This is a genomic window from Acinetobacter sp. ABJ_C4_1 (assembly GCF_044538495.1).
Classification (GTDB): Bacteria; Pseudomonadota; Gammaproteobacteria; order Pseudomonadales; family Moraxellaceae; genus Acinetobacter; species Acinetobacter nosocomialis_A.
Window position 1 is genome coordinate 461,374 of record NZ_JBIUCQ010000002.1, and the last position, 50,767, is coordinate 512,140.

Below are 50,767 nucleotides of genomic sequence, written 5' to 3' on the forward strand. Positions count from 1 at the left end.
GCTGTTCAAAAAATTCTTCTGGTGAAGCCTGTTCAATAATCTTGCCCTTATCCATAAAAATAATGCGGTCAGCAACCTTGCGCGCAAAGGACATCTCATGTGTCACAATCAGCATGGTCATTCCTTCATTCGCCAACTTGAGTACCACATCGAGTACTTCCCTAACCATTTCTGGATCAAGTGCAGCGGTAATTTCATCAAGCAAAATGACTTTAGGTTGCATGACCAGTGAACGCACAATGGCAATACGCTGTTTTTGTCCGCCTGAAAGCTGTCGTGGATAATCAAGTTTTCGCTCAAACAGTCCAACTCGCTTTAGCAATTCATCTGCAACTTGTTCTGCTTCATCACTATGGCGTTTTTGTACTTTAAGTGGTCCAAGCAAAATGTTGTCAATAACGTTCATATGCCCAAATAGCTCATAGTTCTGAAAAACCATGCCAATTTTTTGGCGAGCATTAGTCCAGTCCACATCTTTACCAAGCACACCTGAACCTGTTAAACGAATTTCACCACCCTGAATCGGTTCTAAGCCGTTAATACAACGCAGTAAGGTACTTTTACCGCAGCCCGATGGGCCTAAAATAACAACCACCTCTCCTTGTTCTACATCCAGATCAATGCCCTGTAAAATATGACTTTGTGCAAATGATTTCTGTAATTGTTGTATCGATAACAAAGGCATAATTACTCCCAGACCTTTTCTAAATGTGCCGCCAAACGAGATAAGGGATAGCAAATCAGAAAATACAAAATAAAAATAAAACCATAAATCCAAAGAGAAGCGCTCGGCACGGTCAACAGCGAATTTTCAATAATTTGCTGACCAACTTTAATGACTTCAACCACACCAATCAGGACAGCCAAAGAGCTGGTTTTCACCATTCGGGTAAATAAATTAATCGCGCCTGGTGTTACTCGTTTTAGACTTTGCGGAAAAATGACATAGACTAAGGCTTGAACATGAGTAAGTCCGAGCGCATAGGCTGAATCACGTTGATGCTGGTCAATTGAAGTAATGGCTGCACGAACCAAATCGCCCATTTCTGCCGTACCCCATAAAACAAACACAACAACGCAGACCCACATTGCTGAAAACTGCCAGTTAAACCATGTCGCAAAGCCGAAATAAAACACGAACAGCAAAACTAAAATCGGAATGATTCGAATGGCTTCTAAATACAGACGGCACAGCGCTTTAACGACTATGTTTTTAGAAGTCATAATGACGCCGAAAACTGTGCCGAAAATCGCAGAGAAAAACACTGAAATAAATGCAATTTTTGCAGTTGCCCAAAGTCCCCACATTAAACGTTCGAGGTGACTCGCTTGAAATAGATAATCAAGTTCCATGGCTCACCTTCCGACTTCTGTGCTCCAGATAACTGGTTAAAATAGACACGGGCAATAAAATAATGAGATAGGCCATGATGAGTAAGAACAAAGCTTCGGTTGTTTTATAGTCCATGCCAATTAAGTCTTTAGTGACAAAAAGCAGTTCAACGACAGCAATGGCACTAACCACAGAACTTTCTTTAATTAGAAATAGACAATTTGCCCCTATTGCCGGAATTGAAATAGCCAGTGCTTGAGGAAAAATGACATATCTAAAAATTTGAATCGGTTGCAGACCAATACTTTTTGCAGAGTCAATCTGCCCTTTAGCAACAGACTGCAAACCTGCTCGGAAAGCTTCGGCCATATAGCTTCCGCCTAAAAAGGTCAACCCGATCACACCACAGGCAAAACCATCAATTTTGATGCCAAGCTTTGGCAAACCGTAATACAAAAAGAACAGTTGAATTAATAAAGGGGTATTTCGAGATAACTCAATATAGAACTGGGCAATTCTATTTAGTACCCGCACGCGATATGTGATTAAAATGCTGCAAATTAGCCCTACAATAATTGCCAAAATAATGCTGATAATTGAAATCTTCAGCGTGGTCAAAGTTGCAGAGAAAAATTGCGGCAACACACTATGGATATACTGCCAGTTCAAGGAAAATTCCAAAAAATAATATTAAAACGTTATAAATATTTAGCTTTCATCAGCTATTAAATATTTGTGTAATGAGTTTATTTTTTTCCCAATTGGTCTAAAACTATTTTTATTAGATAAGCTTTTCTATAAGTTTGATAAATTCGATCTGGCAATCGAAAATCTTGAAAACCGTTGAATACAACCGCTCAAAACATATTCATTGAAATAAAGATGAATAATAAAACCAATAAAAAATCGGACACCAAGGCCCGATTCCTATTAAATGATTTTCAATCTATTGCTTACTTTCTAAGTACATCGCCAATGCTTGGGTCTTTATCAAAAACCGATTTAGCATATGGGCAAAGCGGAATTACTTTTACTTCTTTTTCACGAACAAAAGCCACCAAAGCATCAAGTAATTGGCGACCTACACCTTGTCCACGATAATTTTCATTCACATCTGTGGCATCAATAATTAGCATGCTTTCGCCTGCCCATGTATAAGTCATTTCGCCTGCAACGGTTTCACCATCAAGTAAGCTAAAGCTGCCGTGTTTTGTATCATCTTTTTGTTGAATATTCACAATGAATTCCTCATATTACAAATCGTATTTATTTAAAAATGACTTTGTATAATCTTTATCTATAAGAACAAATTTAACTGTAAAAAAATAGCCTATTTTTAGCAGTGAGTCTGTATGCTTTTTAAATACAATCTTCACTTAAATTAGTGAAACTCTTGCACCAAACTATTAATATGCGCCACCGCAGCAGTTCGATTTTCAACGCAAAGTTTTTCAAAAACATGCTCTAAATGTTTATTCACTGTCCGTGGACTAAGCTCCAAAATTTCTGCAATGTCTTTATTGGTTTTTCCTAACAACAACCAGTGCATGACTTCTGCTTCACGTTGAGTCAACTGCGGGCAATATTTTAAAATATCAGCCATTTCCAAAGCTGGCGTAGTTGTCTTGATCTGTATCAGATAATTTTTTGCCACACTTGGTTCAGTTTCCCACGGTGTAAGCAATAAAAGCTGTAATTGCTGAGATGGTGTTGAATAAGAACAGCTGGTTAATTTTTTAGGGTCTTTTTCATGCTCTAAGTCTGAAAACCAAGCTTTTAAGCCTGCTTCAAAACCTTCTAATTCAGGTAAATATTGATTTAGTAGATCACTAGCTTTTTGGGTTTTCCACACAATTTTACCGTGAACATCTAGCGCAAGAATGGCTGTTTCCGTTGCATCAATCACCTGTTTCTGTTGTTGCAATAGTTTGGCATGTGCCAAATGTGTTTTTACCCTTGCTAATACTTCTTCAATATTCAGAGGCTTGGTTACATAGTCCACCCCACCGACCTGAAAACCACGCACAATATGCTCTGTCTCAGACAAACCTGTCATAAAAATGACGGGAATAAACTGCGTAATTGGACTCGCTTTAAGTTGTATACAACTTTCAAAACCATCCATATGTGGCATATTCCCATCAAGCAAAATCATATCTGGTAAGCATCGGTGTGCTATTTCAATTGCACTTAATCCATCGGTTGTGACAAGCACGCGATAACCGGCCTGATCCAGACTTTCATGTAACAAGCCTAAATTTTCTGGCACATCATCCACAATCAGAATAACAGCCTGCTCGTTTGGCGAAGCTTGCTGAAAAGAAACATGTTGCGTACTCATTGCTTATCCTGAATTAATCGTTGCGCGTGTTTTAGATCAAACTTTCGAATAGCCTGTTCCAGCTGTTCCCATAACTCGTTATGCTCTGGAAAATTTTGACGACATTGCGTTAAAGTCTGTTGAATTCCGCGAATGTACCCCTGTCCAATCAAATCATTTAACTGTTGCAAGCTTTGCGGTAAATCGAGCAGATCATTATTTTCGGGTTGTGTAATTGATGTATGAACAATGGCTTGCTCTTGCTTGAATACCATTACATCTAGTGCTTGAACTTCGTTATTTTCAAATAGTGCATCTGATTTGGAATCAATCCATACCAAGCCTAACTTGTCTCCAATTTTACTCAGCAACAAATTAAGATCGATTGGTTTTAGCATAAAGTCTTCACTTAAGACTGCATCTTGTGGATTGACTTCACGCTCGCCTGCATTCGCTGAAATAATTAAGATCGGCACATTAGTAATATTATTCTGACGTAATAGTCGTGCTGTTTCCCACCCGCCCATCAAAGGCATATTTAAATCCATCAAAATCAGGTTCGGTTGAAAAATAGGTACACGTCTTAAACAGTCAATGCCCGATTCGGCTTCTTCAATCATAAATCCTAAAGGTTTTAGAAAATTAGCGACTAAACCTCGATCCACCGCTTCATTATCGACAACCAAAATTCGTTTACGCTCACCTTGATAGCCTGTAATCTGGTTGGAATAAACATTAGAAATTGGATGAACCACTTCTTTTGAAGGTAAATAAAACTTAATCTTAAACTGTGAACCCTGATTGAGCTGACTAGTCACAGATAGCTGGCCACCAAGTAAATCGACCAACAATTTTACAATGGGTAGTCCGAGTCCTGTTCCAGTAAATCCGCCTTGAACCACATTACTGCCCCGTTCAAACGGGTTAAAGATACGCTCTAAATCTGCCTCGGCAATACCACAGCCCGTATCTCTAATTTCAAAATAAGCCGTTTGAAAACGGTACTCGACTTTTAAAGTAATTGTGCCACTCGTTGTAAACTTTAAAGCATTGCCCAGTAAATTGATGAGCACTTGCTCTAGGCGTTTTTTGTCGGTACGGACATAGTGCGGTAGGTTCTCTCCAATTTCATAAATAAACTGTAAATTCTTCTGTTCAAACTGTGGCTGAAACATTTGAATAATCTGTTCAATAAAATTGGGGAAATGAACATCCACTACATTTAAAGAAATTTTACCTGTTTCAATTCGTGCTAAATCTAGTAAACCGTCAATCAGTGAAGTCAGATGTTGACCACTACGGCTAATCACACCGAGCGCCATTTTGCCTTGTTCTGAAAGCTGCTCTTGTTTTTGAAGCAATTGGCTATAGCCCAAAATACTATTTAGAGGGGTTCTTAGTTCGTGGCTAATGCCAATGACATAACGGCTTTTTGCATCATTTGCTCGCTCTGCTGAAATTCTGGCATCTTGCAGATCTTTTGAAGTGACTTCATGGGCAGCAATTTCATCAATCAATAATGCTGTTTGCTGATGCGTTTCGATTTCGGCATTACGACGGCTTTCATCGTTTAACACTAACCACCATGCAGCAACACTCATCAATAAAAATAAAATCGTGTAGATTTTCACAAACAGCGTAAATAGCTGAGGAACGGCTGCCGCATTAATGGTTTCTAAGTAGGTCTTTTCTTGGATATAAACCAGACTTAAACTCACTGCTAAAACGATCGACAGCCCTAAAGTCAGCAATAAATATAAACTGACCCTGCTATTTAAACGACTAGCCCAACGTTCTGGTAAATAGTGCCAAATGGCTTTTTTGAGCTGTACCGACCAACGTGCATCGGGTTTACATAAATCGTGACAGCGGGCTTCAAGTGAACAGCATAGAGAGCAAATCGTACCGTTATAGGCTGGGCAGCCAGCCATATCAGCAAGTTCATAGTCCCTTTCACACACGACACAGTTTGCAACTGAAGTTGCCTGAATTTTTTCAGGTTGGCGTGCAATGTAATATTTGCCTTTGGTTAAGTAAGCAATAACAGGAACACATAACACCGCACTCCCCAAAGCAATAAAACTTGCTAAACCTTTCGCCATCAATCCGAAAAAACCCAAATAACTCAGCATCGATAACACTGAAGCAATCAGTAAAGCACCCACACCTACGGGGTTAATGTCATATAAATAAGCACGGCGAAATTCAATTCCTTTTGGGCTTAAACCTAAAGGTTTACAGATAATTAAATCGGCAACAACGGCACCAATCCATGCCAAAGCGATATTGCTATATAGCCCCAAAATGCGTTCAACCGCATGGCTAATTCCCATTTCCATCAAAACAATGGCAATAAAAACGTTAAAAAGTAGCCAGACAATTCGCCCCGGATGACTATGAGTCAAGCGGGCAAAAAAGTTGGACCATGCCAGTGAACCAGCGTATGCATTGGTCATATTAATTTTAATTTGCGCCAAGCAAACCAGTGCTAATGTGAGAATTAAAGCAAGCTGAGGATTTGGAATAAATTGTTGATAGGCAACCCAATACAGATAAGTCGGATTGTCTAGTTCAGAGACAGGAATAAACAGCTGAAAAGCCAGCACCATCAGCAGCATGCCCATTAGAACTTTTAGAAAACCAAAAATAATCCAGGATGGGCCACCTAAAAAAACGGCAAAACGCCATGCGGTTCTGTTTTTTTCTTGTTGGGGTAAAAAGCGTAAATAGTCGGCTTGCTCACCAATTTGGATCACAAATGAAAAAATAAGAGTGCACGCCGCACCAAAGTAATACAGATTAAAATCAGTCGAGTTTGAAACCGCACCAACAAAATGCAGGCTACTACTTAAAATTTGTGGCTGTTTCCAAAGTACAAAAAACCACGGTAATAACAGCAATAAGAGCCAGATTGGCTGAGTGACTGCCTGAACTTTATTAATAAAACCAATGCCTTTAACCACTAAAGGCAAAATCACTAAGGCAGAAATTAAGTAACCAATAACTTGTGGGATACCTAAAGCAAGCTCAAGTGCCATCGCCATAATGGCGGCTTCAAACGCAAGCAAAATAAAGGTAAAGCTAGCATAAATTAGAGATGTAATGGTCGAGCCAATGTAGCCAAAACCTGCACCACGAGTAAGCAAATCGACGTCTACATTATATTTTGCGGCGTAGTAACTAATCGGCCAACTGGTTAAAAATATGATGGTACATACGACAATTGCAGCCCATACTGCATTGCTAAAGCCATACTGCCAAAGCATGGTCGCCCCAATGGCTTCCATCGCCAGAAAACTAACGGTCGAAATTGCGGTGTTGGTCACAGTCCAAGGTGACCATTTTCGTACTGAGGTAGGTGCATAGCGGAGTGCATAATCTTCGATACTTTCATCTGCCACCCAAATATTATATTCACGGCGTGTTTTGATCACACGTTGTGGCGCTTGTTGGGGACGTGAAGAATCTGGCATAACACTCATGTTTGGCATGTGGCTGCATTAAACCCAGCAATCCTTATGCCAAAAGTCATTTATCATGGTGATTTTTTCTAATACGCACATATACGCAAAATAACGTATTTTCAATTTTTCCCAAAAATCACACACTCAAAACCATCAAAAAACAATGATCAATATTTGTGTTGATTGACCGAAAATGATTGGGAGATTGATGTTATGAGTGTATCTGAACATCCAAATCTGGACACTGTGCAAGGTGCAGATTCACAAAAAGCAGTGAATGAAACCTTAGAAGATTATACTTTACGTTATGCTCCACACAGCTTTCGGCGCTGGAGTCCCAAAGTTGTTGCTATTACTGCACTTGGTGGTATTGCCTATCTTGCTGACTTTTCTATTGGTGCCAGTATTGGTATGTCTTATGGAACAACCAATGCTGTTTTCTCCATTTTATTTGCAGCGATTATTATCTTCTTAACCGGCATTCCTTTAGCCTACTACGCAGCTCGCTATAACATCGACCTTGACTTGATTACCCGCGGTGCAGGTTTTGGTTATATCGGTTCGGTCCTGACCAGTATCATTTTCGCCAGTTTCACCTTTATTTTCTTTGCCCTTGAAGGTTCAATCATGGCGCAAGGTTTATTGCTCGGTTTAGGCATTCCGCTTTGGGCAGGTTACCTCATCTCAACCGTTATGGTCATTCCACTCGTCATTTACGGCATGAAAGCTTTAAGTAAATTACAAGTCTGGACTACCCCACTTTGGCTCGTTCTAATGATTGGTCCTGTGGCCTATCTGATTTACCAAGAACCTACCTTAGTTAGCCAGTTTGCAACTTTTACAGGTCATGAAGGTTTTGCACCTGTAGATATGGCAGCGATCATGCTTGGTGCGGGTATATGCTTATCCCTAATTATGCAAATCGGTGAGCAAATTGACTACCTACGCTTCATGCCTGCAAAAACAAAAGAAAATAGCAAAGCATGGTGGGCTGCAGTTATTTCAGCGGGTCCGGGCTGGGTGATTTTAGGGGCGATTAAACAAATTATTGGGGCATTTTTAGGTTTCTATTTACTCACTAAAATACCGGGCGTAAACAGCACTGAACCTGTTCAACAGTTTAATGCGGCGTTTCATGACATGCTTCCGGGCTGGGCGGCTTTAACACTTGCGGTTATTTTGGTGGTTATTTCTCAAATTAAAATTAATGTGACCAATGCTTACTCTGGTTCCCTTGCATGGACAAGTGCCTACACTCGTATTAGCAAACATTATCCGGGTCGTATTGTCTTTGTGATGGTGAACTTGGCAATTGCGCTTGCTTTGATGGAAGGCAACATGTTTGCGGTACTGGGTAAAATCTTAGGATTCTATTCAAACTTTGCGATTGCATGGGTTGTGGTTGTTGCAACAGACATTTCAATCAACAAATATGTTTTAAAACTTTCACCAAAAGAACCGGAATACCGCCGTGACATGCTCTACAACGTAAACCCTGTCGGTATGGTTGCTTTCCTTGTATCAGCAGGTTTATCGATTGCAGCATTCTTCGGATTATTGGGTAATTTCCTAGCGCCTTACTCTCCAATTATTGCACTTGTACTTGCCTTTGTATTAACACCAACCATGGGTCTATTAACCAAAGGAAAATATTACATCAAGTCACACGATGACGGCGTTAAAGAACCACGTTACGATGCTGAAGGTACACCTGTAGCAACTGTTTATCACTGCCGTGTATGTGAGCAAGGTTATGAGCGTCCAGATATTATGTTCTCTCATAAACATAACGGTACGATCTGTTCTTTGTGTAAAACACTCGATGCTTAAATACTCTCGAAACTAAAAAAGAAGCTTTAAAGCTTCTTTTTTATATCTGATGATTCTTAACCAATCGGAAATAAACGTTCAGGCACCACATCTTTCATCACAATGGTTGAGATGAGCCGTTGCACACTTGGAATAGCAGATAATTTTTCGTCATATAAACGCTGAAAAGCTGGTAAATCTCTAGCGACCACATGTAGTAAATAATCTGGCTCACCAAACAAGCGCTGAGCCTGAATAATTTGCGGGATGTCTATCACTGCATTTTCAAACTTCTCGACTGCCTGTTTATCACCTTCTTTAAGCGTAATAAAAACAATCGCTGAAAATTCAAATCCCACTAAGTTTGGGTCGAGTTCTGCCCGATAGCCTTTAATGGCGCCCGACTCTTCTAAAGCCTTCACTCGTCTGTGACAAGGTGAAATGCTCAAGCCTACTTTTTCTGCCAATTCAGTGATAGATAATCGGCCATTTAATTGCAATTCAGCAAGAATCTTTTTATCTGTGCGATCCATTTAGAAAAATTTACCCCAAATGAGTGTGATATGAGCAAACATTTAAAAGCACATTCTAAATACATGAGCATATTATTTTCAACAAGCTCGAATAAATAGGGATTTTTTCTAAACCACGAGCGAAGCCTTTGGAAAATAGTTTGCCGAGATAAGCATATGGCTTTTAACATTTTTATTGCATTTTGGAGTGTCTCCATTCTTTTTATTATTACGCCAGGGGCAGACTGGGCCTATGCCATTTCGGCAGGGATTAAAGGCAAAGTCGTCGTACCCGCTGTTGCAGGTATGCTATTTGGGCACTTTATTACGATTTTATTGGTAGCAGCTGGTGTTGGGCTGCTTGTTGCAAATAATCCAACTGCACTCATGATCCTAACCATTGCAGGTTCTGCTTATTTGCTATGGATGGGAATAAACTTATTACTTACCCCTCCAACTCCGAACGAGTCTGGTTCTGAAAAGGCTCAGTCATGGTTGAGCTGGGCAACCAAAGGCGTTTATGTAAGTGGGTTAAACCCGAAAGTTTTTTTACTCTTTTTAGCGCTGCTTCCTCAATTTATTGACACTACTGCTACATGGTCCGTGACAACACAAATTCTTGCCTTTGGTGTTGTTCACATGATTAGCTGCGCGATTATTTACTTAATGGTAGGTTATGGTTCAGAAGCTATTTTGAAAACCAGACCACAAGCAGCTCAATTAGTTGGCCGTTTTTCAGGCGGTTTGATGGTCGTTATCGCTACATGTTTATTGATTGGACAAATTTAAAAATCATTCAGGAAAAAGTTACTGACTCACTTTTCGGGTCAGTAACTTGAATAATAAAATATAAGAAAATTTATCTCATTCGTTTAAGGTTATACGTCACGACTCCCCAAATCACCAGTTCTTGCCCCTCTTCAATATAAATATTCTGATAATCAGGATTTTCAGCTTTTAACCAAACTTTAGGTGGCTGAAATTGACTATCAATCATTAAGCGCTTCACAGTGAAATCATTGTCGATGAGTGCAATCACAATATCACCCGATTTAGCGGGAATACTACGGTCCACAATAAGCGGGTCATTAATATCAATTCCAGCGTCTAGCATGGATAAAGAATTGGCTTTGACAATAAACGTGGCATTTTCATTTCTAATTAAATATTCATTTAAATCGAGTGCTTGCTCAATATCATCTTGCGCAGGCGAAGGAAAACCTGCAGCCACACGTTCTGTTGCTAAAGGAATCTGATAAATTTTATCGTTGTTTGGATGCACCTGCTGTATTTTTAGTTTTGAGGTGAAATCTGTCTGGTTATCGGTTTTGACATTATTCAGTAACCAATTTTTGATAAAGTTAACTTGAGACTCAGGAACACGAATCACTTTGGTGGGTTCATTGAACTGTGCTTTACGGCCAGCATTTTCCCGCGCACCGCCATGCTCGAATTCTTTTTTCTTTGGCATACCGCCTCCATCTCACCGTTCAAATCCTACACAAATAATGTAACTTGAAAAAGTTACATTTTCAAGTTGACGAAATATTTTTTTTGCATAACAATAAATTTCATGATCAGATTTTAATCCATTTTGCTTTTAACAGGGATGCTAAAACGAAATGGCAATTTGAAGAGAATCAAAACCCATTGTGAAATAGTCCTTATTACTGACTGTTTTGATTTTTATCAAATGAAACTCTGAACACTTAAATATGAGTTAGATTCAGTTTTTTTGGTATGGAGACATGCGAAATGAAAAATCAACGTGATGCAGTTTTAGGTTATGCAAATGAACAACATGCTTACTTTATCCGTCTTATTGAAAATGATGCGGTATTAGGCGAAAGCTACGGAATTTTTTGTGAAAATCCGGAAAGTGAAGCAGCCGAAAGTATTATGACGACACTATTTTTAAAGAAATCTTTTTGGATAAATGGCTCAGAATTTACAGATATTGTAAAAGGTTTACAGCCTCTTACTCATTCGTAAGTTTATAAAAATTATAAAAATAAAGGAGGCATAATGCCTCCTTTATTCTCAAAAACTGTCTGCTTAAGACGTAAAGCGTCCATACGCATCGCGTTTTTGATTACGAGAGTTTTGTCCACGACCATCTGAACGGCCACGGCGATCATCGTCGTCATCGTCATCATAACGGCTACGACCACGTCCTCGGCTACTTGAACGGCCACGATCTTCATCTTCATCGTCGTCATCACGGCTGCGACCACGGCCTCGGCCACTTGAACGGCCACGATCATCATCTTCGTCATCATCATAACGGCTACGGCCACGTCCTCGGCCACTTGAACGACCGCGATCATCATCCTCATCGTCGTCATCACGACGGCTGCGGCCACGACCTCGGCCACCAGAACGGCCACGATCATCATCTTCGTCGTCGTCATAACGGCTACGGCCACGACCTCGGCCACCTGAACGACCACGATCATCTTCATCGTCGTCATCACGACTGCGACCACGACCTCGGCCACTTGAACGGCCACGATCTTCATCTTCATCGTCATCATAACGGCTACGGCCACGGCCTCGACCACCTGAACGGCCGCGATCATCATCTTCATCGTCGTCATCACGGCTGCGACCACGACCTCGGCCACTTGAACGGCCGCCGCGATCATCATCTTCATCGTCATCATAACGGCTACGGCCACGGCCTCGACCACCTGAACGGCCGCGATCATCATCTTCATCATCGTCATCACGGCTGCGACCACGTCCTCGGCCACTTGAACGGCCACCGCGATCATCTTCGTCGTCATCATAACGGCTACGGCCTCGACCACCTGAACGACCGCGATCATCATCTTCATCGTCGTCATCACGACTGCGACCACGACCTCGGCCACTTGAACGGCCGCCACGATCATCATCTTCGTCGTCATCATAACGGCTGCGGCTACGGCCTCGACCACCTGAACGACCGCGGTCATCATCTTCGTCGTCGTCATAACGGCTGCGACCACGACCATTACGATCATCATTCTTATGACTTAAAGCACCAGCTTCACGAGCCTCTTCTGAGGTAAATTCATGTGCGTTACCACTGGCATGTGCAGCTCGTCCAGCTTCACGAGCTTCTTCTGAAGTAAATTCATGTGCATTGCCACTTGCATGCGCAGCACGCCCACCTTTACTGGCTATTTCTCTGACTCTTTCAGGATCCATACTTGCAAATCCACGATTTGAAGTACCTGAACTATTGTTATCTTGATCTTCATATCTAGTATTAGCCATAGTTATATCTTCCTATATTAAAATTATAGTCGCTACCGCTTTTACTTAACGGATAAATTTAAGATAAGAGATTTAGAATATTTTTATACCGATGCTATGTTTCAATCTTTTTAAATGTATATAAATTAAAATAGAGATAAATACACTAAGATGATTATTTAAATAAAGATTTTATCAATTAAAATATTTATAAATTATTATACACTTTTACCTTTTAAATACTCATCATACTTATTATTACTCAAACCTACATAACAATATATTTTTACAAATGCATTTAAAAATCTATTTTAAATAACATAAACTTTCAGAATGTACAAATCAATAAAAAACAAAAACATCTTCTCTCTTGAAGAAACAAATCAAAAATACAATTAAAATTATTTAAAAACAATAACATAAATGATTACTTTTCTAAAAACAATTCACTTGAGCGAACAAAATCAAGATTTAAAATTAACATATAATATTTATGGGAAATGAATCATGCAATTAACTCAAACACAGCCAACTCTACAATATATTCATATTTCTGTACCTGAAATTTTATTGAGCAATATACAGCTTAAAAACTCTTGGCAGAATTATAATCAAGAATGGAGCTACAGATTAGACCCGCCTCATGCAAGTCACCCTTTCCAAAGAGACTTATATATTATTAAATCAAAAGATATTGAAAAAGAAGATATAAAAGAGCTAGTAGATAAAGTAGCTTCCAAAAATAATAAAAATAAATATAACTTAAAGACAATAGTAGAAGCAGAAACCTTAATAAAAGAAATTTTAGATTTATCTAATTATATACCTATAGAGAATTGGTTAAATAACACAGGCAACCGATCTATTATTGAAAGTATGATTGATAAAAATAAGGTTAAATTATTAGATATTACTTAATAAACTCTCAATGTTATATTTTTTTACATCCTTATATATAAAATAACAAAGTCAACTTTTTAAAAAAGACTATTTACTCATATTCACGTGCAGATTAATCACTATAGAGGGACTGAAATTTAAATAGAGGTAGTCTAAACATGGAAAATACAACAAATGAGTATCCATCTGCAGTTCCTGCACAAGTTCAACCTCATCAACCAGGTGATCAGGAGAAGATGCATCCTGAACCAGAAATTATTAAAGCATCGCATAAAGGTAGTGAGAAACTAAAAGGTAAAGTTGCTGTCATTAGTGGTGGTGATAGTGGTATAGGCCGTTCCGTTGCCGTGTTGTTTGCTCGTGAAGGTGCCGATGTTGCTGTACTGTATCTTGAAGAAGATCAAGATGCCGAAATCACCAAACAGCTCGTTGAAAAGGAAGGACAACATTGTCTTTTATTAAAAGGTGATATTTCCGATGCAGACCTTGCCAAACAAAATATTGATAAGGTTTTACAGCACTTCGGTAAAATTAATATCTTAGTAAATAATGCTGGTGTTCAATATCAGCAAAAAGAAATTGAAAGTATTAGTAATGAGCAATTAGAAAAGACATTTAAAACAAATATTTTTGCCATGTTTTATTTAACCAAAGAAGCGATTCCTTATATGGAAGAAGGCGACAGTATTATTAACACCACCAGTATTACTAGCTATCAAGGTCATGATGAGCTCATTGATTATGCAAGTACTAAAGGTGCGATCACCTCTTTTACTCGTAGCTTATCGAACAATTTAATGAAACAGAAAAAAGGTATTCGTGTAAATGGTGTTGCACCAGGACCAATTTGGACTCCTCTCATTCCAAGTAGTTTCGATGCAGAAACCGTCGAAAAATTTGGTAAAGATACCCCAATGGGTCGAATGGGTCAGCCAAGTGAAGTCGCCCCTGCTTATCTTTTCCTTGCCTCAGACGATGCAAGTTATATTACAGGTCAGGTTATTCATGTAAACGGTGGACAAATCGTTAATGGCTAAGCACTAACATGATTTGAAAAAGCCCTGAAAGCTTCAACTTTCAGGGCTTCTTTATTTAAGCCGGTACGTGTGCGGCTATTTGTTCTCGTGACCAAACACGATGAGCTTTAATCAGGTTCTTAAATTTTTCCGCAATATGCTGGAATTCATCTTCTATTAAAGTTCCTTCATCTGCAACTAAACCAAGTGGCTCAAGCAAATCAGATTTATTACCTAAAAATGCAATTGGTTTTAAATGCTTATAAGCTTCGAGTACATAATGGCGTGCTACCCCATCTTGCATTACTGCATTTAAATTATCGCCATCTGGAACAATTACAGCATCATAAGCAATTGAAGGTTCAGCCATTTGCATACCATCAGCTACAATAATGTTATCTTTATGGTCTTTTACTGGAGCCAAGCTCGGCGCTAGTAAATGAACAACCACACCTTCTTTAATCGCCCAATTTTTAATAGCTTCAAGTGTATCTGACTTCACAAGATTATGAATAAGTACAGCAACTTTTCTACCTTGAATATCCTCAGGTGGGAAAGCTAAAAGAGATAACTTGGCAGATTTTTCAACTGCTGTTTTCTTATAGTTTAGGGTTAAGTCAGGCACTTCAATACCTAGGTTCGCACCGACTTGACGTGCCAAATCGAGGTCAATATTTGCCAAAATTTGTTGAACTTGGCGCTCACGAATATGTTTTCTTTGAACTTTACTTAACTCAAAAGTATAGGCATCGACCACGTGCTTTTGCTCATGCGGTGCAAGGCTTTTGTAATAAAGTCGAGGCTGTGAAAAATAGTCAGAGAACGTCTCACTTCTTTGACGGAGTTTATGTCCGCTGATTTTTTCAGGATAACTTTCAAAACCACCATTTGAAGCCGCTGGTGGAGTTTCGACTGGCCAATTTCCATCAATTGAGTTTGGTTGATATGAGGCTTGGCCTTTATGAATAGTATGTTGATGAATGCCATCACGTTGATTGTTATGGAATGGACACACTGGTTTGTTAATCGGAATTTGGTGGAAGTTTGGTCCACCTAAACGGCTTAATTGGGTATCTGTGTATGAAAATAAACGTGCTTGTAAAAGTGGGTCATCTGTAAAATCGATACCAGGGACTACATGGCCCGGACAGAAAGCCACCTGCTCTGTTTCAGCAAAGAAGTTATCGACATTTCTATTTAAAACAAATCGGCCAATTGGCGTAACAGGAACTAATTCTTCAGGAATAATTTTGGTTGGGTCCAATAAATCGAAGTCAAAGTTCATTTCATCTTCTTCTTCGACAATCTGCACGCCGAGTTCCCATTCTGGATAAAAACCTTGCTCAATTGCTTCATAAAGATCACGACGATGGAAATCAGGGTCTTTACCTGCAAGTTTTTGAGCTTCATCCCATACCAATGCACTCAAACCTTGTTTTGGTGTCCAGTGAAATTTTACGAAATGGGATTTACCTTCTGCATTAATTAAACGGAAGGTATGCACACCAAAACCTTGAATTGAACGTAAGTTACGTGGAATCGCACGATCTGACATTGCCCAAATCACAGCATGTGCAGACTCAGGAACTAAAGACACAAAATCCCAGAAAGTATCATGTGCAGTTGCACCCGTCGGGATTTCTGTATCGGGTTCAGGTTTTACCGCATGCACAAAGTCCGGAAACTTAATCCCGTCTTGCACAAAAAAGACAGGTGCGTTATTTCCCACTAAGTCAAAGTTACCTTCTTGGGTATAAAACTTAATTGCAAAACCACGAATATCACGGACAGTGTCGGCTGAACCACGTGGTCCTTGCACTGTTGAAAAACGTACAAAAATAGGCGTCTGAATAGTTGGGTCTGTTAAAAAACCAGCTTTGGTTAAACGTTCATTTCCTTCATATGCCTGAAAATAACCATGTGCCCCTACACCACGTGCATGCACAATACGCTCAGGTATACGCTCATGGTCAAAGTGGGTGATTTTTTCTCTTAAAATGAAATCTTCCAATAAAGTTGAGCCACGAATACCCGCTCTTAAGCTATTTTGGTTATCCGCTATTTTAACTCCCTGATTGGTGGTTAATGCCTCATTGGTTGCATCATCTCTTACTGTGTCTAACTGTTCAGTTTTCTGGGTAGTATTGGCTTTATTTGCTGCATCGGCGCCAGCCATTTCACTTGTTTTATTAGTTAATTTAGTTTTGTCGTTCATGTCCATTACCTATGTTTTGAAAGTTAAACTTGGGGTTGAAGTTGAAAACGTTTATCAAACTAGTTTTTAAACGTACCTAAATAAGGAAAAAGAAGTTCTACGTATTTACGAGTACTCCAAAGACCAATACTTTTATGATGAGAATCGGGGGCTAGAAATGGGGTAAGTTTGCATATTTTTATTGCAAGATCGCTTGATTGCAGCACGCGCTCTTGCAGTGCATCAAGCTCGCCATCAGAGATATAGCTAAATAAATAGTCCTGAATACGTTGGCTATTTTTTAGTTCTCTGCTGTATGCCAAGAAGTTAGAGGAATGATCACTACCAGCAATCCAGTCATGAATAATTTGGCGCTCTACAGGGTTAAATACCCCAAACATTTTTCCATTTTCTTCATTAATCATCCGCCAGAACACGCTCTGTTCAGGATCGGTATTAAACTTAATCCATTTCTGTTCTGTTAAATGAGTGATCAAACCTGCAATATCATCAGGGTTTGATAGCCACTGATTAATGGTTTTGCAGCCAAACTGTCTGGTTTCGTTATGAATTAGCTGCCCGACAAGTGCTTTTCTTTTCAAAATTTTATGAACAAAGTCTTCAAGACTTAAATTCTTGATAATATTTGAGGAAGATTCACCACGGTTATTCAAGGCAAAACCTTGTTTTAACTTGGTAAAGAAAAGCTCTTTATCTCTGTATTTGTTGTAAATATCTTCAATAACTTTAATGGCTTTATGGGCATGGCCATTGTCAATGTTATCAATGGTGATATGTAGATTAAAATATTTAGAATCAATGCCTAATTCGGCAAGCTCATAATTTGAAATTAAAAGATGCAGTGGAAGCTGTTCATATCCTAAATTAAAACCAACCATCTCAGGAATAAACTCAGGTGGTGCATACCCTAGTGCTAGCTGAACGACTGCTTGATGATAGTATTCGTCTTCTAAAAGCAAATCGAAACTGTCGAGTCCAAGACTACGTAAAAGATCATCATAAATACAGACATGGTTCGCTTTCGGTTCACCTAAACCAAGTTCTTCCAAATAAGTAATAATGAGCTCATGAAAGACTGGATCATTCCAATAATGCACTGAGCTATATAACCATGCACCATCGACCTTTTTAGTCGGCGATACTTTTATGAGAAATTCAAACGCCTGAGCAACATTCTGAAAATACTCTCGATCCTGACCAGCTTGCCTACGGTTTAAATATGCCTGAAATTCCTGACAATTTTTTTTATTATCGTTCTCACACCATGTTTTAATCGAATTGATATCTGAAGGAAAATCTATTTCCTTCATCTCTAATTTTTCAATCTCTTTAATCAGAAAATCTCTTGCCTTTTTCTCTTTCTCAAAACTCGAAACATCAGGATCAAGAAAAAAAACGAATAATTCATAATAATTTTGTTGATTATCTTGTAATAAGTCTAATAATCTTTTTTTCACTACAACAGGCATTTTCATTCTCCGTTTGTGAGATATCAATTACCATACGTCACCCGAACTATAATCAAGTTTTAAGTTTGTTATTTTGCGTTATTAAAAATTAAGACAAACCACATAAATCAAAAAAATTCAAAGATATACAAATTAACGCAAAATTACATTTAAACTTTTAGAATTATTTAAGCTGCTGTTTTTATATAAAATTTGAAAAACTTAATCTAAATTTACATTAATTTCACCATCAAAATTATAAACATTAAAAAAATAACAAAGCAAACAGTTAAATAGTTTTATAACATTTTAAAAACAATTAAATGGAGAATTAAAATGTTTAATTTATGTTGCAAATTATTAGCAGATGAAAAAATTAAAATTGCTTTTTTTGAAAGCGCTTCTGCTGGCTATCTTGCTTATCGTTTCTCTTTGAGTCCTTATTCTGGAGATATTCTTATAGGTAGTCTTGTAAGTTATGACCTTCGTGTAAAGGAAAACACCCTACACATTTCAGAGCAACTTATTGAAAAATATACAGCTGAATCGATGCAAGTGACTGTTGAAATGATTAAAAAAGGAAAAGAACTTTTGCATGCTGACCTGTATGTTGCCTGCACAGGTCTCTTAAAAAAAGGGGGTTCTGAAACAGAGGAAAAACCTGTAGGAACGTTCTTTTATTCAATATATTATAAAAACAATTTTTATAATTTTAGACGTGTTTTAAAAGGAACAGCCTTTTTAAAACTTAGAAAGTTGACGTACTATATTACTCAAGATATAAAACTTATTATATTAGATGAAAAAGCCTCTTAAATTATATAAAAAGTTAACAAATATACATTTGGAAATATTTATTATCTTTCTTAAATATTATTTGCTGAAATGTAATTTTTTAAACATTCATATTAATAATGTTTATGACTAAAAAACACATTCACTAAAAATCAGTAAGTTATTTAAAATTGATAGTTTTTAAATTTACATTTAAATATAGGGTAACACCCCTACCCTACACATTTAAAAGCTACATGTTTTAATAACCCTATCTGAAGCTCTCAGATAAAACACATCGTCATAATTGATATGAGGTAATTAAAAATGAGCACTACTAATAATCAAGCAAATCAACGCAATAATCAGCAACAGCAACAACAGCAAAATGACAACCGTAATCAACAACAACACGGTAACCAACAGCAAAACGATCAACAGCAACAAAATAATCAGCAACAACAGCAAAATGATAACCGCGGCCAACAACAAGGATCTAACCAAAAAGATTCTGGTCAACAAAATTCAAATAACAACCAACAACGTTAATCGTTTGTAGTTGTTCTTTGATGCGGTCGATCATTTAGGAAGGTGATCTCACCTTCCTAAATCTAATATAAGCATAAAATTCAATAAAATATGAGGGAATTCTGATGACAGATCAAAATACAGATCATGCTCAACTAGTAGCTGGCGATCATAACTATTCTGACTCTCGCTGGCGTGAAAGCTATCTTACCCGACCTTATTACCAAGAAGCGCAATTAACAACACCAGATCTAGATTATGATCGTGATTTTTCTGCTGCTTATGAACTTGGTCATCGGGCTCGTTCTGAATCTAAGGAAGGAACTCAGTTTGAAGACATGGAAGGTAGTTTGCAGCAAAAATGGGAAGAACTCAAAGCTGAGTCTCGCTTAAAATGGGAACACGCGAAACAAGCCATTAAAGATGCATGGGATGACATTTAACGCCCTCAAACGGTCCAAAGCTATAAGCTTATTTCCTATTGGCCCTGGGAAATAGGCTTTTTTATTGTTTTTGCTTTGCTCACGTTTTGCTTTTACGCCATAAATCTCAAAATCGTTAATGCAAGTACCATCTGTAAAAATACATAAACATATCTGTCCCCTTGAATATCCATAATTACTGGCTTATCAAAATAAAAACCTGACTTAAATCATCAAGTCAGGTTTTCTTTAAAATCAATTTTGATTTTTCTTAAAATATTCAATTATTTCTTCACCATTATTTACCGGCTTTTTCTGCGAAGGATAATTTTCCTCATAAGCATAGGCTGGTAATGTAATTTTGGCCTGAATTGGGGGTAATTTCTCTTGCCCACCTGTTGTAATCCGTTCAATAAAACCAGCAAGCCAAAGTACAAACTCCTGTGTATTCTTACTTTTAGGAATAAGACTTAAATCCAATTTAATTTTTGACTCTTGTAAAGGCTTAATTAACAGCTCAGCGAAATCAATATAATTATATAAAAGCTTAAGCTGTGTCCCCTTTATTTCATGTCTGAGCTCAATCATCAAATTGTTAAGATCTTCCATCGGTTCATCCGTAAAACCCTTTTTTTCTTTAACATTTTGATATATTTTCTCAGCTATTTTTAAATATTGGGGCATATCCTTACCTTTATAGTTCATTATTACTAAAATGAATTTTGGATGAATATAAGTAAGCTATTGTGTTTGTTTTATTAACTTTTTGAAAAGATATATTTAGTTTGCAACAATTCAGAAACACTAGCACCCCAGACCACCAACCCCACATAATTAATTGATTAATATTATATTTTCTTGTATTTAATTTTTAATATGCTTTCTTTCCTAGATAAAATACCTATAAAAAAAGCCCACTTAATAAGCAGGCTTTTTTAAGAAAAACTAATTATTGTGAGTTTCTATTCATATCATGAGGTGCTGCTGGATCACTTGCTTCATGCATTCCATCATTTCTTGAATTGCGGTCTTGGCAAGCGCTCATACCCATAGCAATTGCAAGCACCATACTCACTGCACAAAAGATTCTTACCATTTAGATCACCTTTATAAATATTAAAATGTAGGTTTATGAATAACATTATCTTATGTTGGCCTACCGCAGTGGTTCTCTTAACTTTTGTAGATTATGCAAGCTTATGTAAAAACCCTAAAATATGATTAATAAAATTATATTTCTTGCAATTGAAATTTTGGTTATTTTTTGGCAAGCAGTGGATATACTCCATAGCCCAAATTATAAAAATCGAATTATTAAATAGTTTAGCCAAACAACACATCTAATTAACGGCATTGATATACTATATAAATAAACAATTAATAAATATTTGATATATATGATTAAAAAACGACACCGCCAGTAAAATAAAAATTAGTTATAGTCATATAATATTTTTTAATTTTTCTATTTTCTAAATAAAAACAGGTAAATATTTATATCAATTTATATAAATCAATCTTTTATTTTTGCAATTGACCCACTCCAATGCTCAGCTTATGATGCTCGCGCTGACAAATTTTGTCAGTCGGTTTTAGCAGACCGTCTACCTAAGTGCACTAAAAACATGTTTTTTGGTGTGAAGCCCCTCGTGCCTTTGATGGAGGAACGAGAGTGGGACACCTTCGGGTGTGCTGGTTTCTTAGGTATCAGTCTGCTAACCCCCTTTCGTTTCACCACCATAATGATTAGCAATGAGTGGGCGTAACTTCTTTTAATCAAGGAGTCACTCATGACTATTATTCTATATTTTTTACATTCTCTTATTGATCTTACTTACATTAGACATCTTTTATTTATTCAGGCATTTTTTAGAGATCGCTCTACTCATCCCTCGAAAATAAAAACCTTATATAGAGTTCAAAAATTGTTTACTTAATCCTTTTGCCTACCCATCTATATAAGTTGGGATCAAAAGTTTTATGTATACAAATACCACATCATAAAGATTAGAACTTCTATCAACATCACTTAACGATAACAACAACCTATGCAGAGTAACAATAATGTTTTTTCTCTATCGTTTTGTTTTGGTGAGCCTTCTTACAATCAGTGTTTTAAATCTAATGGGCTGTAGACCCATGAGTAAAAATGAATTTAATACGCGTTGTGTGTGGGCGGGACATGACCTTTCACAGTGTAATTGTATTTATAACTCGTTAGAGCAGCACTATTCGCCACAGTTTGTGGAAAGCTTACCAAAAGTGAGTTTGCAGAACATTGATACCAAAATGAATTTTGTAGAAACCATGAATAAAACAATGCAACAGTGCCAATTTAGCGCAAGAAAATAGTGTACTAATCTATAGGAGCATGCTCTACCAAAAAATCTAAAAATGCACGTACACGATTAGGGACATATTTATCATGACCAATCCAAACAGCATGAAACTCTTCAGAAGCATGAATATTCCAGTCTTCAAGAATTTTGACGAGTTGTTTTTGCTGTAATGCTTTTTGGATTTGAAATTCATTGAGTTGAGCAATACCAACACCTGCCAGTACCAACTGTAAAATTGCTTCACCGTGGTTTACTTTCAAAACTCTAGAGGGGGTTAGCTTAATTTCCTGATCTGCTTTTTTAAATAGCCAAGTTTTGTTCTGGCGCTGATAACTTACATCTAAAAGCTGATGTTCATGCAGTTCATCTGGATGTCTGGGGCAACCATGCTGTTCAATGTATGCGGGTGAACATACATAAACTTTATGTGTACTACCGAGTGAGCGAGCCACCAAATTGGAACTTTTTAATGGTCCTGTCCGAATTGCAACATCAATTCTTTGCTCAACCAAATTAATGACTTCGTCACTCAAATGAGCCTCTAACTCAATTTGTGGGTAGCGCTGATTAAATAAGGAAATACACGGTAATAAAAAGTGAGTCCAATATGAAAGACTGGTATGGATTCTAATTCGCCCTTTCGGTATATGATTTGCGGTAACGGATTGTTCAAGTTCATCTAAATTATTGAGTATTTGAAGACCTTGCTCATAAAACTGGCATCCTTCACTCGTAAGCTGGAACTGACGTGTTGAACGGTTCAATAATCTGACACCAAGTCTTTTTTCTAAACGGGAAATTAACTTACTGACCGCAGACGGCGTCATATCACATGCCCTTGCTACGGCTGAAAAACTTCCAAGCTCGACCACACGTATAAAAATTGCCAACTCGCCAGATCGATTTATATCAAAATAAGACATAACAAAATTTATTTATGAATTGTATTCACAAATCTTATTCCGCTTAGCCCGCTATAACAAGGCATCAATTTATTTCAAGATACCTTTAATTTGTTTTAAAGAGTTCACGAGATGAAACTTTATCAAGCCACCCTATTTTCTTTGGCTTTATTTACGAGCGTTACACAAGCTAAAGTACCAAAGCATCAGTGGATTACCACTTGGTCTGCGAGTCCTCAAAAAGTCTGGAATAAAGACTTCGTTTTTCCAACCCTTATTCCAGAGCAAATATCCAACCAAACAATTAGGCAGGTAAGCCAAATTAGTTTAGGTGGTGAAGCTGTTCGGCTTGTTTTTACCAATCAATATGGCGAGCAACCACTTTATATAGATCAAACAACAATTGGTTTAGCGAACGCAGCAAGCCTGAAATCTAAGAGCACCTATCCTGTTTATTTTTCTGGTCAACTTAAAGCAAAAATTTTACCAGGCAAACAACTGGTGAGTGATCCAATCGAGTTAGCCGTTCCCGACCACACTCAATTGGTGGTAAATAGCTTTATTCAAAAACCAACAACTTTTAAAACTTTCCATTGGGATGCTAAACAAACCAGTTGGCTCATTACTGGAAATCAGACAACAAATTTAACTGCGCCAACTAATGCTAAAACGACAACGGCGCGATTATTACTATCAGCAATAGAAGTAAAACCCAATCAGAAAGCTCAGGTGGTTGCTGTTATTGGAGACTCAATTACCGATGGGGCCACTGCAACTTTAGACGCTAATAGCAGGTGGACCGATTTTTTAGCGAAACGTTTATCAGTACACCAAGTAGCCGTGATTAATAGCGGAATTTCAGGAAATCGATTACTTACCGATGGTATGGGCGATAGCGTTTTAAAACGTTTAAACAGTGAAGTATTTCAATATTCTGGTGTTAAAACTTTAATTGTTTTGATTGGTATAAATGACATTTCATGGCCCGGTACAGCCTTTGCTCCTAAACAGCAAATACCTTCTTTTGAAGCCTTAACTAAAGGTTATCAACGTGTTGTGAGAGAAGCTCACAAACAAGGTATTCAGGTGATTGGTGCAACTTTACTTCCGTTTTCTGGTGCTTTACCCAATACGCCTTTAGATAATTACTATCAACCGAATAAAGATCAATTACGTCAGCGCATCAACCACTGGATAAGAACTAGCCATACCTTTGATGGTGTACTTGATCTTGATGAAGGTTTAAAAGATCCAATACATCCCAATCGGTTAAATCCAATTTATGATTCGGGCGATCACTTACACCCCAATGACCACGGTAATCAACACATGGCAGAATTGGTACAGTTAGACCAGATTATTAAAAATTAATAATTGCTCCATCAGGTGAACCTATTCACCTGATGGGAATAACTATTTAGAAATCGTAACTCGCTATCATGTTAAAGCGGTTATCAATCCCGTTACGACCATCGAAAGTTTCTCGTTCGCCATATACATACTCAACACCTAAGGTAATTGGTTTGTATGGGTTATACATCGTATTTACCCAGCCTTGCCAAAGCTCTTTGTTTTGAGTCGTACTATTATGCTGTAATTCAGCAAAACGGTTATCATCTTTGGCCTTCATATAGCCATAAGCTAAAGTCGAGCGAATTTTTGGCGTAAATTGATGAGTTATACCTAAAGAAACCGTATCAAATTCATTGCTATGCATGTTGTTCTGCTCATCTATTGCATAGCCACTATTGCTCCACAATAAGAAACGCCCATCGCCTTTAACATGGTAATAATCAGCCTTGAGCAAAGTATCTGGTGTCATTTGGTATTTACCACCGAAACCTACGCCCCAAGCCCACTCACTGTCATTATTGGTTCTTTTTTCTGCAACAAAACTACGGCCTGAAAGCATCGAACCATTGGCAAATTTATGATTCAAGCGCCCCACTAAAGCAGGTAAACGCATTTTGTTATCTGGGTCTGTTGCCGCTGTATATTTCGGGTCTTCAACTGATACTGCAAAACTTGTATTTGCCGTTAAATTATCGCTATAGCGAACCATTGGCGATCTAAGTAAGGCACTGCCTACAAATGTTCCTGCATCAATCGTTTCTGGGTAATATTCAGGTGCAATAAATGTCGACCATGTTTGACCAATCAACCATTTATCAAAAGTTAAATAAGCATGGCGTATACGAAACTGATCACGCGTGGCAGCCCCAAAGAAGTCCATTTCCAATTTTCCACCCACATCACCAGCAGTTGTCGGTGTTTTAAAATTCAATCCGAAACGGGTCACATAAACCGTACTGTGCAACTGGTCTTTCTGTGCAGATTCTTCTGGCGTATTTTCAAGAGGAACGCCGCTAATATTGTTATACATGCTAGATGCACCCTTAATTTGATAAGAAGCATCTGCTCGTATATAACCGTATAAGTTAAATTCTGCACCAGATTTAGTTAATGTTTGCTGTATAGGTTGTGGAGCTTGAGTAACTAGAGGAGCAGCTTGTTCTACTCTTTTTTGAGCTAAAGATTTTTGAGCCTCCATATTAATTTGTAGCATAGCTCGTAGTTCTTTTATTTCTTGGCGAAGTTGCTCTATTTCAGGGTTTACTTGGCCTGCAAAAGCAGAAGACATAAGCAGAGTCACAGAAACTGCCAACAAGCTTTTTTGAATCGTTGTATTTAAAATTTTCATCATGAAATTTTCCTTTAGACCTTTAAGTAGTCTTAAAAGTCTCGACATCCTTTTTGTTATGTACCTATCTAAAATAGATCCTTGAAAATTTGCCTTTCTTTCACAAGAAAGACGTTCCCTCATATTTTTAGCCCCATCCTCCCTAGTGCAGCAAAAGCAACTTTTTAATTTTTCACTTTTTATATTCTCTTCCACATTGAGAATATTCGGTTTTAAACACTTATTTATATTCCCCAATAGTATTATTTTTTTGCAATAAACCCCTGATAAGTCAAAATTTGCGTATAAGGCTGTACGCTTTCAAAGCCAGTTTTTTGCAAAAGTTTTATATACCCCTCAGTGGTTAGGCTAAAAAAGTCCTCCACCATACGCTCCAACATTTTTTGACATTGTTCTTCTGTTAGACCTTGTGCCAAGCACAAATAACGTAATGCTTGAAGTTGCTTTGGGTTTATACAGGTCATGAGGTCATAAGTAAGCAAAACTGCCTTTTCTGTTAAGCGATCATAAATATCTTTAAAGAATGCAGGCTTTACGTCATCGGCAACGAAATGCGCCACAAGAATAGAAAGTGCAGCATCAAAGGAACTCTCGAGAGGCAAAGCTGAAGTTTCACCGTGAACAAAAGTGACTTGGGCAGATTTACCTAAAATCTCCACCTGCTCCTGAGCTTTTTGCAGCATGGTTAAAGATGGATCAACTGCTGTAAATTTCCAGTTCGGATGTCGCTTAAGTAAATATTCAAGTTCATACCCCGTACCACAGCCCACAATTAAGATATGAGCATTAGGTTTCAACAGCGATTGCAAAATGGCATCCACCTGTTGATGGATGACTTCATAACCTGGAATTAATTTACGAATATGTTCGTCATATCCTTCGACTACCTTTGGGCTATTAAAGTCTTTTGCCATTTTGCTTATCCTCTATTTAAACTGCCTTTTAATTTATAGTTTGCTGCACTTTGAACAGGCTTTCGGCTTCTTTAGTCAAAGACATTTCCAGTTAAATTAAGTTCAGCTCGCATAATTTCCTGCAATTTAAACTTTTGGGCTTTGCCAGAAGCAGTCATTGGAAACTCATTAAAGAATCGGACATAACGCGGCACTTTATTATGAGAAATGTGCTCTTTGCAGAATTGGCGAATGCTGTCTTCATCAATTTGATGATGTTCATGCAAAATAATACAAGCACAGAGTTCTTCGCCATATTTCGCATCTGGCAAGCCAATCACCTGTACATCGCTTACATCTGGATGGGTATATAAAAAGTCTTCAATTTCTTTTGGAAAGAGATTTTCCCCACCACGAATCACCACATCTTTAATACGGCCTTTAATTTTAATAAAACCGTCTTGATCCATCTCGGCAATATCACCCGTATGCATCCAACCAGCAGCATCTATCACTTCACGGGTCTTTTCCTCTTCACCCCAATAACCGGCCATCACTGAATAACCACGAACGCATAACTCACCCAATGTGCCTTGCGGAACAATTTGTCCTTCTAAATCGACAATTTTAATTTCAACATGCGGATGAACATGCCCAACTGTGCTGACTCGTTTATCGATTGAATCGTTTACCGAACTTTGTACACTCACTGGCGAAGTTTCAGTCATGCCATAACAAATGGTAATTTCCGACATATGCATTCGGTCTATGACACGCTGCATAATTTCACGTGGACAAGGACTGCCTGCCATAATGCCCGTTCTTAAACTCGACAGATCAAACTCATTAAACTGTTCATGTTCTAGGGTTGCAATAAACATGGTTGGTACACCATAAGCTGCCGTGCAACGTTCTTGATGAATCGCTTTTAAAGTTTCTAAAGGATTAAATACGGCTGATGGATAGACCATGGTTGAACCATGCGTAACGCATGCTAGATTCCCCATCACCATACCGAAACAATGAAACAAAGGCACAGAAATACAGACTTTATCTTGAGGTGTTAGGCGAATGCCTTCACCGACAAAATAACCATTATTTAAAATATTGTGATGGGTCAACATGGTTCCTTTAGGGTTACCTGTTGTACCTGAGGTAAATTGGATATTAATGGTTTCATCAAACTGATGTTGCTTCGCTAATTGTTTTAATTGTTCTAGCTGTTCAGAAGTTGGTGTGTTGACTAAATCACTAAAGCGATAAATACCCTTATGTTGTTGTTCATCAATTTTAATGACAAATTTTAAATGTGGCAGTCGCGCTGAATTCAGCACTTTATCTAAACTGTTGGTTAACTCAGGGGCAATTTTTGTGAGTAGTTCTTGGTAATCAGTCGTTTTGAATTGAGAAGCAATAATCAATCCTTTGCATGAGACTTTATTCAACACATATTCAAGTTCATGGCTTTTATAAGCTGTATTCAGGTTGACTAAAATAATCCCTGCTTTAAAGGCTGCAAATTGGGTAACTGTCCATTCCACACAGTTAGGCGACCAGATCGCTAATCGATCACCTTTTTTTAATCCCAATTTTAAAAGGCTACAAGCAAAAGCATTTACTTCATCCTGTAAAGCTTTATAGGTTAATCGTCTGTTTTGATGAAAACTAACGATTGCTTCCTTTTCAGCATATTGCCGACAGGCCTGATCAAATTGTTCACCAATGGTCATACCCAATAAGGGCTGTGTGCTTGGTCCCGAGGCGTAGCTTAACCGTTCTTGTTGCATTGAATCATTCTCCTTGATTCTTCTAATTCTCTTCTTACCTGATCTAATTGTTGTTACTGCAACTATTTTTCTAAACCGCCTTTTTTGTGTTGTTTTATCCTTTATATGCTCTATTTCCTCTGCACAGCATCTACACAAAAGTCAGCAATCTGTTTTGAAAAATAGTCTTTATGCGCATGATCAAACTTTGTATTTTGAGCTGGGTCTAAGGGTTCAACCACCACATAAGTCATGGCACCGACTACACAAAGTGCTGCTGTGTTTAAATCATCCAAGACAAACTCACCACTTGCATTTCCATCCGCAAGTATTTTTTTAATACTTTGTTTAATCAATTGCTTCACACGAAAACGCTCATGTTCAACCGTTGAATCGACGGGTTCAAACATGAGTGAATATGCAAGCTGAGGACTATTCAGTGCCCGTTTCACAAAGGTTGCCACCGCCTTGTGTAATTTCTGCTTTGCCGATAACTCACTTTCGGTAATCGATTCAATCACCAATAGTTCTGTATTAATGGCATCAGACAAAACTTCTATTAGCACTTGGCTTTTATTATCGAAGTAGCGATAAACCAGTCCACTAGATACACCCGCTTGCTCTGCAATTGTTTGTATTTGTGCGTCTTTGAATCCTCCCTCTGAAATTATTTTTCTGGCTGAACTCAAAATCGATTTTCGATTTTGCTCCATTCGCTCTTGCATTAAAGATGATCGTTTATAGCTCATAATTTATTCTCTAACAAATAAAATGAATTGTAAATCATTTTATGAATCTGTATTCACTTTTTCAAAAAATCATTGTATGGTAATTATCAAATACCCACAAAATATTTTATGGACAACAAATATAACCAATAGGATGAAAATATCATGAACCTACGCAGCTTGAATTTCGGTATAGATGAAACTTTAATTGCGCTTCAAGATTCGGTAGCCGCATTTTGTGCAAAGGAAATTGCACCAATTGCCCAACAAGTTGATCAAGACAACAAATTCCCTGCACATCTCTGGAAAAAATTCGGAGATATGGGCCTTTTAGGCATGACGGTTTCTGAAGAATATGGCGGTGCCAATATGGGGTATTTAGCTCATATTATTGCCATGCAAGAAATTTCCCGTGCTTCGGCAGCCATTGGTCTTTCTTATGGTGCTCATTCTAATTTATGTGTAAACCAAATTAACCGTAACGGTAACGAGCAGCAGAAACAAAAGTATTTACCAAAATTAATTTCCGGTGAATATGTGGGTGCACTTGCCATGTCTGAGCCAAATGCAGGTTCCGATGTTGTCAGTATGAAATTACGCGCCGAGCAAAAAGGTGATCACTTTGTTTTAAACGGTTCAAAAATGTGGATTACCAACGGTGGCGATGCAGATGTACTGGTCGTTTACGCTAAAACTGATCCACAAGCTGGTCCGAAAGGCATGACCGCATTCTTGATTGAAAAAGGCATGAAAGGCTTTAGTCACGGCAACCACTTAGACAAACTCGGTATGCGCGGCTCTAACACTTACCCCCTATTCTTTGACAATGTAGAAGTCCCTGCTGAAAACGTACTTGGTGGTGTGGGTAACGGGGTTAAAGTACTCATGAGTGGTTTGGACTATGAGCGAGCAGTTTTAAGTGCAGGACCTTTAGGCATTATGGATGCTTGCTTAGATGTGGTGATTCCTTACTTACATCAACGTGAACAGTTTGGTCAGGCTTTAGGTGAATTCCAGCTTATGCAAGGTAAACTTGCCGATATGTATTCAACATGGTTGGCATGTAAAGCTCTCGTTTATGCGGTTGGTGCTGCCTGCGACAAAGCGGATCATGACCGCAGCCTACGTAAAGATGCCGCAAGTGCCATTTTATATGCTGCCGAAAAAGCAACATGGATGGCGGGTGAAGCAATTCAAACTTTAGGTGGTAACGGTTATATCAATGAATTCCCTGCTGGCCGTTTATGGCGCGATGCAAAACTTTATGAAATTGGCGCGGGAACTTCTGAAATTCGCCGCATGTTGATTGGCCGCGAACTCTTTAATGAAACCAAATAATAATTATAAATAAGGACGCATCTTATGAACCAATTACAAAGCAAGATTAATGTTCGAAGCGAAGACTTCAAAACAAACCAGCAAGCCATGCAAACATTGGTCACAGATCTCAAACAAGTTGCCCAGCGTATTGCTTTAGGTGGTGGCGAAAATGCCCGTCAAAAACATCTGGCTCGAGGTAAACTTTTACCCCGTGAACGTATTGATCAACTCATTGACGTCGGCACAGCATTTTTAGAAATTGGTCAATTGGCAGCGTACAACGTTTATGAAGATGATGTTCCTGCTGCGGGTGTGATTGCTGGTATTGGTCAGGTCAACGGCGTAACTTGCATGATTGTTGCCAACGATGCAACGGTTAAAGGTGGAACGTATTACCCACTTACGGTTAAAAAGCATTTACGCGCACAAGAAATTGCCGAACAAAATCACTTGCCTTGTATTTATTTAGTAGATTCAGGCGGTGCTTATTTACCAATGCAAGATGAGGTTTTCCCAGACCGCGATCACTTCGGGCGTATTTTCTATAATCAGGCACGCATGTCGAGCCTAGGTATTGCCCAAATTGCTGTGGTGATGGGGAGCTGTACCGCAGGTGGTGCATATGTGCCTGCCATGTCTGATGAAACCATTATTGTCCGCAACCAAGGTACGATTTTCTTAGGTGGCCCTCCTCTGGTGAAAGCTGCGACTGGCGAAGTGGTTAGCAGTGAAGATTTAGGTGGTGGTGATGTTCACACACGTCTTTCAGGAGTGGCTGATCATTTAGCTGAAAATGATGAACATGCAATTGCGATTGCACGAAACATTGTTGCGAATTTAAATAAAAAGCCAAATGACTTAAATAAACAAGTTGATGAACCATTGTTTGATGCGTCGGAACTCTATGGTGTGGTGCCAAGTGATGCGCGTAAACCTTTCGATGTGCGTGAAGTCATTGCCCGTATTGTAGACGGCTCACGTTTTGATGAGTTCAAAGCACGCTTTGGTTCGACATTGATTACCGGTTTTGCTTCACTCTATGGTATGCCTGTCGGCATTATTGCCAATAATGGGATTTTATTTTCTGAGTCTGCACAAAAAGGTGCGCACTTTATTGAGCTATGCACACAGCGCAATATTCCATTGTTATTCCTACAAAACATTACTGGCTTTATGGTCGGTCGCCAGTATGAAAATGAAGGGATTGCAAAAAACGGCGCTAAATTGGTTATGGCAGTTGCAACCGCAAATGTACCAAAACTCACCCTAATTATTGGCGGTTCATTTGGTGCGGGTAACTACGGCATGTGTGGCCGTGCTTATTCACCACGCTTTTTATGGACTTGGCCAAACTCTCGTATTTCAGTGATGGGCGGCGAGCAAGCAGCAAGCGTACTCTCGACTTTAAAACGAGATCAAATTGAGCAAAAAGGTGCCGAGTGGTCAGCACAAGAAGAAGACGAGTTTAAACAACCCATTCGTGAACAATACGAGCGTCAAGGCCATCCATACTATGCTTCTGCCCGACTTTGGGATGACGGTGTAATCGACCCAGCGCAAACTCGTCAGGTACTTGGTTTAAGTTTAGCTGCTGCCATGAACGCTCCAATCCAGCCAACCAAATTTGGCGTGTTCCGTATGTAAGAGGTGTATATGAGCTATCAATTTTTACAACTTGAACAACAAGGTCAGGTTGCCTATGTTTGGCTGAATCGCCCTGAATTGCACAATGCATTTAATACAACAGTCATTGAAGAACTACATGCCTGCTTTAAACAAATTAATACGCGTGATGATGTTCGTGTAGTGGTTCTAGCCGGTCGCGGCAAAAGCTTTTCGGCAGGTGCCGACCTCAACTGGATGAAACAGGCAGGTCAGGCATCTTCAGCAGAAAATGAAGCAGATGCATTAAAACTTGCACAAATGCTTGATGCACTCGCAACGCTTAAACAACCGACTATTGCTCGTGTGCATGGCATTGCTTTTGGTGGCGGCATGGGTTTAGCGTCAGCATGTGATATTTGCATTGCCAGCACTGATGCCAAGTTTGCAACTTCTGAGGTTCGTTTAGGGCTTGCTCCATCTACCATTAGTCCCTATGTGATTCGTGCAATTGGCGCAAGACAAGCCTCTCGTTATTTCTTAACTGCCGAGCGAATTTCAGCACGTGATGCTAAACACATTGGCTTGGCACATGAAGTGGCAGATGCAGAAGACTTAGATAAAAAAGTTCAAGAAATTGTTGATGCTCTATTACTCGGCGGCCCGCATGCTCAAGCGGCATCAAAACAACTCATTCAAATGGTGAGCAACCAGACCATGAGCAATGACTTGCTGCAACAGACAGCACATCATATTGCTCAAGTTCGTCAAGGCAGCGAGGCAAAAGAAGGTCTGAGTGCCTTTTTAAATAAACAACAGCCTGCTTGGGTTTCTAACTCGAATAACAACAATTAAGGACGATCATCATGTTTGAAAAGATTTTAATTGCGAACCGTGGCGAGATTGCCTGCCGTGTGATTCGTACAGCTAAAAAATTAGGGATTGCAACGGTTGCCGTTTACTCAGATGCAGACGCAAATGCACAACACGTCAAACTTGCAGATGAAGCGGTTTATATTGGTCAGTCCCCTGCAACTCAAAGTTATTTACAGGTTGATCGTATTATTCAAGCAGCGATTGATACAGGCAGCCAAGCGGTTCATCCGGGCTACGGCTTCCTTTCTGAAAATGATCAATTTGCACTCGCTTGCCAACAACACAACATTTGCTTTATTGGCCCACCAGTGGATGCCATTTTAGCAATGGGTTTAAAAGCGACCTCTAAGGCTTTAATGGAAAAAGCAGGTGTTCCTTTAACACCGGGTTATCACGGAACCAACCAAGATGCCGACTTTTTAAAACAACAGGCAGACCGAATTGGCTATCCAGTTTTAATTAAAGCCAGTGCTGGTGGCGGCGGTAAAGGCATGAGTCTGGTTGAACGCAGTGAAGACTTTCTGCATGCCTTAGCTTCTTGTAAACGTGAAGCTAAATCGAGCTTTGGTAATGATGATGTCTTGATTGAGCGTTATGTGATTCAACCACGCCATATTGAAGTTCAAGTGTTTGGCGATACACATGGCAACTACGTGCATTTGTTTGAACGTGATTGTTCCGTACAACGCCGTCACCAAAAAGTGCTAGAAGAAGCCCCTGCTCCACAAATGCCAAGCGAAAAGCTCAATGCAATGCGCCAAGCGGCAATTGATGCTGCACGTGCGGTAAATTATGTTGGCGCAGGTACGGTTGAGTTTATTGTGGAACAAGATGGTACGGCGTATTTCATGGAAATGAATACACGTTTACAAGTCGAACACCCTGTCACCGAAATGATTACAGGTGAAGACTTGGTTGAGTGGCAACTCCGTGTGGCTTATGGTGAACCTTTACCTAAACTACAAAACGAATTGCAAATTCACGGTCATGCGCTTGAAGCACGGATCTACGCCGAAGAACCTGAAAAAGGTTTTTTACCTGCCATTGGTAAAATTGACTATTTGCACTATCCAACTCAAAACCAATATGTACGTGTGGACAGCGGTATTGTTGAAGGCGATGAAATCACGACCTATTACGACCCAATGATTGCCAAACTCATTGTATGGGGTAAAAACCGTGAAGCTGCGCTCATTCAAATGCAGCACGCTTTAAGCCAATTCCATGTCGATGGTTTAGGTAACAACATTGCTTTTCTTGAAAAAATTGTTCGTAGCGAATCGTTTAAACAAGCCAAGCTTGATACTAACCTGATTCAACGTGAACAAAACTTCTTGTTTAGCCCTGAAGATATCAAACCTGAACTTGTAGTTGCAGCAGCATTTATTGAATTTCTAAGTAAACTTAATAACAACAGCTCAAGCCAAAAACAGCTTTGGCAGGCTCAACCACTTTGGCGTTTAAATATTGCCTATCAGCACAGTATTAAACTGAATTATTTAAATCAAAATATCCAAATTAAATTTGCCTCAAATGAAGGTGGCTTCACCGCAGAATATAACGGTCAAAGCTACCCGATTTCTGGCCAATTGATTGATGCGCATACGGTGTCTGTTCAAATTGGTGGATCTAAGCAAAAGCTGTCTTTTAACCAAAGTCAGCAAGACATTACCTTGTTCCAAAATGGACAGAGCTATAAGTTTGCTTATATTCGCCAAGACTTTAATCAAGCAGATAGCCAAGCCGATGAAGGCCACCTAAAAGCACCAATGCCGGGTGTGGTTACGCAAGTGCTAGTAAGTGCAAATCATAGCGTGAAGAAAGACGATATTTTAATGACGCTTGAAGCCATGAAAATGGAATATACCATTCGTGCGCCTAAAGATGGCGTGATTGTAGATTCTTACTTCCAAGTCGGTGATCAGGTCAAAGCTGGCGACGAGCTTGTGGAATTTCAGCCTGCACAGGAGGAAGTTGCATGAGTGAGTTTGTCAAAATCGTGGAGGTCGGTCCCAGAGATGGCCTCCAAAATGAAAAGCAGGCTTTAACCGTCGAACAACGCTTAAACTTTATTAATGACCTAATTAATGCAGGCCTAAAATCAATTGAAGTGGGTTCATGCGTTTCGGCAAAATGGGTGCCGCAAATGGCTCAAAGTGACGAGCTATTTAAGTTATTACCCCAAACAACCGATGTGCAATTTAGCTTGCTTACCCCCAATATCAAAGGTTTTGAAACTGCTCAAGCGGTAGGATGCAAAGAAGTTGCGGTATTTACCGCAGCTTCTGAAAGCTTTACACGTAAAAATATTAACTGCTCAATCGAAGAAAGCTTTGAGAAGTTTAGCGATGTCATGGCCGCAGCCAAAGCACATAACATCCGTGTACGCGGTTATGTCTCTTGTGTTGTCGACTGTCCTTATGAAGGTGCAATTGCTCCTGAACAAGTCGTAAAAGTTGTGAAACGGCTCTATGACATGGGCTGCTATGAGGTGTCTTTAGGTGAAACTATTGGCACAGCAACACCAGATCGCGTTCAAAAGGTTTGGCAAGCATGCCTCGCTGAACTCGACAGCAAGGTTTTGGCTGGGCATTTCCACAATACCTATGGCATGGCGATTGCCAATATTTATCAGTCTTTACAACAAGGCATTCGTGTTTTTGATTCATCTCTTGCAGGACTTGGCGGTTGCCCTTATGCCAAAGGTGCTTCTGGTAATATATCGACCGAAGATCTGTTTTATTTGCTGTCACACATGGGCTTTGAAACTGGCATTGACTTAGAAAAACTGATGCAAGCCAGCCAAAATATTAGCAATGTATTAAACCGAAAAAGCTTGTCTAATTATGCAAATGCGTATTGGCAAACCAAGTATATCTAGTCAATAAATTAAAATAGCTCAACATCTGGTATAAAGCTTAATATTAGGCGAAGTACCAGATCATCCTATCTCATTTTTATCTCATTCTGTTCAGGAATTCGGACTAAGTTCCTCATGCAATTTTTTTAAAATCTATTATTTATCTCTGTATTAAATGCCTCTTTCAAAAGAAGCATTCTCTACCCTATTTTTATTCTAAACCGTATTATTCTTCATCCTTTTCTATTTTAGTCCTTAAAAAATTTATCTCATTATTTATAAAAATAAGATGCATCCATTTCAATTCTGGGAGAAATATATTCTTCTACCCAATCCAGCCATGCGCGTGTTTTAGCATCAATAAAATGGCGTGAAGGCAATAAGGTATAAACTCCGATATCGGGCGAACGCCACTCTGGCAAGATATGACATAATCTTCCATTTTGAACTGCATCTAAAGCCGAAAACATCGGCAATAATGCAATCCCCATATCCTGTTGCACCACATCTAACAATAACTCAGGATTATCTGCAATAAGTTGCCCGCCAATGTCGATTTGGTAAGACTCACCACTTGTATTTAACAAGTGCCAATCTGGTGTAATAGACGGGTTTACCAAACGTAAACAGGTATGATTTTTTAAGTCTTCTGGGGACTTCGGTACACCGTGTTTCTCGAGGTAAGCAGGTGATGCACATAAAACAGAAAAAATGGTCCCAATTCTGCGTGCAACAAACCGAGAATCTGTTAATGATTCAGTTAGATACAGACTGACATCCACTCCTTTTGCCAACAAGTCTGGAACGTACTGTGAGGTCGTATATTCCACAGTTAATTCGGGATAATGCTTACAAAACTCGGCCATTACTGGAAAAACATAATGATGTCCAAAGCTTCCCATGCTTAATACGCGTAAACGCCCTTTGGGTTTAGATGCTGTTCCTGTTACTTCTGATTCTGCTTCATCCACCATTGAAATGACTTGTCGACACCGCTCAGCGTAAGTCGCACCAATATCGGTCAGTGCCTGCTGGCGCGTTGAGCGTTGTATGAGTTTTGTACCTAAGCGTGTTTCTAGCTCGCTGATAAGACGTGAAACCTGTGCTGTGGTCAGATCCATCTGCTCAGCTGCTGCTGTGAAACTCCCGCTATCAATCACTTTCAGGAATGCATGCATTGCATGCAATAGTCCACCATCGAGATTTTTGCGCATAACGTAAATATGTTTTCCTAAATTACGGATTGTTGCACCAGTTTAGTTCAACCACAATGACTAAATGTACATACATTGGCACTAATTCTTTTTAAGAAAAGGAACCGATCTTTTTTTATTTCGTATGTCACTTGCTCCAAATATTCAACTGGATGTTGAAAAAAGAAAGTAGTCCGAGCTACTAAAAATTCTAAGGAGATATAAATGAATATAGCTACAAAAGTCACTCCAAATATTATTGCAACAAAGGATGTGTCACTTGAAGATAAATATGTAAGTGATAACGGTACAGCATATATGACCGGCATTCAGGCACTTGTTCGGTTGCCTCTTGCCCAAACTCGCCGTGACGCGATGAATGGTTATCATACTGCTGGTTTTATTTCTGGTTATCGCGGTTCTCCTGTTGGTAACTATGATAGTTTCCTTTGGCAAGTTCAAGGATTACTTAAATCCCATAATGTTGTATTTCAACCTGGTGTAAATGAAGACTTGGCTGCTACCGCAATTTGGGGTACTCAACAAGTTAATCTTTCAGGCCAAGGCAAATATGATGGAGTGTCTTCATGGTGGTATGGTAAAGGCCCGGGTGTTGACCGTTCAGGCGATGTACTCCGCCATGCTAACTTAGCTGGTACCTCTGAACGTGGTGGTGTCGTTGCTTTATTTGGTGATGACCACTCATGTAAATCTTCTACAATCCCTCACCAGTCTGAACATGTCATGATTGGTTGCGGTATTCCAATTTTCTACCCAACATCCGTTCAACAAATTTTAGACTTTGGTGTTCACGCCATTGCTGTTTCACGTTTTTCTGGCCTTTGGTCTTCAATGAAGCTAGTCAGTGAAATCGTAGAAACTTCCGCTTCTGTTCATGTCGACCTAGACCGTGTTACTCCGGTTATACCAGAAGATGTCAATTTCCCAGAAGGTGGCGTCAATATTCGCTGGCCAGATCATGGTATTCAGCAAGAAGAACGTCTTTATAAATACCGTTTACCTGCTGTTTTGGCCTATGCCCGCGCGAATAAAATCAACACTGTTACATGGCCTTGTGAAAATGCCCGTGTCGGTATTGCCGCAAGTGGTAAAGGTTATTTAGATACGATTGAAGCTTTACGTATTTTAGGTATTGAAGATGAAACTGCCCAACAGCTTGGGCTACGTGTTTATCAGGTCGGACTGATTTGGCCGTTAGAACCTCAAGGCGTTCGTGAGTTTGCTGAAGGCTTGCAAGAACTGATCGTTATTGAAGAAAAACGTCCAATTATTGAAACACAAATTAAAGATGAGCTTTATTCACTTCCTGATGACAAACGTCCTCGTGTTATTGGTAAAGCGATTGACGGCAAAGGTGAATGGAGTACCTCTATTGAAGAAGCACCGCTCATTGGTCACTATGAGTATCAGCCTGAACCTATTGCAAAAATGCTGGCAGCTCGCTTCTTAAAACTCGATATTCCAGAAAGCTTAAAAACACAAATCCAAAGCAGAATCGACTTACTATTAAAAGCAGAGCAAGAATCAAAACGTGTTATTGATCTTGCTGAACGTAAACCGTATTTCTGTAGTGGTTGCCCACATAACTCTTCAACAGTAGTTCCTGAAGGTAGCCGTGCATTAGGCGGTATCGGTTGTCACTATATTGCAGTTTCACTTGACCGTGGTACCGAAACATTCTCGCAAATGGGCGGTGAAGGTGTAAGTTGGGTGGGTGCATCACCATTTACCAATGAAAAACATATTTTTGCGAACCTTGGTGACGGAACTTACTTCCACTCTGGTTACTTAGCAATCCGTCAGTCCATCGCTGCAAAAACTAATATTACCTATAAAATCCTCTACAACGATGCAGTCGCTATGACAGGTGGTCAGCATGTAGATGGTCATTTGAGCGTTGCACAGTTAACTCGTCAGCTCGCTGCTGAAGGTATTAAAAAACAAGTCATCGTGACGGATGAAGTTAAACTATTAAATGAAGAAGATGGTATTGCACCGGGTGTCGAAATTCGCCACCGTAATGAACTCGATACTGTTCAACGCGAGCTTCGCGAGGTTTCTGGCGTAACCGCTTTAATTTATGTACAAACCTGTGCCAGTGAAAAACGCCGTCGCCGTAAACGTGATGCCTACCCTGACCCTGCTGAGCGTTTATACATTAACAGTGATATTTGTGAAGGCTGTGGCGACTGTTCGAAAAAATCAAACTGTTTATCTATTGAACCTGTAGAAACAGCATTAGGTACTAAACGTCAAATTAACCAAAGTAGCTGTAATAAAGACTTCACTTGTGCCGAAGGGTTCTGCCCTAGTTTTGTGACTGTTCATACACGTGATATGAAACGTCCTGCTAAATTTGAAGGTATTGGTGCAGGCTGGCCAACATCACCTGTTATTCCTCAGTTATATGACGTTCCAAGTCGTATTATGGTCGGTGGTATTGGTGGTACGGGTGTTGTGACTATTGGTGCACTGCTTGGTATGGCGGCTCACCTCGAAGGTAAAGCAACACGTGTTATGGACATGGCTGGCCTTGCCCAAAAAGGTGGTACGGTTTATTCATACGTTCAACTTGCAGCAAGTGATGAGCAAATTTCTTCTACCAAAATTCCAGCAGGTCAATGTGAATTACTCATCGGTGCAGATGCGGTAGTTGCTGGTGGTAGTGCTGCTCTCTCTCGCTTAAAAGATGATGCTTTAGTTATTGTGAATGAAGACAGTACTCCTACTTCTGAGTTTATTAAATCTCGTGACTGGTATGCGCCTATTAGCGATTTAATTGATCGTCTTCGTGGTCGTGTTCGTCAAGGTCAACTGGTTTCTCTGCCAGCAGCTCGCATTGCAACACAACTGTTAGGTGATTCAATTTATACCAACCAGTTATTACTCGGTATGGCATGGCAGTCTGGTCGCATTCCGCTATTACGTGAAAGTATTGAAAAAGCAATTCGCTTAAATGGTACTGCTGTTGAAAAGAACCTCGAAGCTTTCCGCGTGGGTTGTCATCTTGCAAGTGACCCAACTTTAGCTGCACGCTTAGTTGCGGCAATGCCAAAAACCAAAACTCCGCAAACTTTAGCTGAACTTGTTGAAGACCGTTCTGCTCGTCTAACAGACTATTGGAATGAAGCTTACGCAAGTAAATACCGTACGCTTGTAGAGCTGGCTGCTAAAAAACTACCTGAGGAATTAACAGGTACGATTGCAACTCAGCTTTATAGAGTCATGGCGTATAAAGATGAATATGAAGTTGCACGTCTTTTAACAGGTAAAAGCTTCAAAGAATCGATCGAAACCCAATTCGGTAAAGGCTTACGTTTAACGTATCACCTTGCTCCACCAGCGTTACTTGGTGGTCTGAAAAATGTCCGTAAACGTGCGTTTGGTTACTGGATGCGCTTCCCAATGATGATGCTTGCGCGCTTACAATGGCTTCGTGAAACTTTCCTTGACCCATTTGCACGTCAAGAAGAGCGTCAACACGAACAAGCATGGCGTGATCGTTACATCGCATTTGTTGAAGCACTTGTTGAAGCACCAGACAATCATAACTTGGCAGTTGCTGAACAAATTGCAAAATTACCGGCAGAAGTCCGCGGTTATGGGCATATCAAAATGAAAGCAATGGACGCTGCAAAACAACGTTGGGATGAGCTTACGCCAACATTGCTAAAAGTCCGTAACTAACAATTAAATCTCAATAAAAAAGTCATCCTTGGGGATGACTTTTTTATTGGCTCAAAAATTTATTTAGTCATTTTACGTAAAGTCAAAATCTGCTCGCTTCGTCCAAATGGACCATACACATCATGTAAAACTGCACTGGTTAAACCAACGCCATCCGAACCATATTGCTGAACGGTTTCCAGCCCCAACCATTTACCTTGCGGATAACGGTGCATGTGAACTTGCAAATCAAGATTTGGGAAGCCCCACGTAAATTCGCCTTCTTGTCTAGGCACAATTCCGTTTGCGGTATCTATCATGCCGATCAAATGCGCAAAATCTGTGGTCGGCTGCCCTTCAACCATTTCTTTATCATTATTGAGCCAAACAATGCCTTTACCCGCACGATGCTGATCATCAGTTTTAGTGACGAGTGTCTGGATAAAACCACCCGGCCATCTTTTCATGCCCGTCCATTCTATAAAGGTATCTGGATGATGAATTGGTTGATCTTCAAGTCCCGCAATCTCGGAACTGTCTTGAGTACACATGCGCCATGCTCTAGCCACAATACAAGTTTTACCTTGTGCTTGTAGTTCTGCTTCAATCAATTCAATGGTTTTACCGGCACGAATCACATGTGTCTTAATCGTAAATTCACCAAATGCAATCAATCCAAAAATATCAAAACTAATTCGACCAATTCGCATATCTTGTCGCGGTGAAAACTGTTCTAGCTCTACTGCGATCACGCCACTTGCAGGTGCCATATGCTGTTCATGAGGGTTCCAAGCCCCTTGTGCATGAACAGTTGAGCAATAATGAGCAATCACTTCACCTTGAGGACCAATTGTTCTATTCAGTAATTGATAATAAGCATTCATGATTTTCTTTCCTTAGTCCTTATACAACTTCAATATTTGATGAAAATTCACGTTTTAATGCTTATGTTAACCCTCTATTTCATTGGCTCAACTGGTTTTTCCTACCAAAAACTGATGAGTCTAAAATTACAAATTCACTGAACAAAAATTTGTTTATTGTTAAATAGCAATAAAAGATTAGAACCAAAAGTTATTTTAACTTATAAAAAAACCTGCTTTATAGCAGGTTCTTTTTACTCAAGCATTTGATTAAGGTCGTTCACCTTGTCCCAAACGGCGTTCAATATCATCTAGTACATTTGGCAAATCAGCGACACTATCAATCACATAGTGAGCGCCCGACACATTCATTTTTTGGTATGCCTTATCTTTTAGAATGATCTGCTCATCCGCCGATAATGCGCTCCACTCCTCAAAGCTTAAACCGACTTCGTTACCACTAATCGCAAGACCCACTGTCCAACATCCTGCATTTAAACCCTCATCAATACCAACCACGGTATCATCCACTTTTACAACAGTTTTGATATCTGACACATCGAGTTGAATTAAGTTTTTCCATAGCATTTCAGGATATGGACGACCAAATTTCACGTCACTTGCCGTAACGATACAGTCCGGTCGATAGCCCTGATCGGCAGCATCTTTGATCAAACGACCAATCATCATTGAGGCATAACCCGTGTTACTGCCAATTTTTGCACCGCGTTTTTTAATATTTTCAAAAGTCGCCAATGCACCCGGAATTAAAGCCGAGCATGTTGGAATCGAATCTAATTGATAAGGAATAAAGTCCTTATATAAACGGTCAATATCTGCTTCTGTTGCAGGCTTCCCATAAACTTCCTGCCATGCAGCTGCCACACGTGGCATTTTTAAAACAGCCGCAATATGGTCACGTTTTTCCAACCCCATTGGAGCACGCGCTTCTTCAACCGTAATTTCAACTTTGTTGTCTTTAAATAACGCCATAAAAGCTAAAATTGGTGCACGTGAGCCAAAATCTACAGTTGTACCAGCCCAGTCAAAAACAACAGCTTGAATTTGTGTATTGTTGGTCGTCATGGTGTATTTCCTTTAATTCAAATGTTTTAATAAAAACTATGCTGTTACAGCTTGATTTAGATGGCTTTTGCAGTAACTCGCAATTGCAGCAAGAAGCCCTTCAATGTCTTGAATATAAACTTCGCCAATATTGCCAATACGGAAACAGTTAAGGTCAGTGACTTTGCCCGGATAAATCACATAGCCTGATTTTTTTAGCGTTTCATAAAATGACTGGAAGCTAAATGTTTCAACTGTCGGGTAAAGGAATGTGGTGATAATTGGTGATTGTGGACACTCTTTACCGAGTACCAACTCAAAACCAAGCTGCTGCATACCTTTCGATAAGGTTTGCTGGTTTTGTAAATAACGTTGATAACGTGCAGCAACACCACCTTCGGCTTCAAGTTCAAGTAAGGCTTGATAAAAGGCACGTACCACATGGGTTGGCGAGGTAAAACGCCATTTGCCGTTATGCTGCTCCATCGTATGCCACTGGTCGTATAAGTCGAGGCTGACTGAACGAGCTAAACCTTTACATGCTGCTAGGCAATCACGCTTCGCCAAAATAAAACCAAAGCCCGGAACACCTTGAATACATTTATTTGCACTTGAAATTAGAAAATCAATTTCAAGCTCAGCAATATCCATAGGCACACCACCAAATGAACTCATGGCATCCACAATCCAGATTTTTCCTGCTGCTTTAACTAAACGGCCTATCTCTTGAATCGGATTTAAAATACCTGTGGTGGTTTCACAGTGCACACAAGCAACATGGCTAATGGTTTTATCTTGTAAAACGCGCTCAATCTCCTGTAAATCAGGTGTTTGAGTTTCTAAATAGTTCAACTCGATCACTTCAATATTTAGGCAACGTGCCATTTGCACCATACGTGCACCATATGCGCCATTATTAATGATCAAGATTTTGCCATCACGCGGAATAGCTGAACCAAGTACAGACTCCACAGCAAAACTTCCACTGCCTTGCATTAACACAGCCGTATATTTTTCAGGTTGACTGGTCGCCAAGTTGACTAGACGAGAGCGGATATCTTGTACCAGTGAGTTGTATTCTTGGTCCCAAGTACACCAGTCTTTTTGCATGGCACGGCGTACTGTTGCCGATGTTGATAATGGTCCTGGAGTAAGAAGCAAATATTTGTTCTCTAAATCCATATCGAGTTGGGGTTGCATGTTCATAATGTTACTCATTTCTTTCGCGTTCATTTCAATATACATCAATCTGGTTTAAACCAGATGACAAACTAATAAATATTTTGTTCTAATATTTCTTTCATAAAGCCAGCCCCTGTAGTCATGCCTTTGCCAGCAATCACACTCACCAGAAAGATATTTTGTTCAGCTTCAGTGACGCAGGCCAACTCATGTTCATGGGTCAGGTAATAACCATTCCAACGTTTTTGAATTGGAGGTAAATTCAGCCCTAGTTTTTCATGACAATAAGCTTGGATAAATTCATTAATCTCTTCACGCTGCTCGAACTGAGGCGCTTCATTAATAGAATGATATTCGTGACTATCGCCTACGATCAGTTCACCAAATTCATTTTGTTTAATCAGAATATGAATACCGAATTCTTTAATGAAACCCTGCTGTGATGCTTTAACTAGCTCATCATGACTTGGGCAAATTTCAAAAGCCGGATAACGTGAAATAGATAAGCCTGAATAAAGAGAAGCATTTAAATTTTGGTGAAACGGTTGAGTCAGAGCCATTTGTAGGCCACAACGTTTCAGATTCAAACTTTGTAAAAGATCTGGATATAAAACATCGATGACTTCACCGTGGCAGATCAAAACTTTATTTGCCCGATAAGTCTCACTACTTGCCAAACGAACCTGACAACTTTCCTGCTGATATTGGGTTTGAACGACACAAGCATTGGTATAAATCTTTACACCTTTTCTTTCGGCATATGCCAATAGTCGCTGCCCAATCACATGCGGTTCGACCGAATAGTCTTCTTCAAAAACTAAACCGCCTTGAAACTGCTGCGAAGGATTTAAATAAGAAAATTGGGTGACCAATTCCTCATGCTTTAGCAAATGAACTGGAATTTGGTAATTATTTGCACGCTCGGCAAACTCATTTAAAACCTGCCATTCAAGTGCCGTATTTGCGAGATAAACACCTTGGCGTTGAGCAAACGAAATATCGGTTTCAGCTTGAATACGCTGATAAAAAGAACGCGTTTCAAGAGCGTACTTTCGCCACTGTTGCTCTGGATGGGTTAATGTCGAAGTTCCAACCATGCCGAAATTACGGCGAGTTGCCCCCACAGGCTTGGCATTTTTCTCGAAGATGCAAACTTTCAAGCCTTGTTCTTGTGCCTGTATTGCAGCGGACAAACCTAAAATACCGGCTCCGACAACAATTAAATCAAACTGTGCATTATTCATAAGACTTCCAATTTGCGAAATTTAGGATGAATAAACCCTTGCCTTGTTGAACAAAGCATTTCGTTTCAGTCGGTTAAATAAAAATTGTGTTTAGCTAAAACTTAGTGAGAACTTTCACGCCATTGCTGACTTCTTGCCATAATTTTTCGGGTAAATAACCAGTGAATGAGTTTTACAACACATGAGGTGGTTAAAATGAGAATGCTCATCGCAACAGCAGCAACCGTGTCTCCCGCATCATCCATATTTAAAACCGCCACCGCCGCTAAACTGGTGTCTGGTGAATAAAGGAAAATCGCAGCCGACACAGTGGTCATGGCATTCACAAAAATATAGACCGATACATCGCATAGCGCTGGAAAACACATAGGCAAATAGACTTTCCAAAAGGTTTTCCACTTCGATGTTCCTAGAGTTTCCGCCGCCTGATCGAGCTGTAGCGGAATCTGTTTAATGGCATTGGTTAAAGTGAGGTGTGGCACGGTGTAATAATGCACAATGGTTGAAATCACCAAAATGGTCATGGTTCCATACAGCACATTTAACGGGTTGCTTTGCTGGTTAAAAAACAAAATATAGGCAATACCTAAGACCAGCCCCGGCACAGCAAGAGGTAATAAAACCAAAGCTTGCACATAGTTTTTAATGAGTGGATGTGCCTTAAAACGTTCGGTTAATAGCGCCACCATAAAAATGAGTGCTGTTCCAAAAAACGTACTAAAGAGTGCCATGCAAACCGAGTTAAAATACGCCGCCCAACCGCCACCATCGACATATTCAAAACTGTAATGTGCCAAGGTCAAAGACAAATCATAAGGCCAAGACTGAATGAATGAAGCCAGCACAGCCGTAAAGATAATCAGTAAAATTGCACCTGAAACCAAACAACAAAATAGGCTCAGAACGACTTCAAGTTTTTTATTCGGTGCTGAAACATAAGGTTTAGCCTGAAAGGCTTGAAACCGTGCATGACGTTTGCTTTGAATACGATCGAAAATAAAGACGAACACTGCTGGTAGCAATAACAAGATGGAAATCACCGCACCCATGCTCATATTTTGCTGACCAATAATCTGTTTATAGACATCAAGCGCCATCATGTTAAATGAACCGCCAATGACTTTCGGAATTCCGAAATCGGTCAACACATAAATAAAAGCCACTAAACTTGCGCTGATGAGTCCATAACGAATTGCTGGTAGTGTGACGTGATAATGCGTCTTCCAGATATTTTTACCCAGTGACAAAGATGCCTCAATTAAACGCTGATCGACACTGCGAAAAGACACCATCATCAATATCAAAATTGCTGGAAATAGCCAAAAGCAGTAACTGATTAAAATGCCGATTGGACCATAAATTTGTATATCGCCCAGCAAAGGTTTAAACACACCTTGCTTACCAAACAAATAAACCAATGCCAAAGAAGGCAAAAGTGATGGCGCTAAAATCGGTAAAAAAGCCACTAATTTAAAGAAGCCTTTGCCTTTTATATTTACATTGGTGAGTGCAAAAGCATAAATACTGGCAAGAAATATTGTAATGACAGTAGCAGCACAGGCAACCCACACCGAGTTAAATACGGAACTGAGTAAAGCTGGACTATCAAAATAATTATAAAAATTTTCAAGACCAACAAAATTTTGATTTTCATCAAAAAATGCAGTTTCAAACAGTATGATTAATGGAGCAATAATCGCTAAAGTTAAAGCGATCGCAACGGTTGCTAAAGCAACATTTGATCTTAACGAATATTCAATTTTTCGACGCGGCTGTGTTTTTAAAACCGCTGAAGCAGCTTCATTTAACATAGTGCGTACCCTTGTTCGTCAAAGACATGGATGAGCTGATTAGGCACTTTTATAAACATGAGTTCTTGTAAAGATTTGAACTTGGTATTTTCAATTTCAATTTGCAAAAGGTGTTTTGCCTGCTCAATTCCATCGATATGAATAGCGCAAAATAAACGACGCTTGGCACCTAAAAATTCAGTACTTAATACTTTAACCGGCAAATACAACGACTCTTTATCACTACCGAAATCATCAACCAACTCGACAGCTTCGGGTCTAAAACCAATACTGTAATTTTCCCCTGCTTTAAGTTTTTGTTGCTCCAAATTTAGAGGAATAAAACCTAAAACCTCGAGCTGATTCGGTACAGCGCAAGTGGCTTTTAAAAAATTCATGGTGCCAATAAACTTGGCAACGAATTGGGTTTGTGGCTTGTAGTAAATATTGTGCGGCGTATCAATTTGCTCAATGACGCCATGATTCATGACTACAACACGGTCAGAAATGCTTAATGCTTCTTCTTGGTCATGTGTGACCATAATCGTTGGCAAATTAAGCTGCGTTTGAATCGAACGGATCTTTTGTCTTAGCTTTAGACGTACCTGAGCATCGAGTGCAGATAACGGTTCATCCAACAGTAAAATATCAGGCTTCGGCGCAATTGCCCGAGCAAGCGCAACACGTTGTTGCTGACCACCCGACAATTGGTTTGGATATTTTTTAGCAATATCAGGTAACTCAATCAGTTCTAATAATTGCTGAACTCGTTGGCTACGCTGTGCCTTATCCCATTTCTTTTTATCTAAGCCAAAAGCAATATTTTCTTCTACATTTAAGTTTGGAAATAACGCATAGTTCTGAAACACAATGCCACAGTGACGCTTTTCAGCACTCAACAACGTAATGTCTGTGCCTTTTTTTATGACTTTTCCATAATCAGGTTTTTCCAGACCCGCAATTATGCGTAGTAATGTGGTTTTACCGCATCCAGAAGGTCCTAAAAAGCTCACGAACTCGCCTGCTTTAAGGTCTAAATTAATATGCGTTAGAGCCTGAAAGTGTTGGAATTTTTTTTGGATATCCACCACTTCTAAAACTGAGGAGCCATGTTCAGGATATTTATAGGTCGTTAAGGTCGACAATAAATGCCCTGCTAACTCGCCTTTTGGGTTTTGACCTAGCAGAGATGATTGCAATGACGAAGGTATTTGCATAATGAGGCCCTTATCCAAAAGATCACTTTTCAAAACGCTTTGACCATTCAGCCAAAATACGTTCACGCTGCTCGGCTGCCCAATAAAAATCATTTTTTACCAGCATTTGAGGAAGATTTTTCGGGAAGTCCATAGTGGTATTTTCAATGCCTTTATAAGCTACCATTGAAAAGTTATGGGCATAGGCTTCATTTGCCGCTTTGCTTACCGACCAGTTTATAAATTTCTGTGCACTACCTAGCTTCTTCGTTCCTTTCACAATCGCTGAGGCTTCCATTTCCCAGCCTAAACCTTCAGTTGGATAAACCACTTCTAAAGGTGCACCCTCTGCTTTTAATTTAAATGCCGGATAACCAAAAGAAACACCAATTGGAATTTCACCTTGTGCTGCCATCTTGCAAGGTTTTGAACCCGAGTGAGGATATTGTGAAATATTTTTATCCAAAGCCTGCATATAGTCCCATGCCTGCTTTTCACCCCAAATTTGCATCCAAGCCGTGACATCTAAATAGCCTGTGCCACTCGAAGCTGGATTTGGCATCACAATTAAGTTTTTATAAATGGGGTTGGTTAAATCTTTCCAAGTTTTTGGAATTGGTAACTTACGCTTTTCTAGTTCAACTTTATTGACACAAATTGCAGATTCCCATGCATCCATACCCGTCCAAGTTGGTACAGATTTTTGACTTACAAATTCTGGTTTTAAATTTTGCACACCTTCAGGTTTGAAAGGCTCAAGCATGTCTTTTTTTTCCATGACCAGCAAACTGGTTAAAGCCACACCAAAAACCACATCCGCTTGAGGATTCTTCTGCTCTGCCAAAAGTTTAGCAGTGATTACACCAGTTGAATCACGTACCCATTTTACTTTGAGTTCAGGATAGGCTTTATGCAATTCTTCTTGGTATTGCTTAAGCTGGTCGGCTTCCACTGCCGTATAGACTGTAATTTCTTCTGATTGTTTTGATGTTGCTGATGAACATCCCATTTGAATAGCGACCACTACACCTAAAACTGATGCAGTGCCAAGTTTAATTGTCTGTTGAACGTACTGTTTCATCTGCAAACCATCGAATGCAATTATTTGATGATCGTATTTCAACAGCTTTATATGACAGTTTAATTAATCTGGTTTAAACCAGATTGTATTTTATGCTCGCGCTTCGAAATGTAAATCTAAAACATCATGTAGCCAATATTCTTGGTCAACATCGGTAATCACACCTTCTTCATTTCTGTTGCTACGGCAAATATATAAACCAAGCGCGCCAACATTCACATGTAGTGCTTTGGCCTGCTGTTCCGATAAAGCTGTTGGATACAGATTAATATCGGCTCTGGTGATATGGCAGTTATATTGATTTGCCATCAGCAAAGTAATCGATTGCTTAAGATCATGAGTTAAAAACTCAGGGAAAAGCTCGGCGTTCACCCTTAAATGTTCAACCAAAACAGGTCGACCATTAATACAACGACGTCGCCAAACTGAATAAATCGGATGGCCTTTTTCAACTTTTAAATGCTTGGCATCCCAAGAAGTGGCCTGAGTCAGTTCACTCGAAATCACTTCTGTCGAAGGTTCATAGCCTTGTTCAATCACAAACTGATTAAAGTTTTTTGTCGATTGCGGGTGATAAATAATACGAGGAGAACGAACATACCAACCACGACGGTCTAATCGATAAATCAGGCCATCAGTTTCCAAAGCCAGTAAAGCTTCACGTGCAGCCACGCGAGTGGTTTGAAATTGTTCAGAAAGCACTCTTTCCGAAGGGAGTTTTGCGTGGGCTTCTAATACGCCAGATTCAATATCATGGGCAATTGCATCGCGAATAGGAATATATTTAGGTATGCGTGCTTGGTCCTGTTCCATACAAACTTAGAATTTATAAAAAAGAAATTAATAGCAATATACTGAAAAAATGTGACAAAAGCTTTTATTAATGCTGATCTTTTAAGCAAAACGCGTCCTATTCCCCCCTTTCTTCAATTCAGCTTTTCCATAAAAAATCGTGTGTGCACGCGTACTCTGACTTCGGAAAACTTTCCTTGGCTCATTTGTTTATCAAGGAAAACGGCATGTCGTAGCCATTACATCATATTTATTGAGACACTTATTTAAGATAAAAATTCATATCTTGTACTGGCTCTTACACAGGAATTGAGGATTTGTACTAACACTCAATATCCGCCCTCCTATATTACTGCCTTGTAGAATTAGAATAGTATGGTCAATAAAAACCCAAAACTTCTTGAGTAATTTAAAAAATAACCTACCATCTTATATTTAAAAACTCTCAATATAAAATCACCAATTTAATAAAAACTAAAATATTAAGAAAATTTCCTGATTTAAAAATAAACATAAAATTTTAATTTAATCATAATTTCAAACAACAAATTTAATTAAAAAAACAAGATAAGGTCAATTCGTCGATTTATCAAACAAAACCATAGCCACACCTTCAAGGTTAAATACTACTCAACTATTTATTCAATCTAATTAATATTTCATTTATAAAATTTAAATTAATTAATTAAAAACTATTAAATATGAC

Annotated in this window: 44 protein-coding genes (1 of these 44 cut by a window edge); 17 read left to right on the forward strand and 27 right to left on the reverse strand. The window is 39.3% G+C overall.

Annotation, left to right across the window (positions count from 1 at the left end; all coding sequences use genetic code 11):
* The 3 genes in view from ACIF8R_RS05130 to ACIF8R_RS05140 are tightly spaced (at most 2 nt apart) and all read right to left on the reverse strand, a layout consistent with a single transcriptional unit that may run on beyond the window.
* A protein-coding gene (locus tag ACIF8R_RS05130) for an amino acid ABC transporter ATP-binding protein (protein WP_372551080.1) crosses the window boundary here: on the reverse strand, positions 1-685 show its 5' portion. The gene continues 47 nt to the left of window position 1, outside the view; 685 of the gene's 732 nt are visible here — the first part of the coding sequence; its start codon is at positions 683-685; its stop codon lies beyond the left edge, outside the window.
* Positions 686-687: 2 nt separating this feature from the next.
* Entirely contained in the window at positions 688-1,353 is a 666-nt protein-coding gene (locus ACIF8R_RS05135) for an amino acid ABC transporter permease (RefSeq protein ID WP_000418067.1), read from the reverse strand.
* Positions 1,343-2,002, reverse strand: a complete 660-nt coding sequence (locus ACIF8R_RS05140; RefSeq protein WP_002114214.1) for an amino acid ABC transporter permease — start codon at positions 2,000-2,002, stop codon at positions 1,343-1,345. Before ACIF8R_RS05140 ends, ACIF8R_RS05135 begins: the two co-directional genes overlap by 11 nt.
* Before the next feature lie 64 nt (positions 2,003-2,066).
* Between ACIF8R_RS05140 and ACIF8R_RS05145 the strand changes: the two genes are divergently transcribed.
* Positions 2,067-2,180 carry a hypothetical protein gene (locus ACIF8R_RS05145; protein ID WP_396479463.1) on the forward strand — a complete coding sequence of 38 codons (114 nt, stop codon included), beginning with the start codon at positions 2,067-2,069 and terminating at the stop codon, positions 2,178-2,180.
* Positions 2,181-2,286: 106 nt separating this feature from the next.
* Here the strand turns inward: ACIF8R_RS05145 and ACIF8R_RS05150 are convergent, their stop codons facing one another.
* The 3 genes from ACIF8R_RS05150 to ACIF8R_RS05160 all read right to left on the reverse strand — a co-directional run bounded on the left by ACIF8R_RS05150 (position 2,287) and on the right by ACIF8R_RS05160 (position 7,135).
* Complete coding sequence (locus tag ACIF8R_RS05150) at positions 2,287-2,571, reverse strand: GNAT family N-acetyltransferase (RefSeq protein WP_133238031.1); 285 nt, start codon at positions 2,569-2,571, stop codon at positions 2,287-2,289.
* 143 nt (positions 2,572-2,714) lie between these two features.
* Complete coding sequence (locus ACIF8R_RS05155) at positions 2,715-3,674, reverse strand: response regulator transcription factor (RefSeq protein WP_000107131.1); 960 nt, start codon at positions 3,672-3,674, stop codon at positions 2,715-2,717.
* Positions 3,671-7,135 (reverse strand): ATP-binding protein, encoded by a 3,465-nt coding sequence (locus ACIF8R_RS05160; protein WP_396479533.1) that lies wholly within the window; start codon positions 7,133-7,135, stop codon positions 3,671-3,673. Before ACIF8R_RS05160 ends, ACIF8R_RS05155 begins: the two co-directional genes overlap by 4 nt.
* Positions 7,136-7,330: 195 nt before the next feature.
* Between ACIF8R_RS05160 and ACIF8R_RS05165 the strand changes: the two genes are divergently transcribed.
* Positions 7,331-8,947, forward strand: a complete 1,617-nt coding sequence (locus tag ACIF8R_RS05165) for a purine-cytosine permease family protein (protein ID WP_396479465.1) — start codon at positions 7,331-7,333, stop codon at positions 8,945-8,947.
* Positions 8,948-9,003: 56 nt separating this feature from the next.
* Here ACIF8R_RS05165 and ACIF8R_RS05170 read toward each other — a convergent pair whose 3' ends face one another.
* Positions 9,004-9,459, reverse strand: a complete 456-nt coding sequence (locus ACIF8R_RS05170; protein ID WP_272228692.1) for an Lrp/AsnC family transcriptional regulator — start codon at positions 9,457-9,459, stop codon at positions 9,004-9,006.
* A gap of 156 nt (positions 9,460-9,615) precedes the next feature.
* Between ACIF8R_RS05170 and ACIF8R_RS05175 the strand changes: the two genes are divergently transcribed.
* The gene (locus tag ACIF8R_RS05175) at positions 9,616-10,227 is read left to right on the forward strand and encodes a LysE family translocator (RefSeq protein ID WP_396479467.1); all 612 of its coding nucleotides are present in this window, start codon (positions 9,616-9,618) and stop codon (positions 10,225-10,227) included.
* A gap of 70 nt (positions 10,228-10,297) precedes the next feature.
* On the opposite strand, the gene ACIF8R_RS05180 is transcribed toward ACIF8R_RS05175, so the two are convergent.
* On the reverse strand, positions 10,298-10,909 hold the full coding sequence (locus ACIF8R_RS05180; RefSeq protein WP_396479469.1) for a LexA family protein: 612 nt from the start codon (positions 10,907-10,909) through the stop codon (positions 10,298-10,300).
* A 284-nt stretch (positions 10,910-11,193) separates the two neighbouring features.
* On the opposite strand from ACIF8R_RS05180, the gene ACIF8R_RS05185 reads away from it, so the two are divergent.
* A complete protein-coding gene (locus tag ACIF8R_RS05185) occupies positions 11,194-11,430 on the forward strand; it encodes a hypothetical protein (RefSeq protein ID WP_191014963.1) in 237 nt (78 codons plus the stop codon).
* Between the two features lie 63 nt (positions 11,431-11,493).
* Here the strand turns inward: ACIF8R_RS05185 and ACIF8R_RS05190 are convergent, their stop codons facing one another.
* Positions 11,494-12,699: a KGG domain-containing protein gene (locus tag ACIF8R_RS05190; RefSeq protein WP_396479471.1), complete on the reverse strand. Its 1,206-nt coding sequence runs from the start codon at positions 12,697-12,699 to the stop codon at positions 11,494-11,496.
* Between the two features lie 483 nt (positions 12,700-13,182).
* Here ACIF8R_RS05190 and ACIF8R_RS05195 point away from each other — a divergent pair, with 483 nt between their 5' ends.
* Positions 13,183-13,596 carry a DUF6367 family protein gene (locus ACIF8R_RS05195; protein ID WP_396479535.1) on the forward strand — a complete coding sequence of 138 codons (414 nt, stop codon included), beginning with the start codon at positions 13,183-13,185 and terminating at the stop codon, positions 13,594-13,596.
* A 140-nt stretch (positions 13,597-13,736) separates the two neighbouring features.
* Positions 13,737-14,615, forward strand: a complete 879-nt coding sequence (locus ACIF8R_RS05200) for an SDR family oxidoreductase (RefSeq protein WP_396479473.1) — start codon at positions 13,737-13,739, stop codon at positions 14,613-14,615.
* 55 nt (positions 14,616-14,670) lie between these two features.
* Here the strand turns inward: ACIF8R_RS05200 and katE are convergent, their stop codons facing one another.
* Complete coding sequence (gene katE / locus ACIF8R_RS05205) at positions 14,671-16,815, reverse strand: catalase HPII (RefSeq protein ID WP_396479475.1); 2,145 nt, start codon at positions 16,813-16,815, stop codon at positions 14,671-14,673.
* Between the two features lie 53 nt (positions 16,816-16,868).
* The gene (locus ACIF8R_RS05210) at positions 16,869-18,278 is read right to left on the reverse strand and encodes an iron-containing redox enzyme family protein (RefSeq protein WP_396464291.1); all 1,410 of its coding nucleotides are present in this window, start codon (positions 18,276-18,278) and stop codon (positions 16,869-16,871) included.
* A 315-nt stretch (positions 18,279-18,593) separates the two neighbouring features.
* Here ACIF8R_RS05210 and ACIF8R_RS05215 point away from each other — a divergent pair, with 315 nt between their 5' ends.
* The 3 genes from ACIF8R_RS05215 (at position 18,594) to surA1 (ending at position 20,002) form a co-directional block, all read left to right on the forward strand.
* Entirely contained in the window at positions 18,594-19,073 is a 480-nt protein-coding gene (locus ACIF8R_RS05215; protein WP_396479477.1) for a CinA family protein, read from the forward strand.
* Between the two features lie 285 nt (positions 19,074-19,358).
* Entirely contained in the window at positions 19,359-19,580 is a 222-nt protein-coding gene (locus ACIF8R_RS05220) for a hypothetical protein (protein WP_000108365.1), read from the forward strand.
* Positions 19,581-19,684: 104 nt separating this feature from the next.
* On the forward strand, positions 19,685-20,002 hold the full coding sequence (gene surA1 / locus ACIF8R_RS05225; protein WP_000132044.1) for a surface antigen protein 1: 318 nt from the start codon (positions 19,685-19,687) through the stop codon (positions 20,000-20,002).
* A 234-nt stretch (positions 20,003-20,236) separates the two neighbouring features.
* Here the strand turns inward: surA1 and ACIF8R_RS05230 are convergent, their stop codons facing one another.
* The gene (locus tag ACIF8R_RS05230; RefSeq protein WP_396479479.1) at positions 20,237-20,665 is read right to left on the reverse strand and encodes a hypothetical protein; all 429 of its coding nucleotides are present in this window, start codon (positions 20,663-20,665) and stop codon (positions 20,237-20,239) included.
* Positions 20,666-20,930: 265 nt separating this feature from the next.
* Positions 20,931-21,077: a hypothetical protein gene (locus ACIF8R_RS05235; RefSeq protein WP_263613471.1), complete on the reverse strand. Its 147-nt coding sequence runs from the start codon at positions 21,075-21,077 to the stop codon at positions 20,931-20,933.
* Positions 21,078-22,045: 968 nt separating this feature from the next.
* Here ACIF8R_RS05235 and ACIF8R_RS05240 point away from each other — a divergent pair.
* A complete protein-coding gene (locus tag ACIF8R_RS05240; RefSeq protein ID WP_263613470.1) occupies positions 22,046-22,333 on the forward strand; it encodes a hypothetical protein in 288 nt (95 codons plus the stop codon).
* 4 nt (positions 22,334-22,337) lie between these two features.
* Here ACIF8R_RS05240 and ACIF8R_RS05245 read toward each other — a convergent pair whose 3' ends face one another.
* Positions 22,338-23,243 (reverse strand): LysR family transcriptional regulator, encoded by a 906-nt coding sequence (locus ACIF8R_RS05245; protein ID WP_396479481.1) that lies wholly within the window; start codon positions 23,241-23,243, stop codon positions 22,338-22,340.
* A gap of 111 nt (positions 23,244-23,354) precedes the next feature.
* Between ACIF8R_RS05245 and ACIF8R_RS05250 the strand changes: the two genes are divergently transcribed.
* Positions 23,355-24,593, forward strand: a complete 1,239-nt coding sequence (locus ACIF8R_RS05250) for an SGNH/GDSL hydrolase family protein (protein ID WP_396479483.1) — start codon at positions 23,355-23,357, stop codon at positions 24,591-24,593.
* A gap of 46 nt (positions 24,594-24,639) precedes the next feature.
* Here ACIF8R_RS05250 and ACIF8R_RS05255 read toward each other — a convergent pair whose 3' ends face one another.
* From ACIF8R_RS05255 to ACIF8R_RS05270, 4 genes are all read right to left on the reverse strand, one after another.
* Entirely contained in the window at positions 24,640-25,923 is a 1,284-nt protein-coding gene (locus ACIF8R_RS05255; protein ID WP_396479537.1) for a DcaP family trimeric outer membrane transporter, read from the reverse strand.
* Positions 25,924-26,165: 242 nt separating this feature from the next.
* Positions 26,166-26,837 carry an SAM-dependent methyltransferase gene (locus ACIF8R_RS05260; protein ID WP_396479485.1) on the reverse strand — a complete coding sequence of 224 codons (672 nt, stop codon included), beginning with the start codon at positions 26,835-26,837 and terminating at the stop codon, positions 26,166-26,168.
* Positions 26,838-26,908: 71 nt separating this feature from the next.
* Entirely contained in the window at positions 26,909-28,603 is a 1,695-nt protein-coding gene (locus tag ACIF8R_RS05265) for an AMP-binding protein (RefSeq protein WP_396479487.1), read from the reverse strand.
* 110 nt (positions 28,604-28,713) lie between these two features.
* Positions 28,714-29,331 carry a TetR/AcrR family transcriptional regulator gene (locus ACIF8R_RS05270; protein WP_396479489.1) on the reverse strand — a complete coding sequence of 206 codons (618 nt, stop codon included), beginning with the start codon at positions 29,329-29,331 and terminating at the stop codon, positions 28,714-28,716.
* 144 nt (positions 29,332-29,475) lie between these two features.
* On the opposite strand from ACIF8R_RS05270, the gene ACIF8R_RS05275 reads away from it, so the two are divergent.
* Genes ACIF8R_RS05275 through ACIF8R_RS05295 form a run of 5 tightly spaced genes read left to right on the forward strand, consistent with a single transcriptional unit; the run spans position 29,476 to position 35,989 of the window.
* Positions 29,476-30,648, forward strand: a complete 1,173-nt coding sequence (locus tag ACIF8R_RS05275) for an isovaleryl-CoA dehydrogenase (protein ID WP_396479491.1) — start codon at positions 29,476-29,478, stop codon at positions 30,646-30,648.
* 24 nt (positions 30,649-30,672) lie between these two features.
* Positions 30,673-32,274 (forward strand): carboxyl transferase domain-containing protein, encoded by a 1,602-nt coding sequence (locus ACIF8R_RS05280; RefSeq protein WP_016141378.1) that lies wholly within the window; start codon positions 30,673-30,675, stop codon positions 32,272-32,274.
* A 9-nt stretch (positions 32,275-32,283) separates the two neighbouring features.
* Positions 32,284-33,087: an enoyl-CoA hydratase/isomerase family protein gene (locus tag ACIF8R_RS05285; RefSeq protein WP_396479493.1), complete on the forward strand. Its 804-nt coding sequence runs from the start codon at positions 32,284-32,286 to the stop codon at positions 33,085-33,087.
* Positions 33,088-33,098: 11 nt separating this feature from the next.
* A complete protein-coding gene (locus ACIF8R_RS05290) occupies positions 33,099-35,090 on the forward strand; it encodes an acetyl/propionyl/methylcrotonyl-CoA carboxylase subunit alpha (RefSeq protein ID WP_396479495.1) in 1,992 nt (663 codons plus the stop codon).
* On the forward strand, positions 35,087-35,989 hold the full coding sequence (locus ACIF8R_RS05295; protein WP_396479497.1) for a hydroxymethylglutaryl-CoA lyase: 903 nt from the start codon (positions 35,087-35,089) through the stop codon (positions 35,987-35,989). Before ACIF8R_RS05290 ends, ACIF8R_RS05295 begins: the two co-directional genes overlap by 4 nt.
* 251 nt (positions 35,990-36,240) lie before the next feature.
* Here ACIF8R_RS05295 and ACIF8R_RS05300 read toward each other — a convergent pair whose 3' ends face one another.
* Complete coding sequence (locus ACIF8R_RS05300; protein ID WP_396479499.1) at positions 36,241-37,182, reverse strand: LysR family transcriptional regulator; 942 nt, start codon at positions 37,180-37,182, stop codon at positions 36,241-36,243.
* 204 nt (positions 37,183-37,386) lie between these two features.
* Between ACIF8R_RS05300 and ACIF8R_RS05305 the strand changes: the two genes are divergently transcribed.
* Positions 37,387-40,869, forward strand: coding sequence for an indolepyruvate ferredoxin oxidoreductase family protein (locus ACIF8R_RS05305; RefSeq protein ID WP_396479501.1), 3,483 nt, complete (start codon positions 37,387-37,389; stop codon positions 40,867-40,869).
* 59 nt (positions 40,870-40,928) lie between these two features.
* Here the strand turns inward: ACIF8R_RS05305 and ACIF8R_RS05310 are convergent, their stop codons facing one another.
* The 8 genes from ACIF8R_RS05310 to ACIF8R_RS05345 form a co-directional block, all read right to left on the reverse strand.
* Positions 40,929-41,732 carry a thioesterase family protein gene (locus tag ACIF8R_RS05310; RefSeq protein WP_396479503.1) on the reverse strand — a complete coding sequence of 268 codons (804 nt, stop codon included), beginning with the start codon at positions 41,730-41,732 and terminating at the stop codon, positions 40,929-40,931.
* A 249-nt stretch (positions 41,733-41,981) separates the two neighbouring features.
* Positions 41,982-42,797: a phosphonoacetaldehyde hydrolase gene (gene phnX, locus ACIF8R_RS05315; protein ID WP_396479505.1), complete on the reverse strand. Its 816-nt coding sequence runs from the start codon at positions 42,795-42,797 to the stop codon at positions 41,982-41,984.
* 36 nt (positions 42,798-42,833) lie between these two features.
* Complete coding sequence (gene phnW / locus ACIF8R_RS05320) at positions 42,834-44,021, reverse strand: 2-aminoethylphosphonate--pyruvate transaminase (RefSeq protein ID WP_396479539.1); 1,188 nt, start codon at positions 44,019-44,021, stop codon at positions 42,834-42,836.
* Between the two features lie 26 nt (positions 44,022-44,047).
* Positions 44,048-45,202, reverse strand: a complete 1,155-nt coding sequence (locus tag ACIF8R_RS05325; RefSeq protein ID WP_396479507.1) for a TIGR03364 family FAD-dependent oxidoreductase — start codon at positions 45,200-45,202, stop codon at positions 44,048-44,050.
* A gap of 101 nt (positions 45,203-45,303) precedes the next feature.
* Positions 45,304-47,013, reverse strand: a complete 1,710-nt coding sequence (locus ACIF8R_RS05330; protein ID WP_396479509.1) for a putative 2-aminoethylphosphonate ABC transporter permease subunit — start codon at positions 47,011-47,013, stop codon at positions 45,304-45,306.
* Positions 47,007-48,209, reverse strand: a complete 1,203-nt coding sequence (locus ACIF8R_RS05335; RefSeq protein ID WP_279978647.1) for an ABC transporter ATP-binding protein — start codon at positions 48,207-48,209, stop codon at positions 47,007-47,009. Before ACIF8R_RS05335 ends, ACIF8R_RS05330 begins: the two co-directional genes overlap by 7 nt.
* Positions 48,210-48,231: 22 nt before the next feature.
* Positions 48,232-49,269, reverse strand: coding sequence for a putative 2-aminoethylphosphonate ABC transporter substrate-binding protein (locus ACIF8R_RS05340; RefSeq protein ID WP_396479511.1), 1,038 nt, complete (start codon positions 49,267-49,269; stop codon positions 48,232-48,234).
* A 90-nt stretch (positions 49,270-49,359) separates the two neighbouring features.
* The gene (locus ACIF8R_RS05345; RefSeq protein WP_000434318.1) at positions 49,360-50,082 is read right to left on the reverse strand and encodes a UTRA domain-containing protein; all 723 of its coding nucleotides are present in this window, start codon (positions 50,080-50,082) and stop codon (positions 49,360-49,362) included.
* Between the last annotated feature and the right edge of the window lie 685 nt (positions 50,083-50,767).

Coding starts and splice junctions, on each gene's coding strand:
- ACIF8R_RS05155 (WP_000107131.1), bottom strand. CDS start 3,674: ATGAGTACGCAACATGTTTCTTTTCAGCAAGCTTCGCCAAACGAGCAG.
- ACIF8R_RS05185 (WP_191014963.1), top strand. CDS start 11,194: ATGAAAAATCAACGTGATGCAGTTTTAGGTTATGCAAATGAACAACAT.
- ACIF8R_RS05290 (WP_396479495.1), top strand. CDS start 33,099: ATGTTTGAAAAGATTTTAATTGCGAACCGTGGCGAGATTGCCTGCCGT.
- ACIF8R_RS05215 (WP_396479477.1), top strand. CDS start 18,594: ATGTTTAATTTATGTTGCAAATTATTAGCAGATGAAAAAATTAAAATT.
- ACIF8R_RS05200 (WP_396479473.1), top strand. CDS start 13,737: ATGGAAAATACAACAAATGAGTATCCATCTGCAGTTCCTGCACAAGTT.
- surA1 (WP_000132044.1), top strand. CDS start 19,685: ATGACAGATCAAAATACAGATCATGCTCAACTAGTAGCTGGCGATCAT.
- ACIF8R_RS05305 (WP_396479501.1), top strand. CDS start 37,387: ATGAATATAGCTACAAAAGTCACTCCAAATATTATTGCAACAAAGGAT.
- ACIF8R_RS05190 (WP_396479471.1), bottom strand. CDS start 12,699: ATGGCTAATACTAGATATGAAGATCAAGATAACAATAGTTCAGGTACT.
- ACIF8R_RS05285 (WP_396479493.1), top strand. CDS start 32,284: ATGAGCTATCAATTTTTACAACTTGAACAACAAGGTCAGGTTGCCTAT.
- ACIF8R_RS05135 (WP_000418067.1), bottom strand. CDS start 1,353: ATGGAACTTGATTATCTATTTCAAGCGAGTCACCTCGAACGTTTAATG.
- ACIF8R_RS05260 (WP_396479485.1), bottom strand. CDS start 26,837: ATGGCAAAAGACTTTAATAGCCCAAAGGTAGTCGAAGGATATGACGAA.
- ACIF8R_RS05255 (WP_396479537.1), bottom strand. CDS start 25,923: ATGAAAATTTTAAATACAACGATTCAAAAAAGCTTGTTGGCAGTTTCT.
- katE (WP_396479475.1), bottom strand. CDS start 16,815: ATGGACATGAACGACAAAACTAAATTAACTAATAAAACAAGTGAAATG.
- ACIF8R_RS05345 (WP_000434318.1), bottom strand. CDS start 50,082: ATGGAACAGGACCAAGCACGCATACCTAAATATATTCCTATTCGCGAT.
- ACIF8R_RS05270 (WP_396479489.1), bottom strand. CDS start 29,331: ATGAGCTATAAACGATCATCTTTAATGCAAGAGCGAATGGAGCAAAAT.
- phnX (WP_396479505.1), bottom strand. CDS start 42,797: ATGACGACCAACAATACACAAATTCAAGCTGTTGTTTTTGACTGGGCT.
- phnW (WP_396479539.1), bottom strand. CDS start 44,021: ATGTATATTGAAATGAACGCGAAAGAAATGAGTAACATTATGAACATG.
- ACIF8R_RS05325 (WP_396479507.1), bottom strand. CDS start 45,202: ATGAATAATGCACAGTTTGATTTAATTGTTGTCGGAGCCGGTATTTTA.
- ACIF8R_RS05295 (WP_396479497.1), top strand. CDS start 35,087: ATGAGTGAGTTTGTCAAAATCGTGGAGGTCGGTCCCAGAGATGGCCTC.
- ACIF8R_RS05340 (WP_396479511.1), bottom strand. CDS start 49,269: ATGAAACAGTACGTTCAACAGACAATTAAACTTGGCACTGCATCAGTT.
- ACIF8R_RS05265 (WP_396479487.1), bottom strand. CDS start 28,603: ATGCAACAAGAACGGTTAAGCTACGCCTCGGGACCAAGCACACAGCCC.
- ACIF8R_RS05180 (WP_396479469.1), bottom strand. CDS start 10,909: ATGCCAAAGAAAAAAGAATTCGAGCATGGCGGTGCGCGGGAAAATGCT.
- ACIF8R_RS05175 (WP_396479467.1), top strand. CDS start 9,616: ATGGCTTTTAACATTTTTATTGCATTTTGGAGTGTCTCCATTCTTTTT.
- ACIF8R_RS05240 (WP_263613470.1), top strand. CDS start 22,046: ATGTTTTTTCTCTATCGTTTTGTTTTGGTGAGCCTTCTTACAATCAGT.
- ACIF8R_RS05220 (WP_000108365.1), top strand. CDS start 19,359: ATGAGCACTACTAATAATCAAGCAAATCAACGCAATAATCAGCAACAG.
- ACIF8R_RS05160 (WP_396479533.1), bottom strand. CDS start 7,135: ATGAGTGTTATGCCAGATTCTTCACGTCCCCAACAAGCGCCACAACGT.
- ACIF8R_RS05165 (WP_396479465.1), top strand. CDS start 7,331: ATGAGTGTATCTGAACATCCAAATCTGGACACTGTGCAAGGTGCAGAT.
- ACIF8R_RS05275 (WP_396479491.1), top strand. CDS start 29,476: ATGAACCTACGCAGCTTGAATTTCGGTATAGATGAAACTTTAATTGCG.
- ACIF8R_RS05250 (WP_396479483.1), top strand. CDS start 23,355: ATGAAACTTTATCAAGCCACCCTATTTTCTTTGGCTTTATTTACGAGC.
- ACIF8R_RS05280 (WP_016141378.1), top strand. CDS start 30,673: ATGAACCAATTACAAAGCAAGATTAATGTTCGAAGCGAAGACTTCAAA.
- ACIF8R_RS05330 (WP_396479509.1), bottom strand. CDS start 47,013: ATGTTAAATGAAGCTGCTTCAGCGGTTTTAAAAACACAGCCGCGTCGA.
- ACIF8R_RS05230 (WP_396479479.1), bottom strand. CDS start 20,665: ATGCCCCAATATTTAAAAATAGCTGAGAAAATATATCAAAATGTTAAA.
- ACIF8R_RS05235 (WP_263613471.1), bottom strand. CDS start 21,077: ATGGTAAGAATCTTTTGTGCAGTGAGTATGGTGCTTGCAATTGCTATG.
- ACIF8R_RS05300 (WP_396479499.1), bottom strand. CDS start 37,182: ATGCGCAAAAATCTCGATGGTGGACTATTGCATGCAATGCATGCATTC.
- ACIF8R_RS05310 (WP_396479503.1), bottom strand. CDS start 41,732: ATGAATGCTTATTATCAATTACTGAATAGAACAATTGGTCCTCAAGGT.
- ACIF8R_RS05210 (WP_396464291.1), bottom strand. CDS start 18,278: ATGCCTGTTGTAGTGAAAAAAAGATTATTAGACTTATTACAAGATAAT.
- ACIF8R_RS05170 (WP_272228692.1), bottom strand. CDS start 9,459: ATGGATCGCACAGATAAAAAGATTCTTGCTGAATTGCAATTAAATGGC.
- ACIF8R_RS05245 (WP_396479481.1), bottom strand. CDS start 23,243: ATGTCTTATTTTGATATAAATCGATCTGGCGAGTTGGCAATTTTTATA.
- ACIF8R_RS05335 (WP_279978647.1), bottom strand. CDS start 48,209: ATGCAAATACCTTCGTCATTGCAATCATCTCTGCTAGGTCAAAACCCA.